General features: G+C 65.7%; 52 protein-coding genes and 1 pseudogene (2 of these 53 cut by a window edge). 19 read left to right on the forward strand and 34 right to left on the reverse strand.

What is annotated here, in order from left to right; all coding sequences use genetic code 11:
- Together SR858_RS22740 and SR858_RS22745 are read left to right on the forward strand one after the other, a co-directional pair.
- Positions 1 to 1,520, forward strand: the 3' portion of a protein-coding gene (locus tag SR858_RS22740) for a M4 family metallopeptidase (protein WP_019923185.1). The gene continues 1,027 nt to the left of window position 1, outside the view; 1,520 of the gene's 2,547 nt are visible here — the last part of the coding sequence; its start codon lies off the left edge, out of view; its stop codon occupies positions 1,518 to 1,520.
- A 156-nt stretch (positions 1,521 to 1,676) separates the two neighbouring features.
- Positions 1,677 to 3,524: a M4 family metallopeptidase gene (locus SR858_RS22745; protein ID WP_019923186.1), complete on the forward strand. Its 1,848-nt coding sequence runs from the start codon at positions 1,677 to 1,679 to the stop codon at positions 3,522 to 3,524.
- A gap of 10 nt (positions 3,525 to 3,534) precedes the next feature.
- Here the strand turns inward: SR858_RS22745 and SR858_RS22750 are convergent, their stop codons facing one another.
- Positions 3,535 to 5,184 (reverse strand): CehA/McbA family metallohydrolase domain-containing protein, encoded by a 1,650-nt coding sequence (locus SR858_RS22750; RefSeq protein ID WP_026637530.1) that lies wholly within the window; start codon positions 5,182 to 5,184, stop codon positions 3,535 to 3,537.
- 112 nt (positions 5,185 to 5,296) lie between these two features.
- Between SR858_RS22750 and SR858_RS22755 the strand changes: the two genes are divergently transcribed.
- The gene (locus SR858_RS22755) at positions 5,297 to 6,520 is read left to right on the forward strand and encodes a M24 family metallopeptidase (RefSeq protein ID WP_019923188.1); all 1,224 of its coding nucleotides are present in this window, start codon (positions 5,297 to 5,299) and stop codon (positions 6,518 to 6,520) included.
- Here the strand turns inward: SR858_RS22755 and SR858_RS22760 are convergent.
- From SR858_RS22760 to paaA, 13 genes are all read right to left on the reverse strand, one after another.
- Positions 6,517 to 6,945 (reverse strand): hypothetical protein, encoded by a 429-nt coding sequence (locus SR858_RS22760; protein WP_019923189.1) that lies wholly within the window; start codon positions 6,943 to 6,945, stop codon positions 6,517 to 6,519. The two genes, SR858_RS22755 and SR858_RS22760, sit on opposite strands and share 4 nt — an antisense overlap.
- Positions 6,946 to 7,030: 85 nt before the next feature.
- On the reverse strand, positions 7,031 to 9,076 hold the full coding sequence (paaZ, locus tag SR858_RS22765) for a phenylacetic acid degradation bifunctional protein PaaZ (protein WP_019923190.1): 2,046 nt from the start codon (positions 9,074 to 9,076) through the stop codon (positions 7,031 to 7,033).
- Between the two features lie 15 nt (positions 9,077 to 9,091).
- Positions 9,092 to 9,703, reverse strand: a complete 612-nt coding sequence (paaY, locus tag SR858_RS22770; RefSeq protein WP_019923191.1) for a phenylacetic acid degradation protein PaaY — start codon at positions 9,701 to 9,703, stop codon at positions 9,092 to 9,094.
- Positions 9,704 to 9,705: 2 nt separating this feature from the next.
- Positions 9,706 to 10,920, reverse strand: a complete 1,215-nt coding sequence (gene pcaF / locus SR858_RS22775) for a 3-oxoadipyl-CoA thiolase (protein ID WP_019923192.1) — start codon at positions 10,918 to 10,920, stop codon at positions 9,706 to 9,708.
- Between the two features lie 10 nt (positions 10,921 to 10,930).
- Positions 10,931 to 12,250, reverse strand: a complete 1,320-nt coding sequence (gene paaK, locus SR858_RS22780) for a phenylacetate--CoA ligase PaaK (RefSeq protein ID WP_019923193.1) — start codon at positions 12,248 to 12,250, stop codon at positions 10,931 to 10,933.
- Positions 12,251 to 12,266: 16 nt separating this feature from the next.
- Positions 12,267 to 12,716 carry a hydroxyphenylacetyl-CoA thioesterase PaaI gene (paaI, locus tag SR858_RS22785; protein ID WP_019923194.1) on the reverse strand — a complete coding sequence of 150 codons (450 nt, stop codon included), beginning with the start codon at positions 12,714 to 12,716 and terminating at the stop codon, positions 12,267 to 12,269.
- Positions 12,709 to 14,286 carry a 3-hydroxyacyl-CoA dehydrogenase PaaH gene (gene paaH, locus SR858_RS22790; protein ID WP_019923195.1) on the reverse strand — a complete coding sequence of 526 codons (1,578 nt, stop codon included), beginning with the start codon at positions 14,284 to 14,286 and terminating at the stop codon, positions 12,709 to 12,711. Before paaH ends, paaI begins: the two co-directional genes overlap by 8 nt.
- A gap of 1 nt (position 14,287) precedes the next feature.
- A complete protein-coding gene (paaG, locus tag SR858_RS22795) occupies positions 14,288 to 15,094 on the reverse strand; it encodes a 2-(1,2-epoxy-1,2-dihydrophenyl)acetyl-CoA isomerase PaaG (RefSeq protein WP_019923196.1) in 807 nt (268 codons plus the stop codon).
- Between the two features lie 12 nt (positions 15,095 to 15,106).
- Positions 15,107 to 16,192, reverse strand: coding sequence for a 1,2-phenylacetyl-CoA epoxidase subunit PaaE (gene paaE, locus SR858_RS22800; protein ID WP_019923197.1), 1,086 nt, complete (start codon positions 16,190 to 16,192; stop codon positions 15,107 to 15,109).
- Between the two features lie 4 nt (positions 16,193 to 16,196).
- Positions 16,197 to 16,799 (reverse strand): 1,2-phenylacetyl-CoA epoxidase subunit PaaD, encoded by a 603-nt coding sequence (gene paaD / locus SR858_RS22805; RefSeq protein ID WP_019923198.1) that lies wholly within the window; start codon positions 16,797 to 16,799, stop codon positions 16,197 to 16,199.
- Between the two features lie 107 nt (positions 16,800 to 16,906).
- A complete protein-coding gene (gene paaC, locus SR858_RS22810; protein WP_019923199.1) occupies positions 16,907 to 17,659 on the reverse strand; it encodes a 1,2-phenylacetyl-CoA epoxidase subunit PaaC in 753 nt (250 codons plus the stop codon).
- A 9-nt stretch (positions 17,660 to 17,668) separates the two neighbouring features.
- Positions 17,669 to 17,953 (reverse strand): 1,2-phenylacetyl-CoA epoxidase subunit PaaB, encoded by a 285-nt coding sequence (gene paaB, locus SR858_RS22815; RefSeq protein WP_019923200.1) that lies wholly within the window; start codon positions 17,951 to 17,953, stop codon positions 17,669 to 17,671.
- Between the two features lie 8 nt (positions 17,954 to 17,961).
- A complete protein-coding gene (paaA, locus tag SR858_RS22820) occupies positions 17,962 to 18,951 on the reverse strand; it encodes a 1,2-phenylacetyl-CoA epoxidase subunit PaaA (RefSeq protein WP_019923201.1) in 990 nt (329 codons plus the stop codon).
- Positions 18,952 to 19,095: 144 nt separating this feature from the next.
- On the opposite strand from paaA, the gene paaX reads away from it, so the two are divergent.
- On the forward strand, positions 19,096 to 20,034 hold the full coding sequence (paaX, locus tag SR858_RS22825) for a phenylacetic acid degradation operon negative regulatory protein PaaX (protein ID WP_019923202.1): 939 nt from the start codon (positions 19,096 to 19,098) through the stop codon (positions 20,032 to 20,034).
- Here the strand turns inward: paaX and SR858_RS22830 are convergent.
- Both SR858_RS22830 and SR858_RS27790 read right to left on the reverse strand, forming a co-directional pair.
- Positions 20,025 to 20,291: a DUF2442 domain-containing protein gene (locus SR858_RS22830; RefSeq protein ID WP_154820015.1), complete on the reverse strand. Its 267-nt coding sequence runs from the start codon at positions 20,289 to 20,291 to the stop codon at positions 20,025 to 20,027. The genes paaX and SR858_RS22830 overlap by 10 nt on opposite strands.
- The gene (locus SR858_RS27790) at positions 20,251 to 20,544 is read right to left on the reverse strand and encodes a DUF4160 domain-containing protein (protein WP_407654681.1); all 294 of its coding nucleotides are present in this window, start codon (positions 20,542 to 20,544) and stop codon (positions 20,251 to 20,253) included. Before SR858_RS27790 ends, SR858_RS22830 begins: the two co-directional genes overlap by 41 nt.
- 173 nt (positions 20,545 to 20,717) lie before the next feature.
- Between SR858_RS27790 and SR858_RS22835 the strand changes: the two genes are divergently transcribed.
- Positions 20,718 to 21,848 carry a M14 family metallopeptidase gene (locus tag SR858_RS22835; protein ID WP_026637532.1) on the forward strand — a complete coding sequence of 377 codons (1,131 nt, stop codon included), beginning with the start codon at positions 20,718 to 20,720 and terminating at the stop codon, positions 21,846 to 21,848.
- A gap of 104 nt (positions 21,849 to 21,952) precedes the next feature.
- A complete protein-coding gene (locus SR858_RS22840) occupies positions 21,953 to 23,290 on the forward strand; it encodes a hypothetical protein (protein WP_051120356.1) in 1,338 nt (445 codons plus the stop codon).
- 84 nt (positions 23,291 to 23,374) lie between these two features.
- Here SR858_RS22840 and pmbA read toward each other — a convergent pair whose 3' ends face one another.
- Positions 23,375 to 24,727 (reverse strand): metalloprotease PmbA, encoded by a 1,353-nt coding sequence (pmbA, locus tag SR858_RS22845; protein ID WP_019923206.1) that lies wholly within the window; start codon positions 24,725 to 24,727, stop codon positions 23,375 to 23,377.
- A gap of 94 nt (positions 24,728 to 24,821) precedes the next feature.
- Between pmbA and yjgA the strand changes: the two genes are divergently transcribed.
- The 3 genes from yjgA (at position 24,822) to SR858_RS22860 (ending at position 26,816) form a co-directional block, all read left to right on the forward strand.
- Positions 24,822 to 25,421 carry a ribosome biogenesis factor YjgA gene (gene yjgA / locus SR858_RS22850; protein WP_019923207.1) on the forward strand — a complete coding sequence of 200 codons (600 nt, stop codon included), beginning with the start codon at positions 24,822 to 24,824 and terminating at the stop codon, positions 25,419 to 25,421.
- Complete coding sequence (gene mog / locus SR858_RS22855; RefSeq protein ID WP_040377995.1) at positions 25,411 to 26,031, forward strand: molybdopterin adenylyltransferase; 621 nt, start codon at positions 25,411 to 25,413, stop codon at positions 26,029 to 26,031. Before yjgA ends, mog begins: the two co-directional genes overlap by 11 nt.
- Before the next feature lie 119 nt (positions 26,032 to 26,150).
- Positions 26,151 to 26,816 carry an alpha/beta hydrolase gene (locus tag SR858_RS22860; protein ID WP_019923209.1) on the forward strand — a complete coding sequence of 222 codons (666 nt, stop codon included), beginning with the start codon at positions 26,151 to 26,153 and terminating at the stop codon, positions 26,814 to 26,816.
- Positions 26,817 to 27,016: 200 nt separating this feature from the next.
- On the opposite strand, the gene SR858_RS22865 is transcribed toward SR858_RS22860, so the two are convergent.
- A complete protein-coding gene (locus SR858_RS22865) occupies positions 27,017 to 27,571 on the reverse strand; it encodes a carboxymuconolactone decarboxylase family protein (RefSeq protein WP_019923210.1) in 555 nt (184 codons plus the stop codon).
- 118 nt (positions 27,572 to 27,689) lie between these two features.
- On the opposite strand from SR858_RS22865, the gene SR858_RS22870 reads away from it, so the two are divergent.
- The gene (locus SR858_RS22870) at positions 27,690 to 29,048 is read left to right on the forward strand and encodes an aspartate aminotransferase family protein (RefSeq protein ID WP_026637534.1); all 1,359 of its coding nucleotides are present in this window, start codon (positions 27,690 to 27,692) and stop codon (positions 29,046 to 29,048) included.
- Positions 29,049 to 29,151: 103 nt separating this feature from the next.
- Positions 29,152 to 30,393, forward strand: coding sequence for a hypothetical protein (locus SR858_RS22875; protein WP_019923212.1), 1,242 nt, complete (start codon positions 29,152 to 29,154; stop codon positions 30,391 to 30,393).
- Position 30,394: 1 nt separating this feature from the next.
- On the opposite strand, the gene SR858_RS22880 is transcribed toward SR858_RS22875, so the two are convergent.
- From SR858_RS22880 to SR858_RS22895, 4 genes are read right to left on the reverse strand one after another with little or no spacing between them, the layout of a single operon-like run.
- Entirely contained in the window at positions 30,395 to 31,252 is an 858-nt protein-coding gene (locus tag SR858_RS22880) for a fumarylacetoacetate hydrolase family protein (protein ID WP_026637535.1), read from the reverse strand.
- 44 nt (positions 31,253 to 31,296) lie between these two features.
- Entirely contained in the window at positions 31,297 to 32,178 is an 882-nt protein-coding gene (locus SR858_RS22885) for a 2OG-Fe(II) oxygenase (RefSeq protein ID WP_019923214.1), read from the reverse strand.
- Between the two features lie 4 nt (positions 32,179 to 32,182).
- Positions 32,183 to 33,658 carry an MFS transporter gene (locus SR858_RS22890; RefSeq protein ID WP_154820014.1) on the reverse strand — a complete coding sequence of 492 codons (1,476 nt, stop codon included), beginning with the start codon at positions 33,656 to 33,658 and terminating at the stop codon, positions 32,183 to 32,185.
- Between the two features lie 4 nt (positions 33,659 to 33,662).
- Positions 33,663 to 35,111 (reverse strand): KamA family radical SAM protein, encoded by a 1,449-nt coding sequence (locus tag SR858_RS22895; RefSeq protein ID WP_019923216.1) that lies wholly within the window; start codon positions 35,109 to 35,111, stop codon positions 33,663 to 33,665.
- Between the two features lie 273 nt (positions 35,112 to 35,384).
- Between SR858_RS22895 and SR858_RS22900 the strand changes: the two genes are divergently transcribed.
- Positions 35,385 to 35,810, forward strand: coding sequence for a cache domain-containing protein (locus tag SR858_RS22900; protein WP_152885105.1), 426 nt, complete (start codon positions 35,385 to 35,387; stop codon positions 35,808 to 35,810).
- 23 nt (positions 35,811 to 35,833) lie between these two features.
- A complete protein-coding gene (locus SR858_RS22905) occupies positions 35,834 to 37,531 on the forward strand; it encodes a methyl-accepting chemotaxis protein (protein ID WP_019923218.1) in 1,698 nt (565 codons plus the stop codon).
- On the opposite strand, the gene SR858_RS22910 is transcribed toward SR858_RS22905, so the two are convergent.
- A complete protein-coding gene (locus SR858_RS22910; protein WP_019923219.1) occupies positions 37,433 to 38,002 on the reverse strand; it encodes a DNA-3-methyladenine glycosylase in 570 nt (189 codons plus the stop codon). The genes SR858_RS22905 and SR858_RS22910 overlap by 99 nt on opposite strands.
- A gap of 200 nt (positions 38,003 to 38,202) precedes the next feature.
- On the opposite strand from SR858_RS22910, the gene SR858_RS22915 reads away from it, so the two are divergent.
- From SR858_RS22915 to SR858_RS22925, 3 genes are all read left to right on the forward strand, one after another.
- Positions 38,203 to 39,069 carry an HDOD domain-containing protein gene (locus SR858_RS22915; RefSeq protein WP_026637536.1) on the forward strand — a complete coding sequence of 289 codons (867 nt, stop codon included), beginning with the start codon at positions 38,203 to 38,205 and terminating at the stop codon, positions 39,067 to 39,069.
- Between the two features lie 15 nt (positions 39,070 to 39,084).
- Positions 39,085 to 40,305, forward strand: coding sequence for a DUF2863 family protein (locus SR858_RS22920; RefSeq protein ID WP_019923221.1), 1,221 nt, complete (start codon positions 39,085 to 39,087; stop codon positions 40,303 to 40,305).
- A 142-nt stretch (positions 40,306 to 40,447) separates the two neighbouring features.
- Entirely contained in the window at positions 40,448 to 41,641 is a 1,194-nt protein-coding gene (locus SR858_RS22925) for a tetratricopeptide repeat protein (RefSeq protein ID WP_322534002.1), read from the forward strand.
- 63 nt (positions 41,642 to 41,704) lie between these two features.
- Here the strand turns inward: SR858_RS22925 and SR858_RS22930 are convergent, their stop codons facing one another.
- Positions 41,705 to 42,487: a hypothetical protein gene (locus SR858_RS22930; RefSeq protein WP_026637537.1), complete on the reverse strand. Its 783-nt coding sequence runs from the start codon at positions 42,485 to 42,487 to the stop codon at positions 41,705 to 41,707.
- 54 nt (positions 42,488 to 42,541) lie between these two features.
- On the opposite strand from SR858_RS22930, the gene SR858_RS22935 reads away from it, so the two are divergent.
- The gene (locus SR858_RS22935; protein WP_019923223.1) at positions 42,542 to 43,228 is read left to right on the forward strand and encodes a GNAT family N-acetyltransferase; all 687 of its coding nucleotides are present in this window, start codon (positions 42,542 to 42,544) and stop codon (positions 43,226 to 43,228) included.
- A gap of 12 nt (positions 43,229 to 43,240) precedes the next feature.
- Here SR858_RS22935 and SR858_RS22940 read toward each other — a convergent pair whose 3' ends face one another.
- Positions 43,241 to 43,747 carry a DNA-deoxyinosine glycosylase gene (locus SR858_RS22940; RefSeq protein WP_019923224.1) on the reverse strand — a complete coding sequence of 169 codons (507 nt, stop codon included), beginning with the start codon at positions 43,745 to 43,747 and terminating at the stop codon, positions 43,241 to 43,243.
- A 38-nt stretch (positions 43,748 to 43,785) separates the two neighbouring features.
- Positions 43,786 to 43,923, reverse strand: a complete 138-nt coding sequence (locus SR858_RS22945) for a hypothetical protein (protein ID WP_019923225.1) — start codon at positions 43,921 to 43,923, stop codon at positions 43,786 to 43,788.
- Positions 43,924 to 44,088: 165 nt separating this feature from the next.
- On the opposite strand from SR858_RS22945, the gene SR858_RS22950 reads away from it, so the two are divergent.
- Complete coding sequence (locus SR858_RS22950; RefSeq protein ID WP_019923226.1) at positions 44,089 to 44,997, forward strand: DMT family transporter; 909 nt, start codon at positions 44,089 to 44,091, stop codon at positions 44,995 to 44,997.
- Positions 44,994 to 45,485, forward strand: coding sequence for a GNAT family N-acetyltransferase (locus tag SR858_RS22955; protein WP_019923227.1), 492 nt, complete (start codon positions 44,994 to 44,996; stop codon positions 45,483 to 45,485). The genes SR858_RS22950 and SR858_RS22955 overlap by 4 nt, the downstream gene beginning before the upstream one ends.
- A gap of 184 nt (positions 45,486 to 45,669) precedes the next feature.
- Here the strand turns inward: SR858_RS22955 and SR858_RS22960 are convergent.
- From SR858_RS22960 to SR858_RS22995, 8 genes and pseudogenes are all read right to left on the reverse strand, one after another.
- Positions 45,670 to 47,155 (reverse strand): annotated as a pseudogene (locus tag SR858_RS22960) (glycine betaine ABC transporter substrate-binding protein).
- A gap of 97 nt (positions 47,156 to 47,252) precedes the next feature.
- A complete protein-coding gene (gene hutI, locus SR858_RS22965) occupies positions 47,253 to 48,479 on the reverse strand; it encodes an imidazolonepropionase (protein ID WP_019923230.1) in 1,227 nt (408 codons plus the stop codon).
- An 8-nt stretch (positions 48,480 to 48,487) separates the two neighbouring features.
- Positions 48,488 to 49,075 (reverse strand): HutD/Ves family protein, encoded by a 588-nt coding sequence (locus SR858_RS22970; protein ID WP_019923231.1) that lies wholly within the window; start codon positions 49,073 to 49,075, stop codon positions 48,488 to 48,490.
- Positions 49,072 to 50,436, reverse strand: coding sequence for a formimidoylglutamate deiminase (locus SR858_RS22975; RefSeq protein WP_019923232.1), 1,365 nt, complete (start codon positions 50,434 to 50,436; stop codon positions 49,072 to 49,074). Before SR858_RS22975 ends, SR858_RS22970 begins: the two co-directional genes overlap by 4 nt.
- Positions 50,433 to 51,221, reverse strand: coding sequence for an N-formylglutamate deformylase (hutG, locus tag SR858_RS22980; protein WP_019923233.1), 789 nt, complete (start codon positions 51,219 to 51,221; stop codon positions 50,433 to 50,435). The genes SR858_RS22975 and hutG overlap by 4 nt, the downstream gene beginning before the upstream one ends.
- Positions 51,222 to 51,235: 14 nt before the next feature.
- A complete protein-coding gene (gene hutH / locus SR858_RS22985; protein ID WP_019923234.1) occupies positions 51,236 to 52,780 on the reverse strand; it encodes a histidine ammonia-lyase in 1,545 nt (514 codons plus the stop codon).
- Positions 52,777 to 54,474: a urocanate hydratase gene (gene hutU / locus SR858_RS22990; RefSeq protein WP_019923235.1), complete on the reverse strand. Its 1,698-nt coding sequence runs from the start codon at positions 54,472 to 54,474 to the stop codon at positions 52,777 to 52,779. Before hutU ends, hutH begins: the two co-directional genes overlap by 4 nt.
- Positions 54,475 to 54,546: 72 nt before the next feature.
- On the reverse strand, positions 54,547 to 55,979 hold the 3' portion of the coding sequence (locus tag SR858_RS22995; protein ID WP_019923236.1) for an amidohydrolase. Its footprint extends 247 nt past the window's final position; only the last 1,433 of its 1,680 coding nucleotides appear in the window; its start codon lies off the right edge, out of view; its stop codon occupies positions 54,547 to 54,549.

The raw sequence follows: 55,979 nt of genomic DNA on the forward strand, positions 1-55,979 counted from the left end.
ACAAGAACGTGCTCGGCTGGAAGTCGCTCGACGGCAATAACACCGCCACCTATATCGCGGTGCACGTCGATAATGCCTACGACAATGCCTTTTACGATTCCGGCTGCAAATGCATGTTCATCGGCGACGGCGGCCAGTATTTTTATAACCTCGGTTCGATCGACGTGATCGGCCATGAAATGTCGCACGGCATTACCGATGCCACCTCCAACCTGGTGTATGCGGGCGAGTCTGGCGGCCTCAACGAATCGCACTCGGACATCGGCGGCGACATGGTGGAAGCGTACGCGCGCAACGGCGGCACCGGCACCGCGATTCCCGCCAGCGGCAACGACTGGATGACCGGCAAGGAAATCGCGCGCGACGGCCAGCCGCTGCGCTGGTTGTACAAGCCCAGCAAGGATGGCCGCAGCCCCGATGCCTGGAGCAGCAACCTGAAAAACATCGACGTCCACTACTCAAGCGGACCCAACAACCGGATGTTCTACTTCCTGTCGCAAGGTTCCAAGGCCGACTCCGGCAGCGACTACTACAGCCAGTACCTGACCAAGAGTCCGGCCGCGATGACCGGCATCGGCAATGACAAGGCCTACCGCATCTGGTTCAAGGCGCTGACCACGAAATTTACTTCCGGTACCAACTATGCCGACGCCCGCGCCAAGGTGTTGCTGGCGGCGCAGGAACTGTATGGCGCCACGTCCAAGGAAGCGATTGCCGTGCAGCGGGCCTACGCGGCCATCAACGTCGGTGCTGACGTGGACGAGGCCGGCAACAGCGGCGGCGTCGGCATCACCACCCAGCCGGCCAGCGTGGCGGTGACGGTGGGCGCTACCGCGTCGTTCAGCGTGGCCGCCAGCGGCGGCACGCCGCCGTACACCTACGCCTGGTACCGCAATGGCGCACCGATCGCGGGCGCTACCGGCGCCACCTACTCGCTCACGGCCACCCAGGCCGACAACGGCGCCGTGTTCAAGGCGCAGGTGCGCGACGCGTCATCGCCGGCCAGGACCGCCACCTCGGGCGAAGCCACGCTGACGGTAGTGACCGCCGGCAGCGGCGGCGAGCGGATCACCAACGGCGGCTTCGAATCGGGCGTCACCGGCTGGACCGGCAATACCGGCGCCATCGGCAGCTTCGGCGGCCAGAAGCCGTACGAGGGCCAGCGCTATGCATGGCTGGGCGGCAACGGCAAACGCAACACCGAGACGCTGACCCAGACCGTGACGATCCCGTCGTCGGCCGCCAGCGCCAAACTGAGCTTCGCACTGCACATCGACACCGATGAAATCGGCCGCGCCAGGTACGACCGGCTGGTGGTGGCGGTCAAGAACAGTTCGGGCGCGGTGCTGGGCACGCTGGCCACGTACTCGAATGCCGACGCCGCCGACGGCTACCAGGTGCGCACCTTCGACCTGTCCGCGTACAAGGGGCAAACGGTGACGCTGTCGTTCGTCTCGACCGAGGATTCGTGGAAGCAGACGTCGTTCGTGATCGACAAGGTCAGTTTGATTGCCCAGTGATCAAGTACCGGCGGGATGGTGGTTGCGCCCTCCCGCCTTTGATCTGCCACAGTACCGCCTCCCCTCCTCCGTTCTAGCGTGGACTGTCCGCTCAGGCGGCCTCAGCGCCATCGTCCGATGCGCGCTGGAATCGGAATCAGGATTCAGGAGGATAAGATGAATCTGCACATTTCCCTGCTATCGGTCTCCACCCTGGCAGCCGCCGTCATTGCCGCCACCGCCGCCATGGCCCAGCCGCTGTCGCCAGCCATGATGGGCGGACCGGTGGCGCCGCCCTCGTCGCAGGAGAGTAACAACCTGCTGGCGCGCCTGGCCGCGTTCGACCAGGCGCGCGAAACGACGCGCACGCTGGCCGCGCCCCGGTACAGCTTCCGCCTGGCCGCCCAGCACCCCGGCGCCGCAGGCCAGAAAATCTCGCGCGTGCAGCACACCTACGAGGGCCTGCGCGTGTTCGGCTCCGAAGCCGTGGTGGTGACCGATTCCACCGGCGCCATCGTCAGCGCCTCGGTCACCGACCGCCGGCCCGGGGCGCATAGCCTGGCCGCCGGCGCTGCGGCTGCCGTACCAACACCCGCCGACCTGAAGCCGAAGCTCTCGCCGCAGCAGGCGATCATCGTGGCGATCCGCTCGGTGCGCGCCGGCATGTCAAAGATCGAGCATCGCTGGCAGCCGGTCGCCGAACTGTTGCTCTACCCCGTGGTGACCAGCCAGCGCACGGCGGCCGCCGCCAACAAGCCCGAGGCCCAGCTCAACGCGCTCGATGTGCAGGAAGTAGTGCAGCGCTACGCACTCGCTTATTACGTCAAGACGCGCATGGTCAGGGACAGGCAGCCGGTCTATCACGACACCATCGTCGATGCCAGGACCGGCGCGGTCATCGCCCAGTGGCACGCGCTGCAAACGGCCGGTGACGCCGGTGGTGGCACCGGAGCCGGGACCGGTACTGGAAATAGCCAGTACAACGGCGTGGTGGCGCTGTCCACGTCGCCCAGCGGCAGCCAGTTCCGCATGCTCGACGCCACGCGCGGCAAGGGCGGGCGCTTCGGCGGCATGGCCATTACCAACGCCGACCACAGCTCGATGTACAACCCCGATCCCGGCGACGTCTATGTCAACACGACCAACACCTGGGGCGACGGCAAGCAGTACAGCGGCGGCAGCACCACCGACGCCAACGGCCAGACCGCCGCCGTCAACGCCTTCTGGGGCCTGATGAACACCTACGACACCAACCGCAATGTGCTCGGCTGGCAGTCCCTGGACGGCAACAACACCGCCACCCACATTGCCGTCCACGTCGATCGCGACTATGACAACGCCTTTTACGACGACCGCTGCAAGTGCATGTTCATCGGCGACGGCGGCTCGTATTTTTATAACCTGGGATCGATCGACGTGATCGGCCACGAGATGTCGCACGGCGTCACGGCCGCCACGGCGGACCTGGTGTACTCGGGCGAATCGGGCGGCCTCAATGAATCGCATTCGGACATCGGCGGCGAGATGGTGGAAGCGTACGCGCGCGCAGGCGGCACCGGCGCCGTGATACCGGCCAAGGGCAACGACTGGATGGTGGGCCAGGAGATCAGCCGCGACAAGAAGCCGCTGCGCTACATGGTCAAGCCCAGCCTGGACGGGCGCAGCGCGGACGCCTGGAGCACGTCGCTCAAGCAGCTCGACGTGCACTATTCGAGCGGGCCGAATAATCGCATGTTCTACTTCCTGGCGCAGGGCTCGAACGCCGATCCGGCCAGCGATGCCCACAGCAAGTACCTGGTCAAGTCGCCGCAGGCGATGACCGGCATCGGCAACGACAAGGCGTACCGCATCTGGTTCCGGGCCCTGAGCACCAAGTTCACCTCGAGCACCAACTACGCGGTGGCGCGCGCCAAGGCGCTCGAGGCCGCGCAGGAGCTGTACGGCGTTGGCTCGAAGGAAGCCGTGGCAGTGCAGCGCGCCTACGCCGCCATCAACGTCGGCGAGGACATCGACGAGGCCAAGTGACGCCGGACGATCAACGCACCGTGACAAACACCGGGTTCGAATAGAACCACAGGCTGCGGTAGTTGCGGTCGTTGATGTCGTTGAAACGCTGGGTGGCGTCGGCGGTGCTGGTGCGCTGGTCGGCCAGCGGCTCGCCGCCCTGCGTCAGGCCCGCTACATCGGTGCCCAGGTTGGTGCCGCGCAGGCGGAAGTACTGGCTCTTGGTGGCGGTGGTTTCGTAGGTGATGGTGTTGTAGCCATCGGCGTCGGTCTTCCAGTCGGCGCTGGTAAAGCGCTTGACCACGCGGGTGCTGGCGTTGGTGGCCACCGCGTAGGCGGCGGTGCCCTGCGCGGCCTTCGTGCCCACGTCGCCGACGATCAGGTCCACGTGGTCCACCACCGGCTTGACGCTGGCCGAGGCGCCGCTGTCCACCGGCTTTTCATAGTTGTTCTTCGCCGGGCTCTTGAAGCGGATGGTGACCACCACCTTTTCGCCATTGGCCACTTTCAGCTCGCCGCCCATTTCCTTGCGGTCGCTGGTACTGGCCAGGTTGAAGTCGAGCGCGTTCACCAGGTCGCCATAGACCGAGAACATTTTCCCCGAGCGCAGGCCTTGCAGCAGGTCTTTCGCGGTCGGCGCGCCGGTGGCGCTGTTGAACACGTAGTTCTTGGCGTATTCACCGGGGAAGTAGCCGCTGCTGTTGTTGCCGACAATTTTAAAATGGGTGTCGGAATCGGTCAGGTTCCAGACGCGGCGGCCCTCGCCCAGCAGTGCATCCCACACGCCACCGAGTTTGGCCACCACGTAGTCGGCGCCGCCATAGGCGCGCAGCGGCGCATTCTCTGGCGTGTAGGCGGCGGTGTAGCCGCCACGGTCCGGCTCCATCTGGTTGCCGACCATGCCTTCGATGGCGAACATGATGTCGGGCGCGGTGTCGTTGAAACGGCGGAAGTCTTCCACCGTGTAGCTGCCCTTGTTGCGCGATGGGTGGTTGATCACCGCGTAGCTGGTGTCGGGGTAATTGTCCTTGAGCCAGGAGATCGCCTTCAAGGCATCGTCGGCGGTCTTGTTGTAGCGGGTGTCGCCGTACTTGGCCTTCCACGCCGCGACGTCGGCGGCGTCGAACATGGCAGGGTCGCGGGTGGTGAACAGGTATTCGAATTCGCGCACGCCTTTGGTGCTCACGGCCAGCGGAGCGCCGGCCGACTTGTCGGTGCCCTCGAAAATGCCGATGCCGATGTGGTCATGGGTAGGCATGTCCCACTCGAAGCCCGAGAAAATCAGCTTGTCGGCATAAGTGCCGGCCGATTGCAGGGCGGCGAGGCGCGGCTGCTCGTAGCGCTCCACGCCGGTGGCCATCGGGATCGGCGCGGCCAGCAGCACGCCCTTGTCGTCGCGGGTGGAGACGCGCAGGTGATTGGTCACTGCCATCCAGTCCAGGCCATAGCTGGTGAAGGCCTTGCCGAGGATTTTGTCGAGGGTCTGGCTCACGTCGGCGTCGGCCGACTGCGTGGTGTGGGTATGCAGGTCGCCGGCGATCCAGCGGCCCTGGGCGATCGGCGGTACGTTGTTCTTGATGGTGTCATCGTCGCCCCCGCCACAGGCGGCAAAGGTGATGGCGATGGCGATCGCGGTAGGGATGAGCATGTAACGGGGAGACAAGCGAGGGCGGTGCAACATAATATCATCCTGAAAGTAAGTTCATGGTGCCGGCACGATAACAGCGCCCTGTTACGGCCTGATGACAGCTGCTATCATCGCGGACCATAATCCAATTTGTGCAGGGACAGCTATGACCATAGGCGGCAAGACCATCGACGAGGCGCTGGCCTCTTTATCGGACATGACGGCGGGCGCAGTCCCGATCGCCAAAGACGAGCACCTGGAACGCGTGGCGCGCGCCCAGGCCTTCATGCGCGAACAGGGCGTGGCGGCGATCTACATCAACGCCGGCGCCAACCTCACCTACTTCACCGGCACCAGGTGGCACGCCAGCGAGCGCATGGTGGGCGCCATCCTGCCCGCCAGCGGCGGCATCGAGTACATCGCGCCAGCCTTCGAGGAAAGCACGCTGAAAGACTTCATGCTGGTGGACGGCCCGGTCAACTGCTGGGAAGAGCACGAAAGCCCGTACCAGCTGTTCATCGACACGCTGGCGCGCATGGGCATCGCAGCGAACGCCGATGCCGCCCCGCGCATCGGCATCTGCGAGAGCGCCGCGTTCTTCATCTACGACGGCATCCGTCCGCTGGCCGCGGGCTATGCGCTGGAAAACGCCAGCCTGGTGACGGCCCACTGCCGCACCCGCAAGTCCGCCAACGAGATCGCGCTGATGCAGCGCGCCAAGGACATGACGATGGCCGTGCACGTGGCGGCCGCCTCGATCCTGCGCGAGGGGATCACCACCACCGAGGTGGAACAGTTCATCGACCGCGCGCACCGCAAGGTGGGCGCTTCCGGCTCGTACTTCGTGATCGTGCTGTTCGGCGAGGCCACCGCATACCCGCACGGCGTGAGCTATGTGCAGACGTTAAAACCCGGCGACACGGTGCTGATCGACACCGGCTGCAAACTGCACAACTACATCTCCGACATCACCCGCACCTATGTGTACGGCGAGATCAGCGAACGTCAGCGGTCGGTATGGAACAGCGAGAAGAAGGCGCAACTGGCGGCGTTTGCGGCCGCGCAGCTGGGTGTGCCGTGCGAAGCGGTGGACCAGGCGGCCCGCCGTGCGCTGGAAGAAGATGGTTTCGGTCCCGGCTACAAGCTGCCAGGCCTGCCGCACCGCACCGGCCACGGCATCGGCCTCGATATCCACGAGTGGCCGTACCTGGTCGGCGGCAACAAGACGCTGCTCGACGTGGGCATGTGTTTTTCGAACGAACCGATGATCTGCATTCCCGGCGAATTCGGCGTGCGCCACGAGGACCATTTCTACATGACGGAACATGGTCCGAAGTGGTTTACCGAACCGGCGTACAGCATCGACGATCCGTTCGGCCTGAACGCTTAAGCCTTCAAATCCTTGACTGCGCGATAGAAGCGCAGCGGCACGGTGGCGGTAAAGGTGCTGCCCACCGTGCGGCCCACCACGATCGGGCTATAGATATGGCGCATCGGCGACGCGCTGCGGTGGGTGAACACCTGGCCCTGCGCCGACTCGCCGGTAGGCACATAGCCGAACATGGCGATGCGCGCCAAAAAGGCCGTGCTGTCGGCTACCAGCACGGTACCGCGCACGGGCAAGTGTTCGATGGCGGCCGCGCCGATATAACCGGCTACGCCCAGCATGGCAATGCGCAGTATCCCCACGAAATCGAACCCGCGCGGCAGCAGCCCCACCGCCAGCAGGCAAGCGATGGCCACGCCAAAAGTCACCCAGGTACGCGGGTTTTCGATCGGGTTGAGGACGAATTGAGTCTTGGTAAAGAGTGCCATGGCGCCGCCTGCTGAGTGAAAACGCCATTGTGCAGGGTGGGCGGGGAAAAGGAAAGCGCCGCCCTGCACAGCCGGGCGGCGCTGGTTACGCCCGCTTCATTACCAGGGTCAGGATGTCGTAACTGGCCACCAGCTCGTCGTGCTGGTTGGTCACTTGTACGTCCCAGGCCACCACGCCCTGCCCCACGCCCCTGTCGTCGGTGCGGTTGCGGTCCACCTTGCGTTTGCAGGTGAGGCGGGCGCGGATGGTGTCGCCGATGGCCACCGGGGCGACGAAACGCAGGTTGTCGAGGCCATAGTTGGCCAGCACGGGGCCGGGCGCCGGTGAGACGAACAGGCCGGCTGCGGCCGACAGCACGAAGTAGCCGTGGGCGATGCGCTTGCCGAACTGGGTGTCCCTGGCGGCGATGTCGTCGAAGTGCATGTAAAAATAGTCGCCCGAGACACCGCCGAAGTTGACGATGTCCGCTTCGCTGACGGTGCGCCGGTGCGTGAGCAGCGAGTCGCCGATGTGCAGTTCCTCGAAGTGCTTGCGGAACGGGTGCACTTCGCTCTCCTGCACCCGGGCCCCGCGCACGTATTCGCCGGTGACCGCCGCCAGCATGGTGGGTGAACCCTGCACCGCCGCCCGTTGCAGGAAATGGCGCACGGCGCGGATGCCGCCCAGTTCTTCGCCTCCGCCCGCGCGACCAGGTCCGCCGTGCTTCAACTGCGGCAGCGGCGAGCCGTGGCCGGTGGAATCCACCGCCGCTTCGCGCTCGAGGATCAGCACGCGGCCGTGCGACGCGGCGGCCACTGGCACCGCGTACGCGGCAATGGCCGGCTCTTTGGTCACCAGGGTCGACACCAGCGAGCCCTTGCCGCGCGCGGCCAGCGCCAGCGCCTCGTCGATGCCGTGGTAGCTGATGATGGTGCTCACCGGACCGAACGCCTCCACGTCGTGCACCGCGTCGTTGGCCATGCCGTCGCGGCAGAGCAGCAGCGTGGGCGCAAAAAATGCGCCATCGGCCACGCCGTCACCCACCGGTTTGAAGCCGTCGCCCGCGCCGAACAGCACCTCGTTGCCGTGCGCCAGCAGCGCCAGGCGTTCGCCGACGTCGCGCTGCTGGTCTTTCGAGGCCAGCGCGCCCATGCGCACGCCTTCCACCGAGGGGTCGCCCACGCTGACCTTGGCCAGGCGTTCACGCAGGCGCGTGCCCACCGCGTCGACCAGCGCCTCGGGCACGATGATGCGGCGAATCGCCGTGCACTTCTGTCCCGCCTTGCCGGTCATCTCGCGCGCCACTTCCTTGACGAACAGGTCGAACTCGGGATCGTCGGGCGAGATATCGGGCGCCAGGATGGCGCAGTTGAGCGAATCCGCTTCGGCAGTGAACGGCACCGAGTGGGCGACCAGGTTGCGGTTCACGCGCAGCCTGGCGGCCGTGTCAGCCGAGCCGGTGAAGGTGACGGCGTCGAATCCTTCCAGCCGGTCGAGCAGGTCGCCGGTGCTGCCGATCACCAGTTGCAGTGCCCCCTCAGGCAGCAAGCCCGATTCGTGCATCATGCGCACCACCGCTTCGGTCAGATAGCTCGTGGCGGTGGCCGGCTTGCCGATGCAAGGCATGGCGGCCAGGAAGCTCGGCGCGAATTTCTCGAGCAAACCCCAGATCGGGAAATTGAAGGCGTTGATGTGTACCGCCACGCCGCCGCGCGGCACCAGGATGTGGGTGCCGGCAAAGCCGCCGTTTTTACCGAGCGCCATGGCCGGTCCCTCGTGCAGCACGTTCGACGACGGCAGCTCGCGCCCGCCCATGCTGGCATATGCGAACAGGGTGCCGGTGCCGCCTTCGATATCGACCCAGCTGTCGGCGCGGGTGGCGCCGGTGAGGTGCGAGATCGCGTACAGCTCCTCCTTGCGCTCGACCAGGTACAGCGCCAGGGCCTTGAGGATGGCGGCGCGCTGCTGGAAGTCCAGTTTCATCAGGCTCGGGACACCGGTCTTGCGTGCGTAACGGACCGCTTCGCCGAAGTCGATGGCGTCCGCGTGGGTGTGGTAAATCAAGGCGCCGGTAAGTGCATTGTGCAGCGGCGTGGCCGCCTCGCGGCCGATCCAGCGGCCGCCGATCAGGCTTTGCAGGGTTGGAATCATCTTGGGTCTCCTTTTTTATACCGAAGCGTTCTTGTGCAGGTGCAGTGGCAAGGCGCTGTCCCATTGGACGCGCGGGCGGTCAGGCTCGATGTCGGTAAGTGCTTCCACCTCGCGCATGGTATGCATCGAGCGCACCGCCAGCTCGTGGTACTGGCCGGTGCCGCTGGTCTTCCAGGCGATTTCGTCGTCGCGCAACGGCCGCACTACTTTGGCCGGCGTGCCGACCACCAGGCTGCGCTCCGGTACTTCCATGCCCGCGCGGACGAAACTCATGGCCGCGACGATGGACTCGGCGCCGATCACCGCGTTGTCCATCACCACGCTGTTCATGCCGACCAGCGCGTTGCGGCCGATGCGGCAGCCGTGCAGCACGGCGCCGTGGCCGATGTGGCCATCGACGCCCACCACCGTGTCGGCGCCGGGAAAGCCATGCATCACGCAGGTGTCCTGCAGGTTGGCGCCTTCCTCCAAAATCAGGCGGCCGAAGTCGCCGCGCAGAGCGGCCAGTGGGCCGACATAGCAGCGCGGGCCGACAATGACGTCGCCGATCAGCACCGCGCTCGGATGCACGTAGGCGGTGGGGTGCACCACTGGTGTGACGCCGTTGATTTCATAGACCTTGACCATGGCTATTCCACCCGCTCGATGACGACCGCGATACCCTGCCCCACGCCGATGCACATCGTGCACAGCGCGTAGCGGCCACCGGTGCGTTCCAGTTGCGTGAGGGCGGCCAGCACCAGCCGCGCGCCCGAGGCGCCCAGCGGATGGCCGATGGCGATCGCGCCGCCGTTGGGATTGACGTGGGGCGCATCGTCGGCCAGGCCCAGGTGGCGCGTGACGGCCAGACCCTGCGCGGCAAATGCTTCGTTCAATTCGATCACGTCCATCTGGTCGATGGTCAGGCCCACCAGCGCCAGCACCTTGCGCGAGGCCGGCGACGGGCCGAAGCCCATGATGCGCGGCGCCAGGCCGGCGGTGGCCATGCCCAATACGCGGGCGCGCTTGCGCAGGCCGTATTGCTCGGCTGCGGCGTGCGAGGCGAGCAGGATGGCGCAGGCGCCGTCGTTGACGCCCGAGGCGTTGCCGGCTGTGACGGTTCCGTCCGCACGCACCACGCCTTTCAGCTTCGACAGCGTTTCAAACGTGGTGTCCGGGCGCGGGTGCTCGTCGGTGTCGAAGATTTTGGGGTCGCCCTTCTTTTGCGGCAGCGACACCGGCACGATCTCGTCGCGGAACACGCCGGCCGCGTGCGCGGCGGCCCAGCGCTGCTGGCTGCGCAGCGCGAAAGCATCCTGGTCGGCGCGGCTGATGTGGAACTGCGCGGCCACGTTTTCCGCCGTTTCGGGCATGCTGTCGATGCCGTACTGCTCCTTCATGCGCGGATTGACGAAGCGCCAGCCCAGCGTGGTGTCCTCGATCTTGGCGCTGCGCGAAAATGCGCTGTCGGCCTTGCCCATCACGAACGGCGCGCGCGTCATGTTCTCCACGCCGCCGGCGATGACCAGGTGCGCCTCGCCCGTGCGGATGGCGCGCGCCGCGCTGCCCACGGCATCGAGGCTCGATCCGCACAGGCGGTTGATGGTGCTGGCCGGGACCTCGACCGGCAGGCCGGCCAGCAGCGCGGCCATGCGGCCCACGTTGCGATTGTCCTCGCCGGCCTGGTTGGCGCAGCCGTAATACACGTCATCGACCTTGGACCAGTCCACCTTGGGATTGCGGGCGATGAGGGCGGCGATCGGCAGCGCGGCCAGGTCGTCGGTGCGCACGTTGGCCAGGGCGCCGCCGTAGCGGCCGAACGGGGTGCGGATGGCGTCGCAGATGTATGCGGAATTGTCGGTCATTGCATGTCCTTTATGACTTGGGGCGCTGGTCGATCACACGCCGGGCCTTGCCGGTGAGCGTGCGTTCGATGCCGTTGGGGGCCACCAGCCGCACCCGGGTGGAGACGCCCACATTGGTCTTGATACGGATCTCTAATTCCCGGGCCAGCGCTTCGTTATCGCCGGTGAGCATATTGCCCGCCTCCGGGCGCAGCTCGGCTAGCACCTCCAGTTGGTCGAGGTGGCCGTCGCGCTTGATGATCAGCTGGTACTGGGGCGCCAGCAGCGGCATCTTGAGGATCAGTTCCTCGATCTGCGACGGGAACACGTTGACGCCGCGGATAATCAGCATGTCGTCCGAGCGGCCGGTGATCTTGCCGATGCGGCGCATCGCGCGTGAAGTAGGTGGCAGCAGCCGCGTGAGGTCGCGCGTGCGGTAGCGGATGATCGGCAGCGCCTCCTTGGTCAGCGAGGTGAATACCAGCTCGCCCTCCTCGCCGTCTGGCAGCACCTCGCCGGTATCGGGGTCGATGATCTCCGGGTAAAAATGGTCTTCCCAGATCACCGGGCCATCCTTGCTCTCGATGCATTCGCTGGCCACGCCGGGGCCCATCACTTCGGACAAGCCGTAAATATCCACCGCGTCGATGCCGGCGCGCTGCTCGATTTCGCGGCGCATGGCGTCGGTCCACGGTTCGGCGCCGAAAATACCGACCTTGAGCGAACTGGCGGCGGGATCGAGTCCCTGGCGCTGGTATTCCTCGATGATGTTGAGCATGTACGACGGCGTGACCATGATGATGGACGGCTTGAAGTCTTCGATCAGCTGCACCTGGCGCTCGGTCTGGCCGCCGGACATCGGCACCACCGTGCAGCCAAGCCGCTCGGCGCCGTAGTGGGCTCCGAGGCCGCCGGTAAACAGGCCGTAGCCGTACGAGATATGCACCATGTCGCCGCGCCGCCCGCCCGCCGCGCGGATCGAGCGCGCCACCACGCTGGCCCAGGTGTCGATGTCGTTTTGGGTGTAGCCGACCACGGTGGGCTTGCCGGTGGTGCCGCTCGACGCATGCACACGCACCACCTGCTCGCGCGGTACGGCAAACATGCCGAACGGGTAGTTCTCGCGCAGTTCCTTCTTGCCGGTGAAAGGAAACTTTGAAAGGTCGGCCAAGGACTTCAGGTCGGCGGGATGGACGCCGGCCGCGTCGAACGCCTTGCGATAGTGCGGCACGTTGTCGTACGCGTGCTGCAGCGTCGATTGCATGCGCTGCAGCTGCAGCGCTTGCAGCTCGTCGCGGCTGGCGCGCTCGATCGGTTCCAGGTCCGATGGTTCGGGTATGCGTTGTACCATGTCTCCTCCTGTTTTTTTATTCGGTTGCCAGGACGTGGCCGCCCACGCGCAGCGATTTGCCGCGAAACAAGGCGACCGTGCGCCCTTCCTGGTTGACCACGGTGACGTCATAGACGCCGCTCTTGCCGGCCAGCGCCTGTTCGCGCGCGGTGGCAGTAAGCACGTCGCCCTGCCGCCCCGGCGCCAGGTAATCGATGGTGCACGCCGCACCCACGGTATTGAGGTTGTAGCTGTTGCAGGCAAAGGCGAACGCGCTGTCAGCCAACGTAAAGATAAAACCGCCGTGGCAGCTGCCGTGGCCATTGAGCATGTCGGCGCGTATGGTCATCGACATGGTGGCGCAGCCGGCACCGACGCCATCGAGACTGATGCCCAGCCCCTGCGAGGCGGGATCGCGCGCATACATGGCGTTAGCGACTTTTTCGGCCAGGGCCTGCGGAACGAGGTCGGTCAGTGTCTCATGCATGGATGGTGGCTCCTGCGGCGTGCTTGCGCCGCAGCAGCGGCGACACACGATAACGGTCTTCGCCATAGCTGGCGGCCAGGTTGTTCAATACGGCGACCACGTGGTCCACGCCGATGGCATCGGCCCAGGCCAGCGGCCCGCGTGGATAATTGACGCCCTTCTGCATGGCGACATCGGCGCCATCGGCACTGCACACGCCCTGGTTGACGGCATCGGCCGCCTCGTTGGCCAGCATGGCGACGGTGCGCATGACGGACATGCCCGGCACGTCGTCGAGCCGGGTAACGGTGAAGCCGGCCGCTTGCAGCAGGCCCACCACCGCCTGGTACGCCTCCGGTGCGCACTGGTCGGCGCAGGCGATGGCGATGCGGGCGGCGCTGGCGTAGTCGAACGCCAGGTCCACGAGCACCGTGTCCGGATGCTGGTTGACGGCGGCGCGCTGCGTGGCGCTGCGGCCATCGGTCAGATAGACGGCGGCGCCGTTGCAGTGGAAGGCTGGCGCGTCGTCCACGCTCTTTTCCACCTTGCGGTGGGCCACCTCGATGCCGGCGGTACGCAGGCGCTGCGCCAGCGCGTCGGTCACGGCGCCGCCGTGCGGATGCATGGCGGCGGCAAGGGCGCCCGCATCCCGGGTGTAGCTGACAAACGCGGGCACCGGCTGCGGCGCCTCTTGCTGCGCAGGCTCGTTGACGGCGCCATCGCCATAGCGGTAGCAGCCGCGCCCCGCCTTGCGGCCCAGGAAGCCGGCGTTGACCAGTTCCTGCTGCAAGACCGACGGCGTGAAGCGCGGATCGTTGAAGTACGCCTCGAACACCGACTGCGTGACGGCGAAATTGACGTCGTGGCCGATCAGGTCCATCAGCTCGAAAGGCCCCATGCGGAAACCGCCCGCGTCGCGCAGCACGGCATCGATGGTGGCCGCGTCGGCGGCGCCTTCGGCCATCAGGCGCCAGCCTTCGGCATAGTACGGCCGCGCCACCCGGTTGACGATGAAGCCGGGGGTGGAGCGCGCGTGGACCGGGTGCTTGCCCCAGGCGGCAGCAGTATCGTGCACGGTCTGTGCGATACCACTGTCAGTTGCCAGCCCGCTGATCACTTCCACCAGCGCCATCAGCGGCACCGGGTTGAAGAAGTGCATGCCCACCAGCCGGCCAGGTGCGCGCAATTTGGCGCCGATGGCCGTGACCGAGATCGACGAGGTATTGGTGGCCAGGATGCAGCCATCGTCCACCAGGCTTTCCAGCTGCGCGAACAGGGCGCGCTTGGCGTCGAGGTTTTCAACGATGGCTTCCACCACCAGGCCTGGTTTGGCGGCGGCGATGTCGTCGAGCGTGAGCGCCGGTTGCAACCGGGCCAGCGACGCGGCAGCGTCCACGGGGCTCATGCGCTGCCTGGCCACCAGTTTATTCAGGGCCAGCGCGATATCGGACATGGCCTTGGCCACCGGTTCCGGACGGCTGTCGTACAGCTTGACGGTGTAGCCGGCGACGGCCGCCACCTGGGCGATGCCGGCGCCCATGGCGCCGCTGCCAATGACGGCCACCACCCGGTCTTGAGACAGTGCGGTCATGTCATTTCCCCGTAAATTGCGGCGCGCGCTTTTCCATGAAGGCTGCCACGCCCTCGCGGTAATCGCTGGTTCGTCCCAGCTCGCTCATCATGGCGCATTCGAGCGTGAGTTGCTGCTGCAAGGTGTTGTGGGCACTGGCGTGGATGGCCTGCTTGGTGAATGCCAGCCCCTGGGTGGGTGCGCTGGCAAAGTGGCGCGCCAGCTTGTCGGTCTCGGCGGCCAGGTCGGCATCGGGTACGGCTTTCCAGATCAGGCCCCACTGCTCGGCCTTGTCGGCAGTGAGCTTTTCGCCCAGCATGGCCAGGCCCATGGCGCGCGCAGTGCCGACCAGGCGCGGCAAAAAATACGTGCCGCCGGTGTCGGGGATCAGGCCCAGCTTGCAGAACACTTCCACGAACGACGCGGAACTGGCAGCGAGCACGATGTCGCATGCCAGCGCCAGGTTGGCGCCGGCGCCGGCGGCCACGCCGTTGACGGCGCAGATCACCGGCATCGGCAAGGCGCGCAGCGCCAGCACCAGCGGCGCATAGTTCTTCTCGACCGAGTCGCCCAGGTCCACCGGCCGCGTGCCCGGCGCATTCGAGACGGCGCGGTCGGACAGATCCTGGCCGGCGCAGAAGCCGCGCCCGGCGCCGGTGAGCACCAGCACCCGCACGCTCTTGTCGGCGCCGACGCGGCGCAGGGCGTCGCGCACTTCCTCGTGCATGGCCTGGGTGAAGCTGTTGAGTTTATCGGGGCGGTTCAGGGTGAGCGTGGCAACGCCGGCGTCGATCCCGAACAGGATGTTTTGATAATTTTTGGCGTTCATCGTGTCTCCTGGTTATTCGGCCTGGTCGAAGTCGATCACCACCTTGCCGGTGATGGGGAAGCTCTGGCAGCTGAGCACAAAGCCGCGCGCCACTTCGTAGTCTTCCAGCGCGTAGTTGATGTCCATGTCCACCTGGCCTTCGACCAGCTTGCAGCGGCACGTGGAGCACACGCCGCCCTTGCACGAGTAGCGCATGTCGATGCCGGCGCGCAGGCCGGCGTCGAGCAGCGACTCCTGGTCCTGCGCCATGGTGAAGCTGGTCGCGCTGCCGTCCATGATCACCGTCACTTCCGTGTGCTGGTGCGCGCTGTCCGGTGTGGCGGCGTGGGTCCGTGCTTTTCTCGGGCCGTTGGCGCCGGTGGCGGCAAACAGTTCGACCTTGATCGCGTCCTTCGGCATGCCTGCTGCCTGCAATGCGGCGGACACGCCCAGCATCATGTCTTCCGGTCCGCAGATAAAGGCGACATCGACGTCATCGACGCGGGCCCAGTAGCGCAGGAACTCGGCGCACTTGTCCTGCGTGATGCGGCCGTTGAACAGGTCGATGTCCTGCTGCTCGCGGCTCATCACGTAGGCGATGCGCAGGCGGTCCAGGTAAATATCCTTGAGGTCGGCCAGTTCCTCGCGGAAGATCACCGACGAACTGGCGCGGTTGCCATAGAAGAGCGTGAAGCGGCTGTGCGGCTCGAACGCCAGCGTGGTCTTGATGATCGACAGGATCGGCGTGATGCCGCTGCCGGCGGCAAAGGCCAGGTAGTGCTTGCGGTTGGCGGCGTCGAGCGGCACGTTGAAGTGGCCGGACGGCGGCATCACGTCGAGCACGGCGCCCGGCTGCAGGTGATCCACGGCCCAGGACGAAAACAGCCCGCCTTGGGTGCGCTTGATGGCCACGCGCAGCGCATCGTCCTGCACGGCCGAGCAGATCGAGTACGACCGGCGCACGTCTTCACCGTCGATCTGCGCGCGCAGGGTCAGGTGCTGGCCTTGCTGATAGGCGTAGCTGGCGCGCAGCTCCGGGGGCACGGCAAAGGTGACGGCAATGGTGTCGCGCGTTTCGTGGCGCACCTGGGACACGGTCAGTGGATGGAATTGGCTCATGGTTTCAGTGACACTTGAAGTAGTCGAACGGTTCGCGGCAGTCCAGGCATTTATAGAGCGCCTTGCAGGGTGTGGAGCCGAACTGGCTGGTGACTTCGGTGTGGGTCGAGCCGCAGTGGGGACAGGCGATCGCCGGTTTGGGGACGGCGTGCATTCCCCGGCGCGAGACTGCCGCGGCGGCGGTTACTGCCGTAACAACGGCGGCGCCCCCGCGCAGGCGGCTGATGTCGATCACCTGCGCCTGTTCGGCCGGCGGTGCGATGCCATAGTTGCGCAGCTTTTCCTTGCCGGTGTCCGTCATCCAGTCCGTGGTCCAGGCAGGCGTGAGCTGCGTGTGCAGCACCACGTCCATCACGCTGTGTGCATGCAGGGCATCGGTAATCGCCGCGCCGATCACCTGCATGGCGGGGCAGCCGCTGTAGGTAGGTGTGATCGTGATATGGCAGGCGCCGTCGTCGGCCACGCGCACGGCGCGCACGATGCCCAGGTCGATGATGCTGATGGCGGGGATTTCGGGGTCGGGGATTTCTGCAAGCCAGCTGGTTACAAGCGCTTCATCGACGCTGTCACCCGCCGCTCCGTCATCCTCGCGAACGCGGGGATCCAAGCTGAACGTCCCATCAAGCGGTCCATGGATCCCCGCATGCGCGAGGATGACGGATTCAGGGTTGGCAGGGGAAGGAAATGGTTTGGGTACGCTCATGTCGCCCTCCTTTACCACTGCGCATTAGGATACGCGCGCTGCAGGAACTGCATCTCGGCCAGGATATAGCCCAGGTGCTCGGTATGGCGCCCCTGCTTGCCGCCGCTCTGCATCCAGGCGTCCTTGGGTGGCATCGCCAGCGTGGCTTCGGCAAAAATCTCCGCCACGTGCGCCAGCCATTGCGTGCGCAACGCGTCCGCCGGTGGTGCGATGCCGGCATCGACCATGGCGTGATCGACCGCGTCATACGTAAACACCTCGCCGCTGTACATCCACAGCGCGTCGGCGGCGGCCTGGGTTTTGGCGTGGCTGATGGCGGTGCCGTCGCCCATGCGCACCACCAGGTCGCCGCTGCGGCGCAGGTGGTACGTGACTTCCTTCAGCGATTTTTCGGCGATGGCGGCAATGCGGGCGTCGCTGCTGTGCGTGAGGCCCGCGATCAGGAAGTAGTGCCAGGTGTCGAAATAAAACTGCCGCATCATGGTATCGGCGTAGTTGCCGTTCGGTTGCTCGAGCAGCAGGCAGTTCTTGAAGTCGTGGGCGTCGCGGTGGTAGGCCAGGCGGTCTTCGTCGCGGCCCGCGCCTTCCAGTTCGGCCGCGTACTCGTACCACAGGCGGGTTTGGCCCAGCAGGTCGAGCGCCACGTTGGACAGCGCCATGTCTTCTTCCAGCGCCGGGCCCTTGCCGCACAGGCGGCACAGCTGCTGGCTCAGGATCAGGGCGTTGTCGCCCAGGCGCAGCAGGTAGTTGACTTTCGGATCCATGGCCGCTCCTTACAAATTCTTCACTTCTTCCGGCATCGGGAAGAAGGTGGGGTGGCGATAGACCTTGCTGTTGGCCGGCTCGAACAGGGCGCCCTTGTCGGACGGGCTGCTGGCGACGATGTCGGCCGCGCGCACCACCCAGATGCTCACGCCCTCGTTGCGGCGGGTATAGACGTCGCGCGCATTGTTGACCGCCATTTCGGCGTCGGGTGCGTGCAGGCTGCCCACGTGCTTGTGCGCCAGGCCGTGCTGGCTGCGGATGAACACTTCCCACAGCGGCCATTCTTTGCTCAATTGAGTGCTCATGCGACCTCCTTGATTGCTGCGTGTTTGTCGGCGTGCGCCACCAGCGCCTCGCGGAACCAGGCGCCCTCCTCCCAGGCATCGACCCGCGTGCGCAGGCGCTCGCGGTTGCACGGGCCATTACCTTTCAAGACATTCTGGAATTCGGTCCAATCGATGGCGCCGAATTCGTAGTGGCCCGTCTCGGCGTTGAAGTGCAGGTCGGGGTCGGGGACGGTCAGGCCCAGGAACTCGGCCTGCGGCACGGTCTGATCGACCATGCGCTGGCGCAGTTCGTCGTTGGAAAACAGCTTGATGCGCCATTGCGCCGACTGCGCGCTGTTGACCGATTCGGCGTCGGACGGGCCGAACATCATCAGCGACGGCCACCACCAGCGGTTCAGCGCATCCTGCGCCATGGCCTTTTGCTCGGGCGTGCCGCGCGCCAGCGACAGCATGATGTCGTAGCCCTGGCGCGCATGGAATGACTCTTCCTTGCACACGCGGACCATGGCGCGCGCATATGGTCCGTACGAGCAGCGGCACAGCGGAATCTGGTTGATGATGGCCGAACCATCGACCAGCCAGCCGATGGCGCCCATGTCGGCCCACGACAAGGTGGGGTAGTTGAAGATGCTCGAATACTTGGCTTTGCCGCTGTGCAAGGCAGCCAGCAGTTCGTCGCGGGTCACGCCCAGGGTCTCGGCGGCGCTGTACAAATACAGGCCGTGGCCGGCTTCGTCCTGGATCTTGGCCAGCAGGATCGATTTGCGCTTGAGCGTGGGGGCGCGCGTGACCCAGTTGCCTTCCGGTAGCTGACCGACGATTTCCGAATGGGCGTGCTGGGAGATCTGGCGGATCAGGGTTTTGCGGTAGGCGTCGGGCATCCAGTCCTTGGCCTCGATGCGCACGCCGGCGTCGATGCGGGCCTGGAAGGCGCGCTCGTCGTCGGCCATGTCGGCGGTGGTGCGGACCGTGCTCAGGCCGGTCTCTACTTGTTGGGCGTACATATCGTCTCCTCCTCTGTACTGGCTTGAAATCATAATACGATACACAATTCGTTTTAGCTACCGTTTTTTTGAGTCATATCAAAATTCCGCATTCAATACCCTTAAAATGCGTTTCACCCGGTAAACTGCTGTTTTCAGACATTGTTGGCCGATATGCACTGCTCCGACTGGATCACCGACTTCCTTGCCCACGACCCGCCGCGCTCGAAATCGCTGGTGGTGACCATCTTCGGCGACGCCATCGTGCCGCACGGCGGCATGGTGTGGCTGGGCAGCCTGATCGAGTTGCTGGCGCCGTTCGGCGTCAATGACAGGCTGCTGCGTACGGCCGTGTTCCGGCTGGCGCAGGAGGGCTGGCTCGGCGCCCGGCGCGACGGCCGCCGCAGCGCCTACGCAATCACGCCCGACGCCATGGCGCGTTTTTCCCACGCCTACCGCCGTATCTACGCCGAGCCGCACGCGCACTGGGACGGCAGCTGGACCCTGGTCATCAGCGGCGAAGGCGCGCTGACGCCGGCCGAACGCACGGCCGTGCGCAAGGAACTGTTGTGGGAGGGCTACAGCGTGATCGCGCCCGGCATCCTGGGCCATCCGGCTGCCGAACCGGCCGCGCTGGCAGAGGTGCTGGCGCGCCTGGGCGTGGCCGGCAAGCTGTTCGTGGTGCGCGCGGCCACCGTGCCCGGTGTGGGCGCGCGGTCGCTGGGCCACCTGGTAGCGACCGGCTGGGACGTGCGCGAAGTGGCGGCCGGCTACGAACAATTCCTGGCACGCTTTGCACCGCTCGCAGAAGGGCTCGACGGCGGCGTGGCCGACCGGCTGACGCCGGAGCAGGCGTTCGTGATCCGTACCCTGCTGATCCACGCCTATCGCCGCGTGCAGTTGCACGACCCGCAACTGCCGGCCGAACTGCTGCCCGCGCCCTGGCCCGGCACCCAGGCTTACGCCCTGGCGCGCCAGCTATACCTGGCCGTGCACACGGCCGCCGAACAGCACATCGACAGCGTGCTGCGCCGCGAAGACCCGGAGGCGCCGGCTGCGGAGACGGCGTTTTATGCGCGGTTCGGAGGGTTGCGTCAGGGGTGAGCGGCTATCAGAGGAAACGCGGAAGGATCACGAATCGAGGCAAGCGACAGGTCGATGTCGAGTGCGGGCCAGTACAGATGCTCAGGCGCAGGCCGCTCCACCGCGCGCACCAATTCGGCGGGCTGGTCGGCGAACCATGGAAAATCCGCGTAACTGAGCCAAAGTGACTCCGTGCCGAGGTCGAGCCGCAATCCCGACTCGTCAATTTCAACCACCTCAACGCCCAGGCTGGGTGGAAAACCATTTTTGCCAGACATTGCGCATCTCCCCTTGGTGAAGTTCAACAAACTGTTGCGCCGCTCGTAACTGTCGCGCTGACAGGCCTTTGTTTGAGGCTAACTCGACTACAGGCTCCAACCAAAACTTGGCCTCGCCATCAGGGTGAGACACATGAACATGCATTCTGGTTTCCTCCCGCGAAAAGAAAAAATAGCGAAAGCTACCGTCCCGAAATAATGTAGGCGTCATGGCAATCATACTCCCGTGATCCAACGCGGTGGCGCCGATCATGATGTCCTGAGCGGCGGCAATCAACCACCTTAGCGAGCTTCATCTAGACAGAGCTTGCGCCAGCGCAAACGTACTTGTCGGCATAGTTGAGATACGCCAAAACGCCACCACACTGTATGATGTCGCCACTGCGCCACAAGCGCTCGACACTGAATTCAACGGGACTATCCACCATGCCTATCAAAATCAGCCAGCAGTTCGACGCCGGCGCCATCGACGTCATTTCCGCCGACAACCCGGCCGCGATCGACCTGCACATCCGCAAGGACTCGCACGCCGACATTACCCAGTGGTTCTACTTCCGCGTGCAAGGCGGCGCATCGACCCCGCTGGCGCTGCGTTTCCTCAACGCCGGCAAGACCGCCTACCCCGATGGCTGGAAAGACTACCAGGCCGTGGCCAGCTACGACCGCGACAACTGGTTCCGCGTGCCGACGTCGTTTGACGGCGAAGTGATGACGATTAACCACACGCCCGAATACGACAGCGTCTATTACGCCTATTTCGAGCCGTACTCGTGGGAACGTCACCTGGCGCTGCTGGACAACGCGCAACTGTCGCCGCTGGTCAAACAGATCGACCTGGGCAGCACCATCGACGGCCGAGACCTGAACATGCTGGTCATCGGCGATCCGGAAGCCGAACAAAAAGTGTGGGTGATCGCACGCCAGCATCCGGGCGAGACGATGGCTGAATGGTTCGTGGAAGGCATGGTCGAAGCGCTGCTCGATCCGGCCAACCCGTTCGGCCGCAATTGCCTGAAGGAAGCCGTGTTCTACGTGGTGCCGAACATGAATCCGGACGGCTCGGTACGCGGCAACCTGCGCACCAACGCTGCCGGCGCCAACCTCAACCGCGAGTGGCTGAACCCGACCATGGAGCGCAGCCCGGAAGTATTCCTGGTGAAAAACAAGATGCTGGAAATTGGTTGCGACCTGTTCCTCGACATCCATGGCGACGAAGGCCTGCCATACGTATTCGTGGCGGGCAGCGAGTCGCTGCCGACCTGGACCCCGGACCAGGCCGAAGGCCAGCAATACTTCATCGACAACTTCCTGATCGCCAGCCCGGACTTCCAGGACGAGTATGGCTACGGCGAAACCCCGTACACCGACGAAACGCTGACCATGGGCTCGCCCCACATCACGCACCAGTTCGGTTGCCTGTCGCTGACGGTGGAACTGCCGTTCAAGGACAACGCCAACGATCCGGACGCCGACACCGGCTGGAACGGCGCCCGCAGCGCCGAGCTGGGCAAAGCTGTGCTGCAACCGGTACTGCAAACGCTGGTCGCGCAGCAGTAACGCTTTGCTTGTCCTGGCGCTGCGCCAGGACAAGGCGGACGCCGTCCGCAAAAATACACTGGCCTCCAGCAGGCGCCACCCGGCGCCCTTCCCGGAGGTTCAGCATGAACATTCTGTTATCTGCGCGCCGCACGGCTGCCGCCTTGTACTGCCTGACATTGCTGGCGGCCTGCAGCACGCCATATAGCCCGCCACAGATCCTCGACGCCGATACCCGCTTCCCCGGCCTGGTGGATCTGCCCGCGCAGACCGAAAGCCGCACTACAGATATCCTGCTGGTCAACGGCATCTGCACCCACGATTTCCGCTGGGCGCAGCAGGTGGTGGCGCAGCTCGCGCAGGCAATCGACCGCGCCACCCTGTCCACGGCACGCTCCGCCATTGCTGACGCCGGCGGCATCGAGATCGTGCCGTCCACGGTCGAAACGCCTGCCGGCCGCCTGCGCTTCAACGCCCTGATCTGGTCGCCCCTGACCACGCCGCTCAAGCGCCAGCTGTGCTACGACCAGACCGGCAAGTCGGCCATCTGCACCGGTACGCCACCGTATCCGCATCAACGTGCGCTCCTGAACGCCCGCCTGAAAGACACCCTGATCGACGATTGCCTGCCCGACGCGCTGATCTACCAGGGCGTGGCGCGCGATGCGATCCAGCTGCACATGCGCGACGCCATCCTGCACGTGCTGGCCGGCGATGACACGGCCGACAATGTACCGCTGGTGGTGATCGCACACAGCATGGGCAGCAAAATCATGTTCGACACGCTGCTGCGCATGACGCTGGAAGCGCCCGCATCGCGCGCCGCCACCACGGCCCGACACACCATGGAGCGAATGCGGATACTGGTGATGGCGGCGAACCAGATTCCGCTGCTGTCGCTGGCCGATCAGCCGCTGGACGGTGCGGTCGGAGCTACCGGCATTGGAGCTGGCGCTTCTGTCGCTGTCGCTGCCGATGCTGGTGCTGGTGCTGGTGCTGGTGCCGGTGCCGGTGCTGGGGCTGGTGCTGGGGCTGGTGCTGGTGCCGGTGCTGGGGCTGGGGCTGGAGCTGGAGCTGGAGCTGGAGCTGGGACTGGGGCTGGGGCTGGAACCGCTGCCGATGCCGGCGGCATTGCCGTACCAGCCCCGGGCGCAGCACCGGCGGCGCCCGACAGCCTGCAACTGCTGCTTCGTCAGCGCGGCAGCAGCGACCAGCGCCGAGTTCCGGCGCTGCTGACACTGGTCGCATTCAGCGATCCCAGCGATGTGCTGTCATACGCTCTGCCACCGGAGCGCTACGCCAGCGAGAGCGTCAAGGTGTTCAACATCCTGGTATCGAACGCGCCGACCTGGCTGGGATTGCTGGAGCGGCCGGACCGCGCCCACCTGGATTACCTGAAAAATCCGGACGTGGGCCGGCTGGTGGCCTGCGGCGTACCGGCCAGCGCCTTGTGCAAGCGATAAATGATCGCCCCCCTGGCTGCCCCGCCAGCAGTACTCATGCAGTACTGATGCAGTACCACAGGGGCCGGCCCTGGCCGTGCAGGTTCAGGCGCCGCCTACCACCATTTTCTCGATCAGGATCGAGCCGGTCTGCTTGGTGCCACGCATCATGGTGTCGGCGCCAACCGCGACGATTTGCGCCAGCATGTCTTTCATGTTGCCGGCGATCGTGATCTCCTCGACCGGATACTGGATCACGCCGTTATCCACCCAGAAGCCCGACGCGCCGCGCGAATAATCGCCGGTGACATAGTTGGTGCCCTGCCCCATCAATTCAGTGACCAGCAGGCCGGTACCGAGCTTGCGCAGCATGGCGGTAAAGTCGTCGCCGGGCGCCGTCAGCGACGACGACAGTGTGAGGTTGTGCGAGCCGCCCGCGTTGCCGGTGGTTTGCATGCCCAGCTTGCGCGCCGAATACGTGGACAGGAAATAGCCCTGCACCACGCCATTTTTGACGACATCGCGCGCACGGGTTTTCACGCCTTCGTCGTCGAACGGGGCCGAGCCCACCGCGCCGATCACGTGCGGGTCTTCATGGATGTGCACGTGCGCCGGCAGCACCTGCTGGCCCAGGGAATCGACAAAGAACGTCGATTTTCGATACAGCGCCCCGCCCGACGTGGCCTGCACATAGGCGCCCAGCAGGCCGATGGCCAGCGGCGCTTCGAACAGCACCGGGCAGGTGCGCGTGGTGAGGCTGCGGGCATTGAGTTTGGCCAGCGCGCGCTCGGCGGCGTACCGGCCGATCGCCTCGGGCGAGGCCATGCGCGATGCATCGCGCACGGATACATACCAGTCGTCGCGCTGCATGCCGGCGCCGCGTCCGGCAATCGCCGCCATCGATACCGTGTGGCGCGAATACGGATACCCGCCGATGAAGCCGCGCGAGTTGGCCGAAACGAAATGCGACTGCTGCACGTGCACGCCCGCGCCTTCGCTATTGGTCACGCGTGCATCGACGTCGAATGCGGCCGCTTCGGCGCGCTTGGCCAGTTCCACGGCGCCGGCTGTGTCGATTGCCCACGGATAGAACAGTTGCAGGTCGGGCGGCGCCATTTCCAGCAATTCCGCCTCGGGCAGGCCGCCGCAATCGTCATCGGCGGTGAAGCGGGCGATGTTGTAGGCCGCTTCCACCGTGGCTTTCAGGGCGGCGGTGGAAAAATCGGACGTGCTGGCATTGCCCCGTCGCTGGCCGATGTGGACCGTCACACCCATGCCCTTGTCGCGGTTTTGCTCGATGGTTTCGATCTTGTTCTTGCGTACTGATACCGACAGGCCGCTGCCCTCGCTGAAATCGACCTCGCAATCGGTGCCGCCCTGCGCTTTTGCGTAGCCCAGCACGTCGCGTGCGAGCTGTTGCAACTGATCTTGCGTGTGGCTGAAATGGGGATCGGACATGGGCGGTTTTCGTCGGTAAGGTACTAAACCGGGTATCATAGCAGTCGTTCACAGTTTACAGGGACGGCTGCGCGCCGGACCGAAAGTTAATAATATGGTAAATCCAAACCGCGGCGCCGTCGGCTTCAGCTCGACCGAATTCGAACAGGAATACGAGCGCCCTTCCAAATCCGAGATGAAACGCCAGGTCGATGCCCTGCAAAAGCTGGGCGAAGCGCTGGTGGCCGAGCCGCGCGACCGCGTCAAGCGCGTGCCGATGCCCGAGGACGTGCGCGACGCCATCCTCGAGTGCCAGACCATCACCAACCACGAAGGCCGCCGCCGCCAGATGCAGTTCGTCGGTAAAAAGATGCGCACCCTGGACGAAGCGGAAATCGCCGCCATCCAGCAAACCATCGACGGCTGGAAAGGCGCCTCGAAATCCGATACCGCCGCCATGCACGCGCTGGAACGCCGCCGTGACAAGCTGCTGGCCGACGACAAGGCGCTCACCGTGCTGCTGTCCGAAAACCCGGAACTCGATGTGCAGCACCTGCGCACCCTGATTCGCAACGCCCGCAAGGAGCAGGCCGAGAACAAGCCGCCGAAGGCCTACCGCGAAATCTTCCAGATCCTCAAGCAGGTCGAGGCCAAGAAGAAGAAAGACGCCGCCGCCGAAGCCGACGACGCCGACAGCGAAGAAGATGACGAGTAACGTGGAACCCGTATTGGTGATCGGCGTGGTGTCGGTCTCGGACCGCGCCAGCGGCGGCGTGTACCAGGACCAGGGCATTCCCGCCCTGCAGGACTGGCTGGCCCGCACCATCACCACGCCCTATCGCGTGGAAACGCGCCTGATCGCCGACGAGCGCGCGCAGATCGAAGCCACGCTGGTCGAACTGGTCGATACCGCGCGCTGCCACCTGGTACTGACCACCGGCGGCACCGGCCCGGCGCGGCGCGATGTCACGCCCGAAGCGACCATCGCCGTGGGCACCAAGGAAATGCCGGGCTTCGGCGAGCAGATGCGCCAGATCAGCCTGCACTTCGTGCCGACCGCCATCCTCTCGCGCCAGACCGCCGTCATCCGCGAAACGCCAGACCACGCCGCCCTGGTCATGAACCTGCCGGGCCAGCCCAAGGCGATTGCCGAAACGCTGGGCGGCCTGAAAGACGCCGACGGCAACACCGTCGCCGGCGGCATCTTTGCTGCCGTGCCGTACTGCATCGACCTGATCGGCGGGCCGTACATGGAAACCGATCCCGCCGTGTGCAAGGCGTTCCGGCCAAAGTCGGCGCTGCGCCCTGCTGCGCCGGCCGCGTGACGCACACCGCCCCCGCGCGGCGGCGGCGCCGTCTGCTGGCGGGCGCGGCGCTGCTGGCGCCGTTGCTGCCCCTGATACCTGTTTTGCCCGCCCCTGCAATCGCTAAACCGAGGAAACCTATGAGCCTGCTGCAAACCATCGAAAAAGAAACCGGCGCCAATCCCACCGTCGCCATTATCTGGATGCATGGCCTGGGCGCCGATGCCAACGACTTCGTGCCGATGCTGCAGGAACTGGACCTGCGCGGCCTGCCGCCGATCCGCTTCATCTTCCCCAATGCGGACACCATGCCGGTCACCGTCAACGGCGGCTACGTGATGCGCTCGTGGTACGACATCGTCGCCACCGACCTCGGTCGCCAGGAAGACGAAGCAGGCCTGCGCGCCTCGCAAGTCAAAGTGGAAGCGCTGATCGCCCGCGAAAAAGCACGCGGCATCGCCGCCGACAAGATCATCCTGGCCGGCTTCTCGCAGGGCAGCGCCATGACCATGCAAACGGGATTGCGCCAGAAGGAAAAACTGGCCGGCCTGATGTGCCTGTCAGGCTACCTGCCGATCGCCGCCAAGGCCACGACCGAATTCACCAAGGAGAGCCTGGCGACGCCGGTCTTCATGGCCCACGGCCGCATGGACCCGGTAGTCCCGCTCGCCCGCGCCACCGCCTCGCGCGACCTGCTGCAACAATGGGGCTACAACGTCGAGTGGCATGACTACCCGATGCAACATTCGCTGTGCCAGGAAGAGGTCAATGACATCAGTGCGTGGTTGAAGCGCGTGCTGGCCTAGCGCGCCCGATTCCAGCAATGTCCGACCGTAATGCAGCTCGAACGCCACTTCGCCGTGGTCGGGCACCAGGCGCTGAAGCCGGGGCCGTCGGCGGTGAGTGTGGCCTGCAGGTTGTGAAAGTATTGCGGGAGTGAGGTGGGCGAGGCGCCGAAGTTGACAGTCAAATCACTATTTTCTCGTTCTCTCGCAATCACCGCGAATCACTCCGGCAACACCGGCGCCTCCGTCTGCGGCACCGCCGTCTGCGCCGCGTTCATCACCATCGCCAGCAACGTGTAGTAGCCGTTGATGCCCATCAGGTCCACCACGCCGTGTTCGCCGAAGGCATCCAGTGCAGCGGCGTAGGTGACATCGTCCACACGCTGTTGCTGGTGCAGTTGCAGGCAGAATTCAATCACCAATTCCTCGTCGGCCAGCAGTTCCTGCGGCCGGCGCCGTTCGGCGATGGCCGCGATGGTTTCGTCGGCAATGCCGTACTCCTTCGCAATCGGCGCGTGGATCGCCCATTCCACCTGCTGGCTCCACTGGCGCGCGGTGACCAGGATCGCCAGTTCCGTCAGGCGGGTGCCGATGGCGCTGCGGTAGCGCAGGTATTCGCCCATGCGCTGGGCGGCGGACATCAGTTCGGGACTGCGGATCAACGGCACGAACGGCCCGTACAGCGCACCGCGCGGGCCGTCGATCACTGCCTGCGCCGCGACTTGCTGGCTGGCGCTCATCTGCGCGAACGGTATCGGTCCCAGGCGATCGGTCATGTCCTTGCTCCTAGTAAAGTTTTTTGGCCATGGTGCGGCATGGATCAACAGAAGACAAGCTGAACGCGGCTATTGTCTGTTGGCAATCATAAGAATCCACTTGCCAGAAAGGATGTCCATGAACCGCCCCCACCCAGCCAGTCACCCGACTCACCTGATTCACCGTAACCTGCGCCATATGCCGCCAATAGTCGGCTCCGCGTCCGGCATGATCGTGCACGACCGCGAAGGCCGCCGCTATCTCGACGCCAGCGGCGGCGCCGCCGTGTCGTCGCTGGGGCATGCGCACCCGGAGGTGCTGGCGGCCATGCACGCCCAGATTGACCGCAACGCCTACGCCCACACGGCCTTCTTCACCTGCGAGGCGGCCGAGGAACTGGCCACGCGGCTGGCCAGTGATGCGCCGGGCGACCTCGATCACGTGTACCTGGTGTCGGGCGGGTCGGAGGCGATGGAAACCGCGCTGAAACTGGCGCGCCAGTATTTCGTGGAAAACGGCGAGGAGCAGCGCAGCGTGTTCATCGCCCGCCGCCAGAGCTACCACGGCAACACGCTGGGCGCGCTGGCCATCGGCGGCAACGCGTGGCGCCGCAAGCCTTTTGCACCACTCTTGATCGACGTGCCGCACGTGGCGCCGTGCTTCGAGTACCACGACCGCGCGCCGGACCAGACCACCGAGGATTACACGGCCGCGCTGCTGCGCGAGCTGGAAGACACCATCATCGCCACGGGCCCGCAGCGCGTCATCGGCTTTTGCGCCGAAACCGTGGTGGGCGCCACCGCCGGCGCCGTGCCGCCCACGCCCGGCTACTTCCGCGGCGTGCGCAGCCTGTGCGACAAGTACGGCATCCTGTGGATTGCCGACGAGGTGATGTGCGGCATGGGCCGCACCGGCACCCTGTACGCGTTCGAGCAGGAAGGCGTGCTGCCCGACCTGGTGGTGTTGGGTAAAGGACTGGGCGCCGGCTACCAGCCGATCGGCGCGGTGCTGGCGCGCACGCCCATCATCGACCGGCTGCGCGACGGCAGCGGCGTGTTCATGCATGGCCATACGTACATGGGCCACCCGGTGGCCGCCGCTGCTGCGCTGGCGGTGCAGCAGGTGATCCGGCGCGACAACCTGCTGGGCGCAGTAACCGGCCGTGGCGCCGTGCTGCGCACGTTGCTGCGCGAGGCGCTGGGCCGCCATCCCCACGTGGGCGATATCCGTGGCCGGGGCTTGCTGATCGGGGTGGAACTGGTGCGCGACCGCGACACCAAACAGCCATTCGATCCCGCGCTAAAACTGCACGCGGCGATCAAACAGCATGCCATGGCGTGCGGGCTGATGGTGTACCCGATGGGCGGCACCATCGACGGCGTGCGCGGCGACCACGTGCTGCTGGCGCCGCCGTTCATCGCCAGCGATGCCGACCTGGCCGAGATCACCGACAGGCTGGCACAAGCCGTCGCGCAAGCTATTACCAGTGCGCAATAAACAACATGGTTGGGGAGGATTATTTCTATTGGTAAATATTGTTACCAAAAAGATTTATTATTTGCCTATAATTAATATTTCCCCAACTGCCCCTGCTCTACTCATGAAAAAAAGTATCGCCGCCCTGCTGCTCACCGCATCGTTTGCCACCGTACCGCTGCAAGCGCAAAACCTCGACAATCTGACGCCCGAGCAGCAAAAGCAGTTGCTGACGCTGCTGCTGAAGCAGCAGATGGGCGGCGCTGCGCAGCCGGCGCAAGCACCGGCGCAAGCACCGGCGCAAGCAGCCGGACCAGTGGCGGCAGCGCGCACCGAGGCCGACCTGGCGGCTGCCTTCAGCAAATTCCCGGTGCTGGCCGAGGGCGTGCAGTTCGAACGTTTCCGCGACGGGTTTGCCATCAACGGCAAGCGCTACATCGACCCTGAAGGCAAGATCAGCAGCTACGCCTTCGACCCCCAATCCGGCGATTACACCTACCTGGCGGAAGCCCATACCGGCGAGTTCATCCTCAAATCGGGCCGCGCGCTCAGTACCCAGGAACCGGTGACCATCGCCACCGCCTATCAACAGGGTGCGCTGTGGCAGGTGACCACCGCCACCGGCAAGCGCTTTACCGGCTACCGCCTGATCCCGTCGTCGCGCGGCTTCGTGGTGGCGCGCGACAACACCGGTTTCCGCTACGTGCCGGGCAGCGGCACCACCAATATCGTGGCGCCGGAGGCATACTCGATTGCCGCGCTGCAGAACGGCGACATCGCCAATACCGGCTACATTTTGCTCGAACGCACGCCGGAATCGAACGGCACCCAGCCTGGCAACTCGCTGGGTGCGCTGTTCAGTTCGGTGAAAAGCCTCGGCAATACGCTCGGCCTGGGCAAGAAGGAAGATTACGCACTGCTCCAGATCGAGAGCAACCGCCTGGTCCCGGTCAGCGTGTCGCTGGAGGACAAGCAGGTGCAGGTGATGAGCATGTGCAAGCAAAAAAATATATTGATCGCGAAGTGCCAGCAGATGGACACGTTCGAAAGCGCATACGAACCGAACGGTTCGCGCCATCTCAGCCACTACTTCTGGCGCATCAACTGGTTCAATGTGCCGGGCCGTCCGATCCTGGTGTCGCAGGAAGGTGGCCTGTCGAAAATTTCGGCAACTGACCTCAACAGCGGCAAAAAAGTGATCCTGTTCGAACGCACGCTGGGCATCGCCAACTTCAGCACCATCCAGCACGCCAACGGCAAGATCAGCGTCACCGCGCAAATGGGCTTTTCCAGCGAAACCCGCGACGACGTGCTGGCCCTGCTCGACAGCCTGCCGGACGTGGCAGCCAAGACTGCCGCCAACTAGATCAAGCTTTACGCGGCTTCCAGTCGATCACTTCCTGCTGCTGCTCGCCGAGACCGGGAATGCCCAGGCGGACCTGGTCGCCTTTTTTCAGGAAGCGCGGCTTCGGCAGGCCCATGCCCACGCCGGGCGGCGTGCCGGTGGCGATCACGTCGCCCGGCTCCAGGGTCATGAACTTCGACAGGTAGCTGACGATCTGCGCCACCGTGAAAATCATGGTGGACGTGTTACCGGTCTGCATGCGCTTGCCGTTCACTTCCAGGTACAGGTCGAGGTCTTGCACGTTGCCGATGTTTTCCGGCGTGACCAGCCACGGACCGACCGGGCCGAAGCTGTCGCAACCTTTGCCCTTGTCCCATTGCGGACCGCGCTCGAGCTGGTACGAACGCTCGGAAACGTCGTTGACGACCGTGTAGCCGGCCACGTACTTGAGCGCATCTTCTTCGGTCACGTACTGCGCGCGCGAGCCGATGATGATGCCCAGTTCCACTTCCCAATCGGTTTTCTTCGAGCCCTTGGGCAGCATGATCGGATCGTCCGGGCCGGTGAGCGCGGTGATCGCCTTCATGAACACGATCGGTTCCTTCGGCAGCGGCATGCCGGCTTCGGCCGCGTGGTCCGAGTAATTGAGGCCGATGCAGACAAATTTGCCCACGTGCTTGACCGGCACGCCGAAACGCGGGTTGCCGCGCACCAGCGGCAGCGTGGCCGGGTCGATTTTTTCCAGCTTGCGCAGGGCCTTGGGAGCCAGTTGCGCGGCGTCGATATCGTCGATCACCGCGGACAGCGAGCGCAGCTTGCCCTCGTCGTCGATCAGGCCAGGTTGTTCTTTGCCGGGTCGGCCGTAGCGCACAAGTCTCATGGTTTGCTTTCAAATGGTACAGGACCTGGCATTCTACCTCTGGCTCAGCCGTAGCGCTCCTGGCGCAGCCATTTGTTGGCGATGATCTTGGTGCCTTTGACCACCGGTGCACCGCCGTGCAGGGTCTGGCGGTCGGGCTGGTGGTTGCTGTCGGTATTGAGGAACCACAGCGCGCTGCCCTTCTTCGGATACACCTCGAGGCCCAGCCCGGGGAAGATGGTGCCGCCGCCCTGCTCCACGTCGGTCAGGTACAGGATGAAGGTGGCCAGGCGCTGGCCGCCGCGCGCCAGGTGGCTGCGGTGGCCGGTGGTGTCGGGGTCGAGCCAGTCGTAGTGGGGCCGGTATTCCTGCGTGCTCGCGTATTTTTGCAGCTGGAACGGCTCACCGCATTCGGCCGGCCAGTGCGCCAGCGCCGCCAGGCGCCGCTCGATGCGCTCGGCGATTTCGGCCTCGCCACGCTCGATGAACGCCATGTCGCTGGTGCGGCCCTCGTGCACCACGCTCGAACCGTCGTCGGCGCCGGTGACGGTGGAGCGCGTATAACGGGTGCCGCAATGCGCCACGATGGCGTCGCATTCTTCGCTGGCGAGTACATTGCCGAGCAAGATCACCTGCGGATTTTTAAGCACGAACAGCACCTCCACTTCGCGCTGATCGACCACGATCCGGTTGCGCGTGGTGTCGATGAACGGCATCACCTGGGCCGGCTTGAAAATACTGGCGCCGGCGTCGCTGCCCGCTCCACGCTGGCGCACGGCCTCGTCGAGCGCGGCGCGCGCCACGTCCATGGTGTACTGGCCCGAACGCGCCATGCTGTTGGCCATGTCGAGCGCACTGCAGCCGCGCGCCAGGTTATCGGTGATCCAGTCCTGCCACGACGATGGCAGGGAGGCGAGCACGGAAGATGGAGCGGAGGCGTCGGTCATGGTCTTATCTGGTGCTGGTGGCCGGGTGATGGTCCATTCTACCGGAACGCGCCGGGCGCCTCCAGCGCCGCCAACCGTACCACGCCAGCCCCGGCACTTGCAGCGCGACCAGCAAGGCAAATCCCGCCTGGTAGGCCTGCGCCGGATACTGCCCATGGCCATTGGGCCGCCAGCAATCGAGCACCAGCCCAAAGCCGGCCTGCACTGCGAACGCGCCCAGGAAAATCAGGAGGTTCAGGCAAGTGGCGGCGCGCCCGGTCAGCCGGCCCGGCAAGCCTTGCGCCACCATCGTGTACTCGATGCCGGTGACCGTGCCCACCAGCGTAAACAGCACGGCCAGCAAGGCGCAGCCGGGCCGCCAGCCGCACACCAGCCCCGCCTGCACCAGGACGAACAGCGCCACGCCGGCCGCCGCCACCCGCACCGGCCGCACGCCCCGGCGCCCGGCCCACTCGGTGATCATGCCCACCGCGATGGCCCCGGCGATCACCGCGCCCATGCCCACGTACAGCAGCCAGCTGACCTGGTCCTCGGAGTAGCGGGCCACGTCGCCGAGCCAGCGGCCGATCCACAGGCCCTGGATGCCGAAGAACACCATGTGCGGCACCAGCACCAGTTGCGCCGCCTCGCGAAACGACGGATGGCGGCAAATCTCGGCCATGGTCGCGCGCAGCGGCTGGCGCTGAACGGTGGCCGCTTGCGGCGGCGCCAGCAGCCGGATCAGCGCCGCCGTGAACATCAGCGCCGACGCCAGGCCGATGAACAGGCTGCGCCAGTTGCTATGTTCAAGCACGATGCGCACCGGCAGCGTGGCCGACGCCGCCCCGAGGCCGCCGACGGCGATCAGGTAACCCTGCACCGACGGCAGCCGCGCCGGCGTCACCCAGGTGGACAGCGCTTTCACCGCCGCCATGAAGCAGCCACCCACGCCCAGCCCGATCACCGCGCGCGCCACCAGCAACTGGGCGAAATCGCGCCCGCCCGCGAACGCCAGCGCGCCCAGCGCGGCGATCACCAGCATCGGCAACTGCACCCGCGCCGGCCCCCAGCAGTCCAGTGCCACGCCCACTGGCAACTGCGCCAGCGCAAAGGCGAAGAAGAATGCGCTGGTGAGCAGGCCCAGTTGGCCGGGCGTGAGCGCCAGCGCGGCGGTCAGGTCCGGCGCCAGCGTGGCATTGATCATGCGCATCAGGGTGGACAGGTAGTGGCCCAGCGCGAACGGCAGGAACACCACCAGGAACACCATGCGCGGCGACAGGGGCGACGCGGTGGCGGCCGGCACCGGCGGGGTGTGGTCAGCGTGGCCGGCCTGGCCGGTGCAGGCGACTTGGCCGGTGCAGGCGGCGTGGCCGGTGCGGTCGGCCTGGCCGGTGCAGGCGGCGTGGCCGGTGCAGGCGGCGTGGCCGGTGCAGGCGGCGTGGCCGGTGCGGTCGGCGTGGCCGGTGCAGGCGGCCTGGCCGGCGGGGGCGATATGGCGCATGCGGTTACGCAGCGCTCGGTGCGCTGGCCTTGTCCGCGGTGTCCGGAATAGTCGACGCGCCACAGTTGCTGCCGGCCGCGCGGCTGCTGGCCGGCACCAGCTGGATCACCTTGCGGTCGCTTGGCATGTGCCCATGCTCGCTGCGGCTGCCACCGTCTTCCTCGAAGAAGAATTTGTCGTGGCCGAAGGCCGGTTTCAGGTCGTCCAGCCAGGTCGCATGCGGGTCGAATTTGGCGTAGAACGGCCGCCGTACCCAGTCCGGGTTACGGGCTTGCAGGAACTGCAGCGCAAAGACTTTTTCGCCGCCGATGGTGACCACGCCGTCGATCACCACCTTGCCCGGGAAGGCGCTCATCGACGGTCCGCGCACGGTGCGCGCCAGGCCCGACACCCTCTGGTACGCGGCCTGAAAGATCTCGTGCGCGCGCACCAATGGCAGCTGAAAGTAATCGTGCGGTCCGGTATCGCGCTCGACGAACATGTAATACGGGATCGCGCCCAGGCGCACGCCGGTCTGCCACAGCTCGGCCCAGCTTTTCGGGTCTTCGTTGATGTGGCGGATCAGGGGGCCCTGCATGCGCAAGGTGGCGCCAGTGTTCACGATGCGTTTCACCGCCTGCTGAGCGATGTCCTGACGCAGTTCCACCGCGTGGTTGTAGTGGCCCATGATGGCCATGTTCTTGCCGGCGGCTACCACCCGTTCGAACAGGCGCAGCAAATCGTCGGCGTCGCGGTCGGAGACGAAGCGCTGCGGCCAATACGCCACCGACTTGGTGCCGATGCGGATGTTCTGGATGTGCGCCAGCTCGGGCGCGAGCAGCGGTTCGATGAACGCCTCGAGCGAGCGGGTGTTCATCACCAGCGGGTCGCCGCCGGTGATCAGGACATCGGTGACCTGCGGCTGGGTTTTCAGGTAGGCCGCCAGTTCGGTCGATTCGCGGGCGTCGAATTTGAGGTCGTCCATGCCGACGAACTGCGGCCAGCGGAAGCAGAAGGTGCAATAGGCGTGGCAGGTCTGGCCGGCGCTGGGGAAGAACAGCACCGTCTCCTTGTACTTGTGCTGCAGGCCGCGCAGCGGCACGCCGTCCAGGTGCGGCACGTTGTGCGTCATCTGCCCGGCCGGGTGCGGGTTCATCTGCAAGCGCAGCTTGCGCACCAGCGCGGCCAGCGCCTCCGGATTGGCATTGCCCAGCACCAGCTCGCGCAATTGCGCGTAATCCCGGGGCGCCAGCATGTCGCGATGCGGGAACACCAGCCGGTAAATGGGATCGTCGGGGATGTTGTTCCAGTCGATCAGCTGATCGAGCACGTATTCGTTGGTGCGAAACGGCAGCACGTGCGACACCACTTGCACGGCTTCCTGCAGGTCGGGCGTGAGCCATTCCCATTGACGGGCGTGGGTGATGGTCTGTCGGGTATAGGGTTTGAACTTGGCGGGGATGGCGGTGGTCATGGCGGATTCCTGTGGCGGTGATCAATCGGAGACTGGATGCTAGGACGCTCGCACCGCCCGGAAATTGCCAGATATCAAGTGATTTATGGAAAAATTTGGGGCCTTGCGGCAAGTTGCGACTTGGCCACAGAAGGAATTTCCTTAAGGCTATTACTTGCGGCACCGCAATTTGCGCAGGCTGGCGCGCCGGTACAGTTCAAAGCTCCCTCCCCTCTCGCAAGGACGTTCGCCATGAAACTGCAACCCGTACTGGCCACCTTTACCGCTGCCGCCATGCTGTCGTTTTATTCCCTGCCGGTGCGCGCCGCCGACCCCACCGAAAAAGACGCCATCGCCATGGCCGAACGCGGCGCCGCCTTCATCAAGGCGCATGGCAAGGACGAGATGATCCGCAAGGTGGCCGCGCGCGATCCGAGCTTCATCCAGGGTTCGCTGTACGTGGACATCCGCGATCTGAAAACCGGCATCGTGCTGGCGCACCCGGTCAACCCGTCCATCGTCGGCAAGGACCTGACCGACGTGCCGGACGCCAGCGGCAAAAAATACCGCCGCGAGATCATCGACCTGGCCGCCAGCAAGGGCAGCGGCTGGGTCGACTACCAGTACAAGAATCCCACCTCCGGCAAGCTCGAACCGAAGACCACCTACATCCTGCGCGTGGGCGACGTCGTGCTCGAAGCCGGCATCTACAAGAAGTGACGCCATACTTACCGGAGAGCGCCATGCTGAACAAACTACGGATCGGCCCCAAACTGCTGCTCGCGCCCGGCCTGGTGCTGGTACTGCTGATCGTCACGGCAGGCGCCGCGTCGATCGGCATGGTGCGCCAGAACGCCTCGCTGGAAAACCTGGTGCAGGTGCGCGCCGCGCGCCTGAAAACCACGGCCGACGTGGCCGGCGAGGCGCGCTACGCCCACGCCCATATCTACCAGTTGCTGGCGTGGGTCAACGGCAGCTTCGCCCAGAGCCGCCTCGACGAGCTGGGCCTGCAGATCAAGACCCGCCACGCCGGCATCGAAGACCAGTTGCGGCGCCTGGCTTCCGCCGCGACCCACGGCGACGAGCGGCGCTACGTCGAACAGTCGTTGAAGGCGCTGGCCGAGTACCGCAAGGCGGTGCTGGAAACCATGGACATGGCGCAGATGGACCAGAGCATCGCCACCAACGCCATGGCCCGCGCCGAGAAGCAGTTCCTGGTGCTTAACGACCAGCTGGCGCAGTTGTCGAATCTTGAAAAGAAGCTGAGCGAGCAGGCCCACGCGCGCGCAAGCGCCGACTTCCGCACGCTGGCGACCGCCATGGCGGTGCTGGTGCTGCTGTCGATCGCGCTGTCCCTGGGCGTGACGATGGCGGTGCGGCGCGCCATGCTGCGCGATATCCGCGGCATCGGCGCGGTGGTGATCGCGCTGGCCGAAGGCCGCCTGGGCGCAAGCAGCACCAACAGCGGCCGCGACGAAATCGCCGACACCGCGCGCCTGCTCGACCAGAGCATGGGCAACCTGACCAGGACCATCTCCACCATCCTCGGCGCGGTGCGGTCGATCGACACGGCCGCACACGAAATCGCCAGCGGCAACCAGGACCTGTCCACCCGCACCGAGATGCAGGCCAGTTCGCTGGAACAAACCGCCAGCGCCATGGACAGCCTGACCCAGGCTGTCCAGCAAACAGCCACCAACGCCAGGCAAGCGTGCCAGCTGGCGGCGGGCGCCAGCGACATGGCGCAGCGCGGCGGCGCCGCCGTGCAGCAGGCGGTGCAGACCATGGCCACCATCCGCGCCAGTTCGCGCCAGATCGTCGACATCATCGGCGTGATCGACGGCATCTCGTTCCAGACCAATATCCTGGCGCTGAACGCGGCGGTGGAAGCAGCGCGCGCCGGCGAACAGGGACGCGGCTTCGCGGTGGTGGCGTCGGAAGTGCGCACGCTGGCGCAGCGCTCGGCGGCGGCGGCCAAGGAGATCAACGCGCTGATCTCGGCGTCGGTGGCCACCATCGACAGCGGCAGCGCCTCGGTGCACCAGGCTGGCGAGCGGATGGTCGACATCGTCGCGTCGGTGCAGCAGGTGAATGACATCATCGCCCGCATCAGCGCGGCCAGCGCGGAACAGGCGCAGGGCATCGCGGAAGTGAACCAGGCGGTGGGCCAGATGGACGATGTCACCCAGCAGAACGCCGCGCTGGTGGAGCAGGCGGCAGCCGCGGCGGAAAGCCTGCAGGAGCAGGCCGTGCACCTGTCGCACGCGGTGTCGGTGTTCCAGGTGGGCTCCTCTACCGCCAGCGACGCGGCGGTGACCGAAGCGGTGGAACAGGCGCCGTCGTCACTGGCGGAACGGCTTGCTCAGAAAGCGCGAGCCCGCCAGGCCAAAGCGCCACGGCAGCTCCACGGCTTTCGAAATGCCGATGCGCGGGCCGGTTAGCACCTCCACGGTTTGATCGCCTGCCAGCAGCGTGAACGGCGCGCCGTCGAGCGGCAGGTTGTTGTCGGCGCGGGTGATGCCCAGCGCCTGCGCCAGCCGGCCCGGCCCCGAGCACAGCAGCCGTTCGTCTGCCAGGGCGCGCCGTTCGCGCATCTGCTCGAGTCCCACCAGCGGCTCGATCGCGCGCAGCAGCACCCCGGCGCCGTGACCGTTCTCGCGGCAGACGAAATTGAGGCACCAGTGGATGCCGTGCGAACGGTACACATAGCTGCGGCCCGGGGGGCCGAACATGGAAAAATTGCGCGGCGTTTCGCCGATATAGCAATGCGAGGCCGGTTCCTCGCGGTCGTAGGCCTCGGTCTCGACGATGCGCCCGCCCACGCCGTTGACCAGCAATGTGACGCCGATCAGCTGGCGCGCCACCACCTCCGAAGGCGCTTCGAAATCAATTCCGGCAATGATTTTGCTCATGGCTACATTGTAAGGGAAGCCACAAAAACGCTGACAAAACGTTATTAAACGTGCGCACGCGACACACCTGATGGGCCAAATATGGTCATAAAGCAATAAAAAAACCAGAAAATCACGCAGCGGGCCCGCGCTTGCGGCGATAATGACGGGTACGCATGTGCCGCTTTTGCGCCTCCCACCCATTCCAACGATCCCGTACCATGACCACAGTTGCAGCCCCAGCTTTGCCAGTAGAAAACGCGGTGGAAGACGCGCTGATGCGTTCCATCCGGATTCCGCCAAGGCCGAGCTTGCTGGTGGACTTGCAGCGCGAGCTGGCCAAGGCCGACCCGTCGCCACGCAATATGGCCCGCATCATCGGCAACGACGTCGGCATGTCCGGCGCCCTGCTCAAGCTGGCCAACTCGCCGTTTTTCGGCGCCGCCCGCAAGGCCAAGTCGGTCGAGCAGGCCATCAACTTCCTCGGCGTCGATATGTGCGCGTCCACCCTGACTGGCTTGCTGGCGCGGCGCGCCATCGACGGCCAGGGCGCCGACCTGAGCGCGTTCTGGGAAATCTCGATGCGGCGCGCGCAAGCGCTGATGTTCACGTCGCGCAAGCTGCGCATCGCGCCGGCCGACATCGCCCATACCTTTGGCCTGTTCTGCGACATCGGCGTGCCGCTGCTGATGGACCGCTTTGCCGACTACGCCGCCACCTACGACGACGCCTGCGACGAACCGGTGCGCCGCTTCACCGAAATCGAAGATGAGCGCTACAGCACCAACCACGCCGCCATCGGCTGCCTGCTGGCGCGCAACTGGGGCCTGTCGCCCGACGTTTCGTGGGCCATCCTGCTGCACCATGACTACCGCGTGCTCGACGATCCCGCCACCGACGACGCCGTGCGTTCGCTGGTGGCGCTCACGCTGCTGGCCGAAAAAGGCATCGCGCGCTTCTTCGGCCGCACCCTGTCCCACGAATGGGAAAAAGGCGGCGCACTGGCGTGCCAGCACCTTGGCCTGACCGAGGACGAAGCGGCCGACCTGCTCGACGAGCTCAACGAAGCCTTCCACAACGAACGATAAAGATCCCCCTTCCGCATGCCCAAGAATAAGCGTCCCGTCCCCCGCAAATCCGCCACCTCGCCTGAAGTCAAGGACGAGCAGAACACCACCGAACTGTGCGCGCTGGCGCTGGACCTGTCGGACGGCGAAGCCAATCCCGACATCGTCGCTGCCGCCACCCGCGCCGACCTGGCGCAAAAAGCCATCGAGTTCCAGCGCCTGCTGCGCCGCCTGCTCACGCAAGGCAAGGACGAGGTGCTGTACGGCGCGGTGGAACTGGCGCGCGACGAATCGGTGGACGGCTACCGCTACCTGAAAAACGCCATCGAAGAAGGCGCGGCCAACCTGGTGCTGCGCCGCGAAGGTGCGGCCGACATCGAGATCGACGCGTTTGCGATTCCCGTGTTCGTGCACAGCCAGGGCGGCCTCGATCCCGCTTTTGATTTCCAGGACAGCGCCGCCTACGACGCCGTGCTCGACAGCCTGACCGCCGCCGGCCTGGAAAGCCCGAAGGCGAAAGTCGTGCTGGTGAGCCATGCCTATGACCTCGAAGAAATCGAACGCATCAGCTACGGCCAGTTGCACGCCATGCTGCGCGAAGCGGCCAACTCGCTGACCGAGAAAAAACTCACGGCAGCTCCCGCCCTGGAGCGCAGCATGTCGCACGGCTGGACGCCCACCGCCTTTGGCCCGGACGACAGCGCGGTGGAAGTGCGCTTCCTGGTCGGCTTCGCGTTGAAACGCGCCGACGATCCGTTCTACCAGGTGCCGAAAAGCGAAAAAGCAGCCGACGCCTATTTCGCCAGGCGCGCCGACGCCTACCAGCAATGGACCGCCGACTTCGCGCCGCTGGTGGCGCGCTGCCTGGGCCGTGGCCGTGGACTTGATGCCGCCCTCACGCTCAATTTCCTGTACCAGGATTTGTTCTTCGGCGCGCGCGAACAGGCGCTGGCCGAATACGCCACCCTGCAAATCCTCGCCACCATGAATGGCGCGATGGCCGGCCATGCGCCGGAGCAGCTGTCCGCCATCATCGCTCCCACCGACATCGACGACGAGATGCTGCTGCGCGTGCAGCTTGCCGCCGGCGCCACCGTGCTGGCCACGGCCGACAAGCCGCTCGACCTGACCGCCGACCTGGAAGTGGAAGTGGACGACCTGCGCGATGCGCTGGCCAGCATCGGCCTGGCCGATATCTCGGTGGCGCTGCGGTTCGATGCCGACGGCAACGCGGTGGACGTGCGGCCGCTGGGCTGAGCACGCTTTTTTTGTCTTTGACTTCGGTGCGATAGCGGCGGATACTTTTCCTTCAAGCGGGACATAGAGTCCGCTGCCTTGCGGTGCCGGCATGGTGCGCCGCAGCGGCGTACGTCACCAGCGTGCGCCGAAGGAGACGATCATGAAGCCATCGACACCACTGCGGCTGGGACTGTTCGCGTCCCTGCTGCTGACTTGCAGCCTGTTATCGGGTTGCGCCAGCCTCGGCGCCACGCGCCCACCGCCGCCCGGCCTGTTCCAGGACCAGGCGTTCCACCAGCCCGACAAGCCGATCAACACGGCCAATATCTTCGCCCTCGACGACGCCATGCGGCGCTACCTGCACGACGAAATCGACAGCGCGAAAAAGACCACGGACAAGCGCCAGGCCCTGTTCAACGCGCTGTACCGGCGCGACCAGCTCAAGCTCGAGTACGATTCCGTCATCACCCGCACCGCAGCAGAAACCTTCGCGGCGCGCTCGGGCAACTGCCTGTCGCTGGCCATCATGACCGCCGCGCTGGCGCGCGAACTGAACTTTGCAGTGCAATTCCAGCAGATCGACGTGGGCGAAGTGTGGAGCCGCAGCGGCAATCTGTATTTTTCCAGCAACCATGTGAACCTGGTGCTCGACCGCAAACGCATCGACGCCAGCAATGGTTATACGCTGCAATCGAACCAGCCGCTGGTGGTCGATTTCATCCCGATTCCGGACACCGCGCGCAGCCGCGCCCTGCCGCTGGCGGAGCGCACGGTGGTGGCCATGTACCTCAACAACCGGGCCGCCGAGCTGCTGTCGGCCGGACACCTGGACGACGCCTACTGGGCCGCGCGGCAGGCCATCGCCGCGGCCCCGGATTTTCTCAACGCCTACAACACCCTCGGTGTGATCTACCAGCACCACGGCGACCTGGCGGCCGCCGAGCTGGCCCTGCGCCATGCGCTGGGCGAAGCACCCGACAACACCATTTATTTGTCCAACCTGGCGCAGACACTGGAGAACGCGCACCGTCCGCAGGAGGCGGCGCTGTTGCGAGCACGGCTGCGCCTGCTCGAACCGTATCCGCCGTTCTACTTCTACAACCAGGGCCAGGAAGCGTTGGCGCGCGGCGACTACAGCCGCGCCCGCACACTGTTCCAGCGCGAACTGGACCGGGTGCCCGACTACCACGAGCTGCACTATTTATTGGCGGTCGCCAGTTACCAGTTGCACGACGTGCGCGCCGCCGAACGCCACCTGCAAGCGGCGATCGACAACAGCACCTCGCGCGATACCCACGACTTGTATGCCGCCAAGCGCAGCCGGTTACGGGCGGCGGCGGCCAACCCGAACTGAGGCGCTGGCGCTTACTTTTTTCTTACTCCTGCGTTTCCAGGCGCATCTCGCCCGGCGGCAGCATCAATGACGGCGCCGCTTGTCCGGCCTGCACCAGTACGGCATCGACTGCCAGTGCATCGGCGCCGTGGGCCTTGTCGTACGCCAGGACCAGGCGCCGGCCGGCCGCCGGCAGCAGCGCGGCTGGCACCGGCGATGCAGTGCGGCCGGCACCGGCGATGCAGTGCGGCCGGCCAGGCCGATCAACCAGGCGGGACGGCCGTGCTGGTAGCCGTAGTCGGGGAAGATCACCTGCATATCGACGAAACGGGACTGGTTGAGCAGCACCGGGGTGCTGCCGTCGGCGCGCTGCAAAATAAACGGTTCGGTGGCCGCAAACTTCGCCAGCAGCGGCCGGTAGGCCGGGCTTTCGCGGGTACGGTCGGCATGGGCAAACAACGCCGTCTGGTCCACGTGCAGCGTGGCGTTCGGCCCCAGTTTTTCCGCCAGGTGCGCCCCCATCATCGTCCGCCCGCTGACGGACGTCTTGTTCAAGTGGCTGTATCCCACGTGGATCAATACCTTGGCCTTGGGGTCGCGGGCAAAGATGCGCTCGTAGATATTGCTGGCCTGGCCGGCCTCGCGCAGGCTGGCGCGCTCTGCCTGGTCGGTCACGCTGGCGTCCTGTATGTGTTCATAGGGAACCAGGGTCCAGCCGCTGGCGATGGCGTCGTTGACGAACGTGGCGAACGCCGGCTCCCGCACATAGTAGCCATGGGCAGCGGTGACGTACCTGGGCTGGGCGCTGATGGCCGGGTAAAAGGTTTCGCACGCGAGGTAGGTGTAGCCGATCTTGCGCAGCGACATGGGCTGCTCAAGGTGATCAGCCGCCTGACTATTTTGTGTACGTTAAAATAAGACATGGAACGCAACCAGCTACTCGACGATATCTTCTGGCACACCCTGACCGGTGCGCATGCCTGCCATGCCAGCGGCGACGGCGGCGCGCGCCGCTACACTGCCGGCTTCTCGCCCATTCTAGCCTTTGCCGACAGCACTGCGCCCGACTTTGCCGCGCTGCTGCCGCACTGCGCGCCGGGCGAACATTTTTACTGCGAAAACTGGACCGGCGCCGCCCCGCCCGGCTGGCGCATCGAGGCCGAAACCACCATGTATCGCATGGCCTGGGCCGGTGGCATGCCGGCATCGGATCCGGCGCCCGATGCCGCACGCTTGCAACCGCACCACGCGCCGCAAGCACTGGAGTTGGCCAACCTGTGCAAGCCCGGCCCGTTCGGCATCCGCACCATCGAACTGGGCGACTACTTCGGCTATTTCGACGGCGACCGCCTGATGGCCATGGCCGGCGAACGCCTGCGCGCACCCGGTCTATGCGAAATCAGCGGCGTCTGCACGCACCCCGACGACCAGGGCCGCGGCCTGGCCCGCCAACTGATCGGCAAGCTGGTCCACCGCCACCAGGCACGCGGCGACACCTCGTTCCTGCACGTGATGCGCAACAACGAAGCGGCGCACCAGTTGTATTTGAGGATGGGTTTTGTGGATTACCTGGAGACGGTGGTGCGGGTAGTGGCGCGGGAGGAATGAGGCCGGGATGGGTCACCTGGTGCCAGGCAAAAGCAACTCCCTCAACATCTCCCACCGCGCCAGCTTCTCTGCATACGCCAGGGTATACGCCGGGCTGCTCGACGGCAGCGCCGCGATGCGGTAGCGCGTGGCATGTTCGCCCAGCACTTTCAGGCCCAGCTTGTGGGCGGTGCCGCCGTTGAAGGCGATGGCGGTGATGTGGGGGTGGCTGGCCAGCAGGGCCGGCAGGTCGTTGTCGTCGCGGTGGCGGATGGCGCTATCGAGGCTGCCGGTGCGGTGGGCTTCGGCCACCACGTCCCAGACACCGACGCCGTGGCGCAGCAGGGTTTGCAGGCGTTCCTCATAGGGCAGCGGCACCAGGTCGGTGCCGATCACGGCCGACATCAGCATCCAGAAGCGGTTTTGCGGGTGGGCGTAGTATTGCGCCTGGGCCAGCGATTTTTCGCCGGGCAGGCTGCCCAGCACCAGCAGCCGCGTGTTGGCATTGACGACCGGGGCAAAGCACTGTTTTCGTTCCATTGCGCCATCCTTGATTGAAGATGGCGGCAATTGTAGCGTCAACGAAACAACGAGTGGCCGAACAGGGTTTGGACTGCGCTCTGGATCGGTTCTTCGGACAGCATCAGCACCAGGGCGGTGCTCACGGCAACGTAGAGAATCACGGAAACTACTTTAATTTGCAGCGCGGTGTTCATGACCGCCTCCGGTTCAAGTGATGTAGGCACGAATTCATCATAGTTCATTTTTGATAATTTTCTCTTGTCTTTACATAATTTAATGAGAGAAGCCAACACGGCTGTTGCACCGTTTTAAAAAATGGCGGCTAGGCAAGTTACCGGCCGGACAGCTATACTTGTTCGATGTCAACGCCCCTGCTCTTCGTCACCGCCTGCCTGATCTGGGGCTCCACTTTCTTCGCCATCACGCTGCAATTGGGCGACGTTGCGCCCGCCGTCTCGGTGGCCTACCGCTTCGGCCTGGCCGGCGCGGTGCTGTTCGCCTGGTGCGCGATACGCGGCGACAAGCTGTGGCTGCCATGGCGTGCCCAGCGCTGGTTGCTGGCGCAGGGACTGGCCACGTTTGCGCTCAGCTATATCTGCACTTACACGTCCGAGCAGTACCTGGTCTCCGGCCTGGTGGCGGTGTTGTTTGCCTTGATGGTGTTCTGGAACCCGCTGTTCAACCGCTACGCCTTCGGCACCCCGGTCAGCCGCCGCACCTTTGCGGCCGGCGGCGTGGCCATCCTCGGCGTGATCCTGCTGTTTTCGCACTCGATTGCCGGCGCCTGGCGCGACCTGTCAGCCGGCGGCAACGGCCACTTCCTGCTGGGCCTGGTCCTGGCGCTGCTGGCCACCATCGCCAGCACGGTCGGCAACCTGCTGGTCATCAAGGTGCGCGAACAGTCGCCAAATGTGCTGCTGGGCATGGCGTGGGCCATGACCTGGGGCAGCCTGCTGGTGGCGGCGTGGGTGCTGGTGAGCGGCCAGCAGTTCACCGTGTCCGGCGCACCGCAGTACTGGGCGGGCTTGCTGTACCTGTCGCTGTTCGGCTCGGTAATCGCGTTTGCCGCCTACTTCACGCTGATCCACCGCATCGGCTCGGACAAGGCCGTTTATATCGGCGTGGTCACGCCGGTGATCTCGGTGCTGCTGTCGATCCAGCTTGAACATTACCGTCCCGGCGCGATCGAATGGGCAGGCATGGTATTGTGTCTGTCCAGCGTCGCCTGGGCGTTGCAACCACCTTCTGTTACCGTCAAAACTACATGAGTACATCAGAACTGATCATCCGCCCGGCCGAACCGGCCGACATCCCTGCCATCTTCGGCATGATTTTCGAATTGGCCGTATTTGAAAAGCTCGAACACATGGTCGTCGCCGACGAAGCCATGCTGCACGAAGCGCTGTTTTGCGACAAGCCCACTTGCGAGGCCATCGTCGGCGAAACCGACGGCGAAGTCGTCACCTTCGCGCTGTTCTTCCATAATTTCTCCACCTTCTTGTGCAAGAAAGGCCTTTACCTGGAAGACCTGTACGTCAAGCAAACCATGCGCGGCCGCGGTTACGGCAAGCAGATGCTGGTCGCGCTGGCGCAAATCGCCACCGAGCGCGACTGCGGCCGCTTCGAGTGGTCGGTACTGGACTGGAACGCCAGCGCCATCTCGTTCTACGAAGGCATGGGCGCGACCATCATGCCCGACTGGCGCATCTGCCGCGTCACCGGCGACGCGCTGACCCACCTCTCCGCTCAGCGCTAAAAAAATTCCCGCGACACGGGAAGTCATCGCGGGACTGAACCCGGTGTCAGAGGGAAGGGAGATGTTTCGACGGCTTCACTATAGCCGCGCCCTGCCCGCATCCGGCAAGCCATTACAAACCCTTACGCGCCGCAAGACCTGCTTACACGGCTTTACATAAACCGGCAGCCTTGCACTCCCGGCTTTACAGCCGTGGCGCGGGCGCGCGGCTAGCGACACGTTCGAGCAGTTCGAACACGGCTTGCGTGAGCAGCGCCAGCACTGCCGCCGGGATGGCGCCGGCCAGCAGCATCTGGTTGTCGTTGAGCGCCAGGCCGATGGTGATGCGCTCGCCGAAACCGCCGGCGCCGATAAACGCGGCAATGGTGGCCGTGCCTACGCTCATCACCGCTGCCGTCTTCACGCCGGCCAGAATCACCGGCAACGCCAGCGGCAGCTCGATCAGCCACAGCCGCTGGCCCGGCCGCAACCCCAGCGCCAGTGCCGCCATGCGCAAGCCGGGAGATACTTGCAGCAGGCCGGTGCAGGTATTGCGCACGATGGGCAGCAGCGCGTACACCACCAGCGCGATCAGCGCCGGCACCGTGCCGATCACGCCCAGCAAGGGAATCAACAAGGCCAGCAGCGCCAGCGACGGCACCGTTTGCAACACGCCGGTCACACCCAGCACCACTTGCCGCAAGCGCGGATACACCGCCGCCAGCACCCCGAGCGGCACGCCGGCCAGGCAAGCCAGGCCCACCTACCAGCACCAGCGTCAGGTGCTGGCGCGTGAGGCGGCCCAGGTTGTCGTCGAAGATTTTTCCGGCCAGGCCGGTACGCCAGGAAGATGCGGCCTCGGGGGGAGCGCCTGCCAGGCCACCGGCCGCCAGCCACGCGCGCGCCACCTCGGTAAAATTCTTGCCGTCGATTTCGGCGGAGGCATTCATGGCGATCATGGCGTCGGCGCTGATCCGTCCTTCCAGCTTTTCGATGGCTTGCCATGCAGCGGGAAAGCGCTTGGCGGCGTCCAGCCGGTACAGCAGCATGGCGTCGTAACGGGGGAAGTAACCGAGGTTATCGTCGAGCACGCGCAGGCCGTACTGGCGGATCTTGGCATCGGTGGAATAAATGTCGATGACGTCGGTCTGGCCCTGGCGCAAGGCCTCGTAAGCCAAACCGTGGTCGAGTCCCTGCGGGCGCTGTGGCAGACCGTAGCGCTGGGCGAGGCCCGGCCAGCCGTCGGCGCGACCGATGAATTCGTGTGACAGCCCGAAGCGCAGCGCTGGCTGCCGGGCCAGGTCGGCGACGGTCGTGACGCTGGCGGCGTCGCCGCGCATCGCCAGCGAATAGGTATTGTTAAAACCCAGCGGCACGGCCACGCCCAGGCCCATGGCCGCGAGCTCCTTGCGGATCTGCGCGAGCGACGTCGCCTGCGGGTGCTTGAGGATTTCCAGGTCGATGGTGCCCAGGTATTCGGCATAGACGTCGATGCGCCCGGCCTGCAGGGCAGCGAGCACGATGGCGGTGTTGCCGAGGCCTTGCAGGTGCGTGACTTTCGCGTGCGGCGCAGCCACTTGCGTGAGCACCTCGCCCAGGATGTACGATTCGGTGAAGCGCTTGGAGCCGACATGCAGGGTATCGTCAGCGGCATGCGCCGTGCCGCACAAGGAGTACAGGGTGCACAGCATGAAAATCAGGGTCAGCCAGGCTGGCGGTCGTGCGCGCACAAAGTCTCCAGATCAATGGTCAATCCGGCCAGCTTACCACCGCGCACGCGAACCCGGCTCAAAGCCCCCGTGGCGAACGCCACACGCCGGCATTGACCACGCCCCGGCACGGATTGAAGCCGATCGCATACGCCAGCTCGCCCGGGCGGTCGATGCGCCACAGCGCGAAATCGGCGCGCTTGCCTACGGCCAGCGTGCCCACCTGGTCGTGCCGGCCCAGCGCGCGGGCCGCGTGCACGGTGCAGCCGGCCAGCGCTTCCTGCGGCGTCAGGCGCCACAAGGTACATGCCATGTTCATCGCCAGCAGCACGGAGGTCATGGGCGAGGTGCCTGGATTGCAGTCGGTCGAGACCGCCATCGGCACACCGAGTGCGCGCAGGGCGCTGACTGGCGGCGCATTGGTGTCGCGTAAAAAATAATAGGCGCCGGGGAGCAGCACGGCCACGGTACCGGCGGCGGCCATGGCGGCGATACCTTCGGAGCTCAGATGTTCGAGATGGTCGGCGGACAGGCCGTCGTAGCGCGCCACCAGTTCGGCGCCGCGCTGGTCCGATAGCTGTTCGGCGTGCAGCTTGACCGGCAAGCCGTGCGCGTGTGCCGCCTGGAATACGCGCTCGGTCTGTTCGTGCGAAAAGCCGATGCGCTCGCAGAAGGCATCGACCGCATCGACCAGTCCCTCGCCGGCCAGCGGCGCGATCATCGCGCACACGGCGTCGATATAGTCGTCGGCGCGGCCCGCATATTCGGGCGGCAGCGCGTGCGCGCCTAAAAACGTGGTGGCCACCTGCACCGGCAGCTCGCGGCCGATACGGCGGGCGACGCGCAGCATCTTCGCCTCGTTCTCCAGGTCGAGGCCATAGCCGGACTTGATTTCAATGGTGGTCACGCCTTCGGCAAGGAGGCTGTGCACGCGCGGCAGGCTTTGCGCCAGCAGTTCGTCTGCGCTGGCGGCGCGCGTGGCGCGCACGGTGGACATGATGCCGCCGCCCGCGCGGGCGATATCTTCATAGGTGGCGCCGTTGAGGCGCGCTTCGAATTCGCCGCTGCGGCTGCCGGCGTGGACGATGTGGGTGTGGCAGTCGATCAGGCCGGGCGTGAGCCAGCAGCCGCCGCCGTCGTGCACGGTGGCGGCCTGGCCGTCGGGCAGCGCTGCCCGTGGCCCCAGCCAGGCGATGCGGCCGTCCCTGACCGCAATCGCGGCGTCAAGAATTTCGCCGTAACCGCCGCTATCACCGTTGGCCATGGTGGCCAGGTGCACATTGGTAAACAACACGTCCCACGCCATGGGCAGCCCTAGTTGGCGATCAGATCGACTACGAACACCGTGGCCTGGGCCGATTCCAGCGTCCAGGCCTGTTCGCCGTCGAGCACAAGCAGGTCGTAGCGCACCAGCGCCAGCCGTTCGCGCGCACTGCCCACCGACAGGCTCTCGCCGTCGGCCAGGAACACCAGCGTGGTACCGCTGCGGCGCGGCAGCGGCACGCTGCCGCACACCACGAACGGTTCGATCCGGTGACGATAGCGGCCACGCCGGGTCATCACGTTGAAGTCGAGCGTGGACTGGCCACTCATTGGCCCGCTAATGGTGGCGTGCACCGGGTCTTCTCCGGCAAATTCCACCAGCGGCTCGCTGGGACTGAGCACCACCCGTTCGTCGCCGAAGTCGAGCAGCACGCCGTCGCCGGCGACCAGCACCAGCGTGCGGTCCACGCCGGGAAACTGCGAGAACGGGCCATCTTCGGCGATGCTGGCCAGGCTCACGCGCCAGTCGAAATCGTCGAGGCAGGCGCCGGGCGGCGACATCGCCAGTTCGGTGGTGACGCCGCCGCCGTTCTTCCACGGCGTGGGCCGCAGGCTTGCGTACTGGATTAACCGGTTCATCGGAACTCCCTCAGTTCTGCCATCGTGTGCTTGAAGCGCGCAGCAATCGCCTGCTGCGCCACGTGTTGCGCGTTGCGTACCACCCACCGGCCGCCGACCAGGACGTCGCGCACCAGGTTGTCGTTGCCGCTAAAAATCAGGCTGCCCAGCACCTCGTGCAGCGCCAGGCCGCACAGGTTGGGATGGCCATCATCGAGCACCAGTACATCGGCGCGGCGGCCCGCCGCCAGCGCCCCCACCGGCCGACCCGCCGCCTGCGCCCCGCCCTGCAAGGCGCCCTGCCATAAAAAGTCGCCCACCTGGCGCTGCGCCTTCGATACCGCGATATTGCGGCGCTGGTGGTGCAGCCGCTGGCCGTATTCGAGCCAGCGCAATTCCTCCACCGGGCTTTGCGACACATGGCTGTCGCTGCCGATGCCGAACCGTCCGCCCACCGCCAGAAAATCCTCCAGCGGAAACAGGCCATCGCCCAGGTTGGCCTCGGTGGTGGGACACAGGCCCGCCACCGCACCGCTGGCAGCGATGCTGCGCACTTCAGTGCTACTCAGGTGCGTTGCATGGACCAGACACCAGCGGCCATCGACCGCCACCTGGTCGAACAATAATTGCACCGGACGCCGGCCGGTATGCGCCAGCGCTTGCTGCACCTCCGCCTGCTGCTCGGCAATATGCACATGCACCGGCCGCTCCGGCGGCAAGGCCGCCAGCACCGCGTTGATCTGCGCGATGGATGCCGCGCGCAGCGAGTGCGGCGCCACGCCCACCTCGGTCTGGCCGTCGCGCAGCGGCGCCAAGGCCTCTACTACGCGCAGCACATCGTCGGCATCGGTGCGAAAGCGCTGCTGCTCCGGCTTCAGGGGACTGTCGTTAAATCCCGAATAACTATACAACACCGGCAGCATGGTGACGCCGATTCCCGCCAACCGTGCGGCGGCAATCACGCGCTCGGCGGTTTCGGCCGGCCGGTCGTACCAGGCGCCATCGGGCTGACGTTGCACATAGTGGAATTCGCATACCGAGGTGTAGCCGTGACGCAGGCATTCCGAAAACAGCTGCGCGGCAATCGCCTCGATTTGGTCGGGCGTGATGTTGCGCGCGAAGCGGTACATCAGGTCGCGCCAGGTCCAGAAGCTGTCATGGCTGTCACCGGCGAACTCGGTGCGGCCACCGAGCGCGCGCTGGAAACTGTGCGAATGCAGGTTGACCATGCCGGGCAGCGCGTATTCCACGCATTCGATGCCTGCTGCCGGTGCGCTGCCGGGCGTAACGGCAACCAGGTCGCCGGCCTGGTTCCATTCCAGCAGCACGTCAGCGCGCCAGCCATCGGGGAGCAAGGCGTGGCGGGCGAACAGCTGGTTCATGACTGCACCCAGTCGGCCGCCGCCTGCGTCATCGCGCGCAAGAGACCCTGCACCTGCGCCGCCAGGTCGGAGCGGTAGCCATAGGGCGCCTCCTCGTCCATGTACACCGACTGGCACATTTCAAGCTGGATCGCATGGACGCCCGTCTCGGGCCGGCCATAGAAACGCGTGATATGGCCGCCCTTGAAGCGGCCATTGACCGCCACGCTGTAGCGATCTTGCGCCAGTGCGCGCGACACCACGGCATGCGCCAGTCCCGGCGCGCAGGTGGCGCCGTCGGCGGTGCCGAAGTTCAGGTCGGGCAGCTTGCCGTCAAAAAAGCGCGGCACCCTGGACGCGATCGAATGCGCATCCCACAGCACCACCCGGCCGTGGATGGCCAGCAGGCGGTCGAGTTCCGCGCGCAGCCGCGCGTGATATGGCTGCCAGTAGTGTTGCAGGCGCCGCTCCACTTCGGCCTGGTCCGGCACGCGGCCCTCGACGTACAGCGGCTCGCGGTGAAACGTATCGACCGGGCACAGGCCGGTGGTGTCCTGGCCCGGGTACAGGTTGGTGTTCTCGGGCGGGCGATTGAGGTCGATCGCGTAGCGCGACCAGCGCGCCGCAATGGTCGATGCGCCCATCTCCTGCAAAAAGCCGTACAGGCGCGCCAGGTGCCAGTCGGTGTCCTGGCGGTCGGTGGCCGCTGCCGTCATGGTGGCCGCGATTTCGTCGGGGATGTCGGTGCCCACGTGGGGCATGGACACCAGCAACGGGATGGTGCCGGCCTGGAACTGGTAATCCATAGCGCCTCCGCAGGTTAAGGGTGCAAGGAAGTAAACAACTCGCGGCACGAGGCGCTCAGTTCACCGCGCATGACCATGCCCTTGGCGGCCTCGATATCGGGCGCGAAGAAGCGGTCGGCATCAAAAAACGGTACCGACTGGCGCAGTTGCGCGTGCACGTGCTCCAGGTGCGGCGCGGTGGTGAGCGGGCGGTGGAAGTCGATGCCCTGCGCCGCCGCCATCAGCTCGATGCCGATGATGACTGCCGTGTTCTGGGCCATGTCGTCGAGCCGGCGCGCCGCGTAGGTGGCCATGCTGACGTGGTCTTCCTGGTTGGCGGACGTCGGGATGGTATCCACGCTGCCCGGGTGCGCCAGCGATTTATTCTCCGACGCCAGCGCGGCGGCCGTGACGTGGGCGATCATGAAGCCGGAGTTCACGCCCGGCTCGGGCACCAGGAACGGCGGCAGGCCCGATAAGGTCGCATCGATCAGCAGGGCGATGCGGCGCTCGGCGATGCTGCCGATTTCGGCGATTGCCAGCGCCAGGGTGTCGGCCGCAAAGGCCACCGGCTCGGCATGGAAATTGCCGCCCGAGACCACCACCGACAGCTCGCCATCCTTGAACAGCAGCGGATTGTCGGTGACGGCGTTCGCTTCGATCAGCAGCGTGCGCGCGGCATTGTTGATGATGTCCCAGCACGCGCCCATCACCTGCGGCTGGCAGCGCAGGCAGTACGGGTCCTGCACCCGCTCGTCACCGACCAGGTGCGAGGCGCGGATCGCGCTATCGGCCACCAGTTGGCGGTAGATGGCGGCGGCGGCGATCTGGCCGGGCTGGCCACGCACTTCGTGCACGCGGGCGTCGAACGGCGCATCGCTGCCCTTGGCGGCGTCGAGCGACAGTGCGCCCGAGACGAAACCCGCCTCCAGCAAACGCTCGGCCATGAACAGGCCGTACAGCGCCAGCGCGGTCGAGACCTGGGTGCCGTTGATCAGCGCCAGGCCCTCCTTGGCAGCCAGCACCACCGGCGCGATGCCGGCGGCCTGCAAGGCCTCGGTGGCGTCCATCATCACCCCGTTCATGCGCACCTGGCCCACGCCCAGCATGGCCAGGGTCATGTGCGACAACGGCGCCAGGTCGCCCGAGGCGCCCACGGAACCCTTGGCGGGAATGGCGGGCATGATGCCGGCGTTGTACAGCGCGACCAGGGTGTCGATGATGAGCGGGCGCACGCCCGAGTAGCCGCGCGCCAGGCTGCCGATCTTCATCAGCATGATCAGGCGGCACACGGCGTCGGATACCAGCTCGCCGGTGCCCACCGAGTGCGACAGGATCAGGTTGCGTTGCAATTGTTCGAGCTTGTCGTCGGGGATGCGGGTTTTGGCCAGCAGGCCGAAGCCGGTGTTGATGCCGTAGGCGGCATCGCCCTTGGCGACGATGGCGCGCACGGCGGCAGCCGACGCTTCGATCACGGGATAGGCTTCCCTGGCGAGGGCCAGTGGGGCGGCCTCGTTCCAGACAGCGCGCAATTCGGCGAGCGTCAGCGCGCCCGGTTTCAAGGTGAGGGTCATGGTCATTTGATCATTGGAAGGTTGAGGCCATTGCGCTGGGCGCAGGCGATGGCGGTGTCGTAGCCGGCATCGGCGTGGCGCATCACGCCCGAGCCGCTGTCGTTGACCAGCACCCGCGCCAGCCGTTTGGCGGCAGCGTCGGTGCCGTCGGCAACGATCACCACGCCCGAGTGCTGCGAATAGCCCATGCCCACGCCACCGCCGTGGTGCAGCGACACCCAGGTGGCGCCGCCGGCAGTATTGAGCAAGGCGTTCAGGAGCGGCCAGTCGGAGACGGCGTCGGTGCCATCTTTCATGCTTTCCGTTTCACGATTCGGGCTGGCGACCGAGCCGGTATCGAGGTGGTCGCGACCGATCACGATCGGCGCTTTCAGCTCGCCGTTTTTCACCATCTCGTTGAAGGCCAGGCCGGCCAGGTGGCGCTCGCCAAGACCGAGCCAGCAGATGCGCGCCGGCAGGCCCTGGAAGGCGATGCGCTCGCGCGCCATGTCGAGCCAGCGGTGCACCTGCGCGTGGTGCGGGAACAGTTCCTTGATCTTGGCGTCGGTTTTATAGATGTCTTCCGGGTCGCCGGACAGCGCCACCCAGCGGAACGGTCCGCGCCCCTCGCAGAACTGCGGGCGGATGTACGCCGGTACGAAGCCGGGGAAATCGAAGGCATTCGCGACGCCGTGGTCGAACGCCACCTGGCGGATGTTGTTGCCGTAATCGACCACCTTGCAGCCGAGCGCCTGGAAGTCCAGCATCGCCTGCACGTGTACCGCGCACGAGCCGGCAGCGGCAGCTTGCAATTCCGCGTGGCGGGCCGGGTCGGCTTGCGCGGCCTTCCATTGTTCCACGGTCCAGCCCTGCGGCAGGTAGCCGTTGATCAGGTCATGGGCGGAGGTCTGGTCGGTTACCAGGTCGGGCGCCAGGCCACCCGCGCGCGCGCGGCGCACCAGTTCGGGCAGCACGTCGGCGGCGTTGCCGAGCAGGCCGATGGAAATCGCGTCGCCGTTGGCCTTGTGCGCGGAGATCATGGCAAGCGCCTCGTCGATGCTGGCGGCCTGTTTATCCAGGTAGCGGGTACGCAGGCGGAAGTCGATGCTGCTTTGCTGGCACTCGATGGTGAGCGACACGGCGCCGGCCATGGTGGCGGCCAGCGGCTGGGCGCCGCCCATGCCACCGAGGCCGGCGGTCAGTACCCAGCGCCCCTTCAAATCGCCGCCGAAGTGCTGGCGCCCTGCTTCGGCAAAGGTTTCGTACGTGCCCTGGACAATGCCCTGGGTGCCGATATAGATCCACGAACCGGCCGTCATCTGGCCGTACATGAACAGGCCTTTGCGGTCGAGTTCATTGAAGTGCTCCCAGTTGGCCCACTTGGGCACCAGGTTGGAGTTCGCAATCAGCACCCGTGGCGCGTCTTCGTGGGTCTGGAACACGCCGACCGGCTTGCCCGACTGGATCAACAGGGTCTGGTTGTCTTCCAGGTCGCGCAGCGAGGCCAGGATCTGGTCGTAGCAGGCCCAGTCGCGGGCGGCGCGGCCGATGCCGCCGTAGACCACCAGGTGCTGTGGATTTTCCGCCACTTCCTTGTCGAGGTTGTTCTGCAGCATGCGGTACGCGGCCTCGGCGCCCCAGTTCTTGCAGGTACGCTCGGGGCCGCGCGGGGCGCGGATATCGCGGGTGGCGTCGAAACGCGGATCGTTGTCGTGGCTCATGGTCGCTCCTGCTCATGGGGATAAGGTGCCCCTAGCATAGGTTGTCTATACAACCAAGTCAACCGCCTTTGCCTATTTTTTATAGACTCGTTTGCCGCCCATCCAGGTTTGCAGTACCACCGTCTTGCCCAGCTGCTCGGGCGGCGCCGTGAAGATATCGCGGTCGATCACAATGAAATCGGCCCACTTGCCCGGCTCCAGCGAACCGATGAGATTTTCCTGGCGCGCCGCATAGGCCGCATCGAGCGTGAAGCACCGCAGCGCCTCGGTCAGGGTCATGGCCTGGTTCTTGTACCAGCCGCCCGTCGGCGCACCTGCCGCGTTCTGCCGTGTGACCGCCGCGTGCAGGCCTTCGAACGGATCGGGCGGCTCCACCGGGAAGTCCGAGCCGCAGGCAATGCGCGAGCCCTGGTCGAGGAAGGTGCGCCAGGCGTAGGCGCCCTTGATGCGCTCAGGCCCCACCCTCTGCTCGGCCATGTTCTGGTCCGACGTGGCGTGCGTGGGCTGCATCGACGGGATGATGTCCAGCGCCTTGAAGCGCGGGATATCCTCGGGTGAGACCACCTGCGCGTGCTCGATGCGGTGACGCAGGCCGCCGGCCTGGTACTTGGGAATCAGTTGGGCGTAGGCGTCGAGGATCTGGTGGTTGCCGGCGTCGCCGATGGCGTGAACGTTGACCTGGTAGCCGGCCTTCATCGCTTTTTCCATCTTGGCCTGCATGGCGGCGTTCTGCTGGAACAGCAGTCCTTTCGTCGATGGCATGTCCGAGTACGGGGCGATCAAGGCGGCGCCCCGGCTGCCCAGCGCGCCGTCCGAGAACAGCTTGACGGCGGCCAGCGCATAGGTGTCGTTGGCGTAGGTTTTCAGCGGTCCTTCCTTCGATAACTCGTCGAAGGCGGCGCCGGTGTCGCCGATCATGGCGTACACGCGGGCGGTGAGCTTGCCGTGGTCGGCGTAGTCGCGGTAAATGCCATCCTCGGCCACCGAAATGCCGGCGTCGTGCACGCTGGTCAGGCCCGACTTGGCCAGCAGCGCCAGCGCGTTGTCGAGCATGGCGCGCGCCTGCGCCGGCGTGGGCAGCGGCACCACCTTGTCGGCCAGCGCCATGGCGCTGTCCACCAGCACTCCGGTAGGGTTGCCCTTGGCGTCGCGTTCGATCTTGCCGCCGGCGGGGTCCGGCGTGTCCCTGGTGATGCCGGCCATGGCCAGCGCCGTACTGTTGAGCCAGGTGGCATGCACGTCCACCCGGCGCAGCAGCACCGGGCGGTCGCCCACCACCGCGTCGAGGTCGGCGGCGGTGGGGAAACGGCCCAGCTTCCAGGCTTCCTGGTTCCAGCCATGGCCGATGATCCAGGCGTTTTTCGGGTGGGCGCGGGCAAAGTCCGCCACTGCGCGCAGGGCCGCCGGCAGCGAGGTGGGCGTAAACAGGTCCACGCCCGAGGCGATCTCGCCCAGCCCGAACACGTGGCCGTGGGCGTCGATCAGCCCCGGCAGCAGGGTCTTGC

The sequence above is a fragment of the Duganella zoogloeoides genome, assembly GCF_034479515.1.
GTDB lineage: Bacteria > Pseudomonadota > Gammaproteobacteria > Burkholderiales > Burkholderiaceae_D > Rugamonas > Rugamonas zoogloeoides.

Excerpts from the sequence above, each read along its gene's own strand:
- SR858_RS22745 (WP_019923186.1), top strand. The coding sequence starts at position 1,677 with ATGAATCTGCACATTTCCCTGCTATCGGTCTCCACCCTGGCAGCCGCC.
- SR858_RS22750 (WP_026637530.1), bottom strand. The coding sequence starts at position 5,184 with ATGTTGCACCGCCCTCGCTTGTCTCCCCGTTACATGCTCATCCCTACC.
- SR858_RS22755 (WP_019923188.1), top strand. The coding sequence starts at position 5,297 with ATGACCATAGGCGGCAAGACCATCGACGAGGCGCTGGCCTCTTTATCG.
- SR858_RS22760 (WP_019923189.1), bottom strand. The coding sequence starts at position 6,945 with ATGGCACTCTTTACCAAGACTCAATTCGTCCTCAACCCGATCGAAAAC.
- paaZ (WP_019923190.1), bottom strand. The coding sequence starts at position 9,076 with ATGATTCCAACCCTGCAAAGCCTGATCGGCGGCCGCTGGATCGGCCGC.
- paaY (WP_019923191.1), bottom strand. The coding sequence starts at position 9,703 with ATGGTCAAGGTCTATGAAATCAACGGCGTCACACCAGTGGTGCACCCC.
- pcaF (WP_019923192.1), bottom strand. The coding sequence starts at position 10,920 with ATGACCGACAATTCCGCATACATCTGCGACGCCATCCGCACCCCGTTC.
- paaK (WP_019923193.1), bottom strand. The coding sequence starts at position 12,250 with ATGGTACAACGCATACCCGAACCATCGGACCTGGAACCGATCGAGCGC.
- paaI (WP_019923194.1), bottom strand. The coding sequence starts at position 12,716 with ATGCATGAGACACTGACCGACCTCGTTCCGCAGGCCCTGGCCGAAAAA.
- paaH (WP_019923195.1), bottom strand. The coding sequence starts at position 14,286 with ATGACCGCACTGTCTCAAGACCGGGTGGTGGCCGTCATTGGCAGCGGC.
- paaG (WP_019923196.1), bottom strand. The coding sequence starts at position 15,094 with ATGAACGCCAAAAATTATCAAAACATCCTGTTCGGGATCGACGCCGGC.
- paaE (WP_019923197.1), bottom strand. The coding sequence starts at position 16,192 with ATGAGCCAATTCCATCCACTGACCGTGTCCCAGGTGCGCCACGAAACG.
- paaC (WP_019923199.1), bottom strand. The coding sequence starts at position 17,659 with ATGGATCCGAAAGTCAACTACCTGCTGCGCCTGGGCGACAACGCCCTG.
- paaA (WP_019923201.1), bottom strand. The coding sequence starts at position 18,951 with ATGTACGCCCAACAAGTAGAGACCGGCCTGAGCACGGTCCGCACCACC.
- SR858_RS22830 (WP_154820015.1), bottom strand. The coding sequence starts at position 20,291 with ATGTCTGGCAAAAATGGTTTTCCACCCAGCCTGGGCGTTGAGGTGGTT.
- SR858_RS27790 (WP_407654681.1), bottom strand. The coding sequence starts at position 20,544 with ATGATCGGCGCCACCGCGTTGGATCACGGGAGTATGATTGCCATGACG.
- SR858_RS22835 (WP_026637532.1), top strand. The coding sequence starts at position 20,718 with ATGCCTATCAAAATCAGCCAGCAGTTCGACGCCGGCGCCATCGACGTC.
- SR858_RS22840 (WP_051120356.1), top strand. The coding sequence starts at position 21,953 with ATGAACATTCTGTTATCTGCGCGCCGCACGGCTGCCGCCTTGTACTGC.
- pmbA (WP_019923206.1), bottom strand. The coding sequence starts at position 24,727 with ATGTCCGATCCCCATTTCAGCCACACGCAAGATCAGTTGCAACAGCTC.
- yjgA (WP_019923207.1), top strand. The coding sequence starts at position 24,822 with ATGGTAAATCCAAACCGCGGCGCCGTCGGCTTCAGCTCGACCGAATTC.
- mog (WP_040377995.1), top strand. The coding sequence starts at position 25,411 with ATGACGAGTAACGTGGAACCCGTATTGGTGATCGGCGTGGTGTCGGTC.
- SR858_RS22860 (WP_019923209.1), top strand. The coding sequence starts at position 26,151 with ATGAGCCTGCTGCAAACCATCGAAAAAGAAACCGGCGCCAATCCCACC.
- SR858_RS22865 (WP_019923210.1), bottom strand. The coding sequence starts at position 27,571 with ATGACCGATCGCCTGGGACCGATACCGTTCGCGCAGATGAGCGCCAGC.
- SR858_RS22870 (WP_026637534.1), top strand. The coding sequence starts at position 27,690 with ATGAACCGCCCCCACCCAGCCAGTCACCCGACTCACCTGATTCACCGT.
- SR858_RS22875 (WP_019923212.1), top strand. The coding sequence starts at position 29,152 with ATGAAAAAAAGTATCGCCGCCCTGCTGCTCACCGCATCGTTTGCCACC.
- SR858_RS22880 (WP_026637535.1), bottom strand. The coding sequence starts at position 31,252 with ATGAGACTTGTGCGCTACGGCCGACCCGGCAAAGAACAACCTGGCCTG.
- SR858_RS22885 (WP_019923214.1), bottom strand. The coding sequence starts at position 32,178 with ATGACCGACGCCTCCGCTCCATCTTCCGTGCTCGCCTCCCTGCCATCG.
- SR858_RS22890 (WP_154820014.1), bottom strand. The coding sequence starts at position 33,658 with ATGCGCCATATCGCCCCCGCCGGCCAGGCCGCCTGCACCGGCCACGCC.
- SR858_RS22895 (WP_019923216.1), bottom strand. The coding sequence starts at position 35,111 with ATGACCACCGCCATCCCCGCCAAGTTCAAACCCTATACCCGACAGACC.
- SR858_RS22900 (WP_152885105.1), top strand. The coding sequence starts at position 35,385 with ATGCTGTCGTTTTATTCCCTGCCGGTGCGCGCCGCCGACCCCACCGAA.
- SR858_RS22905 (WP_019923218.1), top strand. The coding sequence starts at position 35,834 with ATGCTGAACAAACTACGGATCGGCCCCAAACTGCTGCTCGCGCCCGGC.
- SR858_RS22910 (WP_019923219.1), bottom strand. The coding sequence starts at position 38,002 with ATGAGCAAAATCATTGCCGGAATTGATTTCGAAGCGCCTTCGGAGGTG.
- SR858_RS22915 (WP_026637536.1), top strand. The coding sequence starts at position 38,203 with ATGACCACAGTTGCAGCCCCAGCTTTGCCAGTAGAAAACGCGGTGGAA.
- SR858_RS22920 (WP_019923221.1), top strand. The coding sequence starts at position 39,085 with ATGCCCAAGAATAAGCGTCCCGTCCCCCGCAAATCCGCCACCTCGCCT.
- SR858_RS22925 (WP_322534002.1), top strand. The coding sequence starts at position 40,448 with ATGAAGCCATCGACACCACTGCGGCTGGGACTGTTCGCGTCCCTGCTG.
- SR858_RS22930 (WP_026637537.1), bottom strand. The coding sequence starts at position 42,487 with ATGTCGCTGCGCAAGATCGGCTACACCTACCTCGCGTGCGAAACCTTT.
- SR858_RS22935 (WP_019923223.1), top strand. The coding sequence starts at position 42,542 with ATGGAACGCAACCAGCTACTCGACGATATCTTCTGGCACACCCTGACC.
- SR858_RS22940 (WP_019923224.1), bottom strand. The coding sequence starts at position 43,747 with ATGGAACGAAAACAGTGCTTTGCCCCGGTCGTCAATGCCAACACGCGG.
- SR858_RS22945 (WP_019923225.1), bottom strand. The coding sequence starts at position 43,923 with ATGAACACCGCGCTGCAAATTAAAGTAGTTTCCGTGATTCTCTACGTT.
- SR858_RS22950 (WP_019923226.1), top strand. The coding sequence starts at position 44,089 with ATGTCAACGCCCCTGCTCTTCGTCACCGCCTGCCTGATCTGGGGCTCC.
- SR858_RS22955 (WP_019923227.1), top strand. The coding sequence starts at position 44,994 with ATGAGTACATCAGAACTGATCATCCGCCCGGCCGAACCGGCCGACATC.
- hutI (WP_019923230.1), bottom strand. The coding sequence starts at position 48,479 with ATGGCGTGGGACGTGTTGTTTACCAATGTGCACCTGGCCACCATGGCC.
- SR858_RS22970 (WP_019923231.1), bottom strand. The coding sequence starts at position 49,075 with ATGAACCGGTTAATCCAGTACGCAAGCCTGCGGCCCACGCCGTGGAAG.
- SR858_RS22975 (WP_019923232.1), bottom strand. The coding sequence starts at position 50,436 with ATGAACCAGCTGTTCGCCCGCCACGCCTTGCTCCCCGATGGCTGGCGC.
- hutG (WP_019923233.1), bottom strand. The coding sequence starts at position 51,221 with ATGGATTACCAGTTCCAGGCCGGCACCATCCCGTTGCTGGTGTCCATG.
- hutH (WP_019923234.1), bottom strand. The coding sequence starts at position 52,780 with ATGACCATGACCCTCACCTTGAAACCGGGCGCGCTGACGCTCGCCGAA.
- hutU (WP_019923235.1), bottom strand. The coding sequence starts at position 54,474 with ATGAGCCACGACAACGATCCGCGTTTCGACGCCACCCGCGATATCCGC.